This is a genomic window from Saccharopolyspora sp. 7B (assembly GCF_020177435.1).
In the GTDB taxonomy this organism is placed as follows: Bacteria; Actinomycetota; Actinomycetes; order Mycobacteriales; family Pseudonocardiaceae; genus Saccharopolyspora_C; species Saccharopolyspora_C gregorii.
The window spans coordinates 1-48,304 of record NZ_JAIUKC010000103.1 but is presented as its reverse complement, the minus strand read 5'-3'; the positions used below and the strand labels follow the sequence as shown (position 1 = coordinate 48,304).

The 48,304-nt window shown below is 73.0% G+C and carries 41 protein-coding genes and 1 tRNA gene; 23 read left to right on the top strand and 19 right to left on the bottom strand.

Features of this window, described 5'->3' with window-relative positions; translation table 11 throughout:
• The first annotated feature begins 215 nt into the window (after positions 1–215).
• Together LCD33_RS17075 and LCD33_RS17070 are read left to right on the top strand one after the other, a co-directional pair.
• Positions 216–1,064 (top strand): helix-turn-helix transcriptional regulator, encoded by an 849-nt coding sequence (locus LCD33_RS17075; protein ID WP_224978029.1) that lies wholly within the window; start codon positions 216–218, stop codon positions 1,062–1,064.
• Positions 1,065–1,079: 15 nt separating this feature from the next.
• Positions 1,080–1,277: a DUF397 domain-containing protein gene (locus LCD33_RS17070; protein ID WP_224978028.1), complete on the top strand. Its 198-nt coding sequence runs from the start codon at positions 1,080–1,082 to the stop codon at positions 1,275–1,277.
• A gap of 95 nt (positions 1,278–1,372) precedes the next feature.
• Here the strand turns inward: LCD33_RS17070 and leuA are convergent, their stop codons facing one another.
• A complete protein-coding gene (gene leuA / locus LCD33_RS17065) occupies positions 1,373–3,163 on the bottom strand; it encodes a 2-isopropylmalate synthase (RefSeq protein ID WP_224978027.1) in 1,791 nt (596 codons plus the stop codon).
• A gap of 242 nt (positions 3,164–3,405) precedes the next feature.
• Here leuA and LCD33_RS17060 point away from each other — a divergent pair, with 242 nt between their 5' ends.
• The 3 genes from LCD33_RS17060 (at position 3,406) to LCD33_RS17050 (ending at position 6,201) form a co-directional block, all read left to right on the top strand.
• A complete protein-coding gene (locus LCD33_RS17060; protein ID WP_224957204.1) occupies positions 3,406–3,687 on the top strand; it encodes a hypothetical protein in 282 nt (93 codons plus the stop codon).
• Positions 3,688–3,770: 83 nt separating this feature from the next.
• Positions 3,771–4,157 (top strand): hypothetical protein, encoded by a 387-nt coding sequence (locus LCD33_RS17055; protein WP_224968378.1) that lies wholly within the window; start codon positions 3,771–3,773, stop codon positions 4,155–4,157.
• A gap of 154 nt (positions 4,158–4,311) precedes the next feature.
• The gene (locus LCD33_RS17050; protein ID WP_224957206.1) at positions 4,312–6,201 is read left to right on the top strand and encodes an FUSC family protein; all 1,890 of its coding nucleotides are present in this window, start codon (positions 4,312–4,314) and stop codon (positions 6,199–6,201) included.
• 9 nt (positions 6,202–6,210) lie between these two features.
• Here LCD33_RS17050 and LCD33_RS17045 read toward each other — a convergent pair whose 3' ends face one another.
• The 3 genes from LCD33_RS17045 to LCD33_RS17035 all read right to left on the bottom strand — a co-directional run bounded on the left by LCD33_RS17045 (position 6,211) and on the right by LCD33_RS17035 (position 9,344).
• Positions 6,211–7,350, bottom strand: a complete 1,140-nt coding sequence (locus LCD33_RS17045) for an aminotransferase class V-fold PLP-dependent enzyme (RefSeq protein ID WP_224978026.1) — start codon at positions 7,348–7,350, stop codon at positions 6,211–6,213.
• 118 nt (positions 7,351–7,468) lie between these two features.
• On the bottom strand, positions 7,469–8,083 hold the full coding sequence (locus tag LCD33_RS17040) for a nitroreductase family protein (RefSeq protein WP_224968374.1): 615 nt from the start codon (positions 8,081–8,083) through the stop codon (positions 7,469–7,471).
• A 19-nt stretch (positions 8,084–8,102) separates the two neighbouring features.
• Positions 8,103–9,344, bottom strand: coding sequence for a hypothetical protein (locus tag LCD33_RS17035; protein ID WP_224957209.1), 1,242 nt, complete (start codon positions 9,342–9,344; stop codon positions 8,103–8,105).
• Positions 9,345–9,651: 307 nt separating this feature from the next.
• On the opposite strand from LCD33_RS17035, the gene LCD33_RS17030 reads away from it, so the two are divergent.
• From LCD33_RS17030 to LCD33_RS17010, 5 genes are all read left to right on the top strand, one after another.
• On the top strand, positions 9,652–10,917 hold the full coding sequence (locus tag LCD33_RS17030) for an aspartate kinase (protein ID WP_224957210.1): 1,266 nt from the start codon (positions 9,652–9,654) through the stop codon (positions 10,915–10,917).
• Positions 10,917–11,969 carry an aspartate-semialdehyde dehydrogenase gene (locus LCD33_RS17025; protein ID WP_224957211.1) on the top strand — a complete coding sequence of 351 codons (1,053 nt, stop codon included), beginning with the start codon at positions 10,917–10,919 and terminating at the stop codon, positions 11,967–11,969. The genes LCD33_RS17030 and LCD33_RS17025 overlap by 1 nt, the downstream gene beginning before the upstream one ends.
• Before the next feature lie 70 nt (positions 11,970–12,039).
• Entirely contained in the window at positions 12,040–12,690 is a 651-nt protein-coding gene (locus LCD33_RS17020; RefSeq protein WP_224957212.1) for a Uma2 family endonuclease, read from the top strand.
• Positions 12,691–12,734: 44 nt separating this feature from the next.
• The gene (locus LCD33_RS17015; protein ID WP_224978025.1) at positions 12,735–14,207 is read left to right on the top strand and encodes a gluconokinase; all 1,473 of its coding nucleotides are present in this window, start codon (positions 12,735–12,737) and stop codon (positions 14,205–14,207) included.
• Between the two features lie 115 nt (positions 14,208–14,322).
• On the top strand, positions 14,323–14,856 hold the full coding sequence (locus tag LCD33_RS17010; RefSeq protein ID WP_224957215.1) for a Fur family transcriptional regulator: 534 nt from the start codon (positions 14,323–14,325) through the stop codon (positions 14,854–14,856).
• 102 nt (positions 14,857–14,958) lie between these two features.
• On the opposite strand, the gene LCD33_RS17005 is transcribed toward LCD33_RS17010, so the two are convergent.
• From LCD33_RS17005 to LCD33_RS16995, 3 genes are all read right to left on the bottom strand, one after another.
• Positions 14,959–16,437, bottom strand: coding sequence for a dynamin family protein (locus LCD33_RS17005; protein ID WP_224957216.1), 1,479 nt, complete (start codon positions 16,435–16,437; stop codon positions 14,959–14,961).
• The gene (locus LCD33_RS17000) at positions 16,434–18,245 is read right to left on the bottom strand and encodes a dynamin family protein (protein ID WP_224957218.1); all 1,812 of its coding nucleotides are present in this window, start codon (positions 18,243–18,245) and stop codon (positions 16,434–16,436) included. The genes LCD33_RS17005 and LCD33_RS17000 overlap by 4 nt, the downstream gene beginning before the upstream one ends.
• Before the next feature lie 333 nt (positions 18,246–18,578).
• Complete coding sequence (locus tag LCD33_RS16995; RefSeq protein ID WP_224978024.1) at positions 18,579–19,766, bottom strand: IniB N-terminal domain-containing protein; 1,188 nt, start codon at positions 19,764–19,766, stop codon at positions 18,579–18,581.
• Positions 19,767–20,100: 334 nt separating this feature from the next.
• Here LCD33_RS16995 and LCD33_RS16990 point away from each other — a divergent pair, with 334 nt between their 5' ends.
• Both LCD33_RS16990 and LCD33_RS29210 read left to right on the top strand, forming a co-directional pair.
• Entirely contained in the window at positions 20,101–21,480 is a 1,380-nt protein-coding gene (locus LCD33_RS16990) for an Hsp70 family protein (protein WP_224957223.1), read from the top strand.
• 76 nt (positions 21,481–21,556) lie between these two features.
• Positions 21,557–24,049: a LuxR C-terminal-related transcriptional regulator gene (locus tag LCD33_RS29210; RefSeq protein WP_308011290.1), complete on the top strand. Its 2,493-nt coding sequence runs from the start codon at positions 21,557–21,559 to the stop codon at positions 24,047–24,049.
• A gap of 87 nt (positions 24,050–24,136) precedes the next feature.
• Here the strand turns inward: LCD33_RS29210 and LCD33_RS16980 are convergent, their stop codons facing one another.
• Positions 24,137–25,219, bottom strand: a complete 1,083-nt coding sequence (locus LCD33_RS16980) for an alpha/beta hydrolase (protein ID WP_224957225.1) — start codon at positions 25,217–25,219, stop codon at positions 24,137–24,139.
• Between the two features lie 167 nt (positions 25,220–25,386).
• Between LCD33_RS16980 and LCD33_RS16975 the strand changes: the two genes are divergently transcribed.
• Together LCD33_RS16975 and LCD33_RS16970 are read left to right on the top strand one after the other, a co-directional pair.
• Positions 25,387–25,947, top strand: coding sequence for an NADPH-dependent FMN reductase (locus LCD33_RS16975; RefSeq protein ID WP_224978023.1), 561 nt, complete (start codon positions 25,387–25,389; stop codon positions 25,945–25,947).
• 98 nt (positions 25,948–26,045) lie between these two features.
• On the top strand, positions 26,046–26,534 hold the full coding sequence (locus tag LCD33_RS16970; RefSeq protein WP_224957229.1) for a Dps family protein: 489 nt from the start codon (positions 26,046–26,048) through the stop codon (positions 26,532–26,534).
• Positions 26,535–26,652: 118 nt separating this feature from the next.
• Here the strand turns inward: LCD33_RS16970 and LCD33_RS16965 are convergent, their stop codons facing one another.
• Positions 26,653–27,717 carry an NADH:flavin oxidoreductase/NADH oxidase gene (locus LCD33_RS16965; protein ID WP_224957231.1) on the bottom strand — a complete coding sequence of 355 codons (1,065 nt, stop codon included), beginning with the start codon at positions 27,715–27,717 and terminating at the stop codon, positions 26,653–26,655.
• 463 nt (positions 27,718–28,180) lie between these two features.
• Here LCD33_RS16965 and LCD33_RS16960 point away from each other — a divergent pair, with 463 nt between their 5' ends.
• Positions 28,181–30,001, top strand: a complete 1,821-nt coding sequence (locus tag LCD33_RS16960) for an ABC transporter ATP-binding protein (RefSeq protein WP_224978022.1) — start codon at positions 28,181–28,183, stop codon at positions 29,999–30,001.
• 57 nt (positions 30,002–30,058) lie between these two features.
• On the opposite strand, the gene LCD33_RS16955 is transcribed toward LCD33_RS16960, so the two are convergent.
• Positions 30,059–31,903, bottom strand: a complete 1,845-nt coding sequence (locus tag LCD33_RS16955) for a prolyl oligopeptidase family serine peptidase (RefSeq protein WP_224957235.1) — start codon at positions 31,901–31,903, stop codon at positions 30,059–30,061.
• 133 nt (positions 31,904–32,036) lie between these two features.
• Here LCD33_RS16955 and LCD33_RS16950 point away from each other — a divergent pair, with 133 nt between their 5' ends.
• A complete protein-coding gene (locus LCD33_RS16950; RefSeq protein WP_224978021.1) occupies positions 32,037–33,314 on the top strand; it encodes a hypothetical protein in 1,278 nt (425 codons plus the stop codon).
• A 158-nt stretch (positions 33,315–33,472) separates the two neighbouring features.
• Here the strand turns inward: LCD33_RS16950 and LCD33_RS16945 are convergent, their stop codons facing one another.
• The 6 genes from LCD33_RS16945 to LCD33_RS16925 form a co-directional block, all read right to left on the bottom strand.
• On the bottom strand, positions 33,473–33,703 hold the full coding sequence (locus LCD33_RS16945; protein WP_224957239.1) for a hypothetical protein: 231 nt from the start codon (positions 33,701–33,703) through the stop codon (positions 33,473–33,475).
• Between the two features lie 690 nt (positions 33,704–34,393).
• Positions 34,394–34,519, bottom strand: coding sequence for a hypothetical protein (locus LCD33_RS28960; protein WP_255614516.1), 126 nt, complete (start codon positions 34,517–34,519; stop codon positions 34,394–34,396).
• Between the two features lie 528 nt (positions 34,520–35,047).
• Positions 35,048–35,121 (bottom strand) — tRNA-Pro (locus LCD33_RS16940).
• A gap of 49 nt (positions 35,122–35,170) precedes the next feature.
• A complete protein-coding gene (locus LCD33_RS16935; protein WP_224957295.1) occupies positions 35,171–36,109 on the bottom strand; it encodes a metallophosphoesterase in 939 nt (312 codons plus the stop codon).
• A gap of 207 nt (positions 36,110–36,316) precedes the next feature.
• A complete protein-coding gene (locus LCD33_RS16930; protein WP_224966649.1) occupies positions 36,317–37,099 on the bottom strand; it encodes a siderophore-interacting protein in 783 nt (260 codons plus the stop codon).
• Positions 37,100–37,122: 23 nt separating this feature from the next.
• On the bottom strand, positions 37,123–39,543 hold the full coding sequence (locus LCD33_RS16925; protein WP_224966650.1) for a transglycosylase domain-containing protein: 2,421 nt from the start codon (positions 39,541–39,543) through the stop codon (positions 37,123–37,125).
• Between the two features lie 247 nt (positions 39,544–39,790).
• Here LCD33_RS16925 and LCD33_RS16920 point away from each other — a divergent pair, with 247 nt between their 5' ends.
• On the top strand, positions 39,791–40,090 hold the full coding sequence (locus tag LCD33_RS16920; RefSeq protein WP_184483638.1) for a WhiB family transcriptional regulator: 300 nt from the start codon (positions 39,791–39,793) through the stop codon (positions 40,088–40,090).
• Positions 40,091–40,226: 136 nt separating this feature from the next.
• Here the strand turns inward: LCD33_RS16920 and LCD33_RS16915 are convergent, their stop codons facing one another.
• Together LCD33_RS16915 and LCD33_RS16910 are read right to left on the bottom strand one after the other, a co-directional pair.
• Positions 40,227–41,357 (bottom strand): ArsA family ATPase, encoded by a 1,131-nt coding sequence (locus LCD33_RS16915; RefSeq protein WP_224957243.1) that lies wholly within the window; start codon positions 41,355–41,357, stop codon positions 40,227–40,229.
• Positions 41,354–42,355: an ArsA-related P-loop ATPase gene (locus tag LCD33_RS16910; RefSeq protein WP_224957244.1), complete on the bottom strand. Its 1,002-nt coding sequence runs from the start codon at positions 42,353–42,355 to the stop codon at positions 41,354–41,356. The genes LCD33_RS16915 and LCD33_RS16910 overlap by 4 nt, the downstream gene beginning before the upstream one ends.
• Before the next feature lie 269 nt (positions 42,356–42,624).
• Between LCD33_RS16910 and LCD33_RS16905 the strand changes: the two genes are divergently transcribed.
• The 4 genes from LCD33_RS16905 to LCD33_RS16890 all read left to right on the top strand — a co-directional run bounded on the left by LCD33_RS16905 (position 42,625) and on the right by LCD33_RS16890 (position 45,581).
• Entirely contained in the window at positions 42,625–42,789 is a 165-nt protein-coding gene (locus tag LCD33_RS16905) for a DUF4177 domain-containing protein (protein WP_224957245.1), read from the top strand.
• Between the two features lie 2 nt (positions 42,790–42,791).
• Entirely contained in the window at positions 42,792–43,250 is a 459-nt protein-coding gene (locus tag LCD33_RS16900; RefSeq protein ID WP_224957246.1) for a RidA family protein, read from the top strand.
• Between the two features lie 385 nt (positions 43,251–43,635).
• Entirely contained in the window at positions 43,636–44,244 is a 609-nt protein-coding gene (locus LCD33_RS16895) for a hypothetical protein (protein WP_224957247.1), read from the top strand.
• A gap of 35 nt (positions 44,245–44,279) precedes the next feature.
• A complete protein-coding gene (locus LCD33_RS16890) occupies positions 44,280–45,581 on the top strand; it encodes a hypothetical protein (RefSeq protein ID WP_224966651.1) in 1,302 nt (433 codons plus the stop codon).
• 41 nt (positions 45,582–45,622) lie between these two features.
• Here LCD33_RS16890 and LCD33_RS16885 read toward each other — a convergent pair whose 3' ends face one another.
• Positions 45,623–46,516 carry a Gfo/Idh/MocA family protein gene (locus LCD33_RS16885; RefSeq protein WP_224957249.1) on the bottom strand — a complete coding sequence of 298 codons (894 nt, stop codon included), beginning with the start codon at positions 46,514–46,516 and terminating at the stop codon, positions 45,623–45,625.
• Between the two features lie 136 nt (positions 46,517–46,652).
• Here LCD33_RS16885 and LCD33_RS16880 point away from each other — a divergent pair, with 136 nt between their 5' ends.
• Both LCD33_RS16880 and LCD33_RS16875 read left to right on the top strand, forming a co-directional pair.
• Positions 46,653–47,492 (top strand): NUDIX domain-containing protein, encoded by an 840-nt coding sequence (locus LCD33_RS16880; RefSeq protein WP_224957251.1) that lies wholly within the window; start codon positions 46,653–46,655, stop codon positions 47,490–47,492.
• Positions 47,489–48,304, top strand: an 816-nt coding sequence (locus LCD33_RS16875; RefSeq protein WP_224978020.1) for an MBL fold metallo-hydrolase, incomplete at its 3' end; no start/stop codon positions are given. The genes LCD33_RS16880 and LCD33_RS16875, both read left to right, overlap by 4 nt.

Genomic DNA, 48,304 nt, shown 5'->3' with positions numbered 1-48,304 from the left:
GGGCCGGTGAGCGTCGTCGGGGGTCTGCTCACCGGCCCCTGGAGCCGCCGCGCGCCGGGGAAGGGGAGGTGGATTCCCGTCGCAGCGGCGGCCGTTCGGAAGTGGTGATCGGGACTGTGGCAGTGATCGGCCATTCTGTGCAACGTTGCACACGCGTGCTATTGCGGTAATTCACCCGATCGGTAATGGAAAATTGATCCGGTACGGTGCTCGCCATGTCGAACAAGCCCGGTGTCGCCCGTCGTCGACTCGCAGCGAAGCTCCGCAGCCTCCGCGAGGAACGCGGTGACATCTCCGTCGAGCACGTGATGCGCGAGCTCGACTGGAGTCGTTCCAAGGTCTCCCGGATCGAGACCGCGATGACCTCGGTCAGCGTTCCGGACGTGCGAGCCCTGTGCGCCATCTACGAGGTCGACGGCGAGTTGGCGGAGTTCCTGGTGGGGTTGTGCAAGCAGGCGAAGAAGCGCGGCTGGTGGCGCTCGTACGACGACGCGTTGACGGACTACTTCGGCGACTACGTGGAGCTGGAGTCGGAGGCCGCGTCGGTGTGCACTTTCCAGATCGACTTGATTCCGGGCCTGCTGCAGACCGAGGACTACGCCCGGTCGATCATCGAGTCGTGGGCTCCGGACCTGCCGGACGATCTGGTGCGGCGCCGGACGGAAGTCCGGGTCGCCAGGCAGCAGCGGCTCGGTGACGGGCTCGCGTTGTGGGCCATCGTCGATGAATCCGCGCTGCACCGCCGCTGCGGCGACGGCGAGGTGATGTCCGCGCAGCTGGAGCACCTGCGCGAGATGTCCGAGCGCCCCGGCGTCACCGTGCAGGTGCTGCCGTTCGAGATCGGCACGCACGCCGCGATGGGCACCGCGTTCACCATGCTCGACTTCGCGACCTTGTACGACCCGGTGGTGTACCTGGACAATCTCAGCGGGGCGAGCTACCTCGAAGAGGCCGCGGAGGTGGACCGCTACCGGCAGGTCTTCGAGCGCCTGCGGGCGAGTGCGCTGGACCCGCGCGTCTCCCGGCGCAGGCTCGACGAACTGCGCCATCGGCACGCGGCCTGACCGGAGGAGGAGATCGTGGGCGGCGGATTACCGCGGAACTGGCGCACCAGCAGCTACAGCAACGGTGGCGGTGAATGCGTCGAGGTGGGTGGTCTTCCGGATGGCGCGGCCGTCCGCGATTCCAAGGACCGCGCCGCCGGGCACCTGTCCTTCGACCGTCCGCAGTGGATGGACTTCCTGGCCGCCGTCGCCCGCGGGCGGTACCGGCGCTGAACGGCGAAGAGCCGCGCCCGCGCACGGGATTCCGTGCGCCGACGCGGCCCTTCCGCTCGGTTCAGCGGTCCGCTCGGTTCAGCGGTGCGCCGGGCTCAGCGGTGCGCCCGGTTCACCGCCGAGACCACCGCGCGCAGCGAGGCGGTGACGGTGGAGGTGTCGATGCCCGCGCCCCAGAAGACCTCGTCGCCCACCGCGCACTCCAGGTAGGAGGCGGCGCGCGCGTCGTCGCCCGCGGTCAGCGCGTGCTCGTTGTAGTCCAGCACCCGCACGTCGTGGCCGATGGTGCTCAGCGCGTCCACGAACGCGGCGATCGGGCCGTTGCCGGTGCCGGTGATCTCCTGCTCGCTGCCGTCCACGACGACCTTCGCGGTGACCGTCTCGTGGCCGGTCTCGCCGCTGAGGGTGCGGGACACCAGCTCCAGCGGGGAGCGCGGCTCCAGGTACTCCTCGGAGAACACCTGCCACATCGCGCCCGGCGACACCTCGCCGCCGTCCGAGTCGGTGCGGGCCTGCACCAGCTTCGAGAACTCGATCTGCAGCTTGCGCGGCAGGTCCAGCTGGTGCTCGCTCTTCATCACGTACGCCACGCCGCCCTTGCCGGACTGCGAGTTCACCCGGATCACGGCCTCGTAGCTGCGGCCCACGTCCTTCGGGTCGATCGGCAGGTACGGGACCTCCCACGGGTGGTCGGCCACGTCGGCGCCGGCGCGCTCCGCCTCGACGCGGACCGCCTCCAGGCCCTTGTTGATCGCGTCCTGGTGGCTGCCGGAGAACGCCGTGTAGACCAGCTCGCCGCCCCACGGGTGCCGCTCGTGCACCGGCAGCTGGTTGCAGTGCTCCACGGTGCGCTTGATGTGGTCGATGTCCGAGAAGTCGATCTGCGGGTCGATGCCCTGGCTGAACAGGTTCATGCCCAGCGCCACCAGGTCCACGTTGCCGGTGCGCTCGCCGTTGCCGAACAGGCAGCCCTCGATGCGGTCCGCCCCGGCCTGGTAGCCCAGCTCCGCGGCGGCGATGCCGGTGCCGCGGTCGTTGTGCGGGTGCAGCGACAGGATCACCGAGTCGCGGCGCGCCAGGTTCCGGTGCATCCACTCGATGGAGTCGGCGTACACGTTCGGCGTGGCCATCTCGACCGTCGCGGGCAGGTTCAGGATCACCGGGTTCTCCGGCGTGGCCTGCCAGATCTCGGTGACCGCGTCGCACACCTCGGCCGCGTAGGACAGCTCGGTGCCGGTGTAGGACTCGGGGGAGTACTGGAAGCGGAAGTCGGTGTCCGGGTACTTGCCCGCGTACTCCAGGGCCAGCTCGGCGCCCATCTTCGCGATCTTCTTGATGCCCTCGCGCTCCTCGCGGAACACCACGCGGCGCTGGAGGATCGACGTCGAGTTGTACACGTGCACGATGGCGCGCGGCGCGCCCTCCAGGGAGGCGAAGGTGCGCTCGATCAGCTCCGGGCGGCACTGCGTCAGCACCTGGATCCGCACGTCCTCGGGGATCGCGTCGTCCTCGATGATCTCGCGGACGAAGTCGTAGTCCGTCTGGCTGGCCGCGGGGAAACCGACCTCGATCTCCTTGTAGCCCATCCCGACGAGCAGGTCGAACATGCGGCGCTTGCGGGCGGGCGACATCGGATCGATCAGCGCCTGGTTGCCGTCCCGCAGGTCCACCGCGCACCACAGCGGAGCGCGGGTGATGCGCTGGTCCGGCCAGGTGCGGTCCGGCAGCGACACGTCCTCGACCAGCTCGTGGAACGGGCGGTAGCGGTGGTACGGCATCGCGGAGCCGCGCTGCGGGTTCCAGGGCTGCTGGTCGGCGGGGGCCTGGCGGGAAGGCGTGCGTACCCGGCCGGCGAAGGGGGCCTGGGGTTCCTGCGGCGAAGTCATCGGGTGTTCGTCTCCTGCTGCTGGTCGGATGTCAGAACCGCAGACCGGCAGGTTGCTACCCCGCGACGAGGGGCCGGCCTAACTGACCCCGTCGCGGCGGCGAAGCAGGAGAACGCGTGCCACGTCCGCCAGGTTAACCGCAACGGGTGCCCACGACGCAACCCCGGCGTCCCACATGGTGGTCGGTCCGCGACCGCCGGGCGGCGGAACACCGGCGCCGCCGGGCGGGGCAGACTGGGATCATGGCTGCGAAAAAGGGGCGCTCCGGCATCGCCACCCTGATCAACGGCGCGGGCTTCCTGCTCGCCGTCATCCTGGTGCTGCACATCGTGTTCGTGCTGTTCGGACTGCCCAGCGAGAACGGGCTCGCCGACTCGGTGCGCGGCGCCGCCGAACCGCTGGCCCTCTTCTTCCCGGGGCTGGTGAAGACGACCAACGCCCAGTTGCAGCTGCTCCTCGACTACGGCCTCGCGGCCCTGTTCTGGGTCCTCGTCACCAGCCTCCTCGCCCGCGTCTTCGGCTGACGGCCGCTACCCGGGTCACGAGGCGGACACGGGGGCTACTGGGTGGTAGTTCTGGTGAGTTGTCGCGTGTCACACTTCCGGGTATGTCGGAGAACGTCGGTGGGGCGACCACCGGTGCGCAGGAAAGCGACCTGCCCAGCGGAGGGCGACGGCGGCTGCGCCGCACCCACGACTGGGCGCAGAGCCGCGCCAAGGCCGTCGGAGCGATCGCCGCGGTGGCCCGCTGGATCGGCACGCTGATCGCGCTGGTGCTCACCGTCCACGTGGTGCTCACCGTCGGCGGCGCCAACCCGGACAACGGCATCACCCGGTTCGTCGCCGACTGGTCGCAACCGCTCGCGCTCGGCTTCGCGGACCTGTTCACGCCCGAAGACCCGCAGCTGGCGGTGCTGGTGAACTTCGGCATCGCCGCGATCTTCTGGCTGGTCCTCACGTCCATCGTGGTCCGGATCATCCGGGCGTTCGGCTGACGGGCGATCAGCCGGCCCCGACCCGGTGATGTGATGCACCGCAACGTGTGATGCTTGCACGGAGCCGGTGGAACAGCGGCTGAGCGGCGTGACAATGCACGCACTCAGCCGCTCGGCGTGGAGCGCGGATTCCCCACCAGCGAGAGGGATGTGCGTGACACGGACCGAAGCGCTCGCCGGAACCACCAGGGCCACCCGCGCGCTGCTGCCCGCGTGGCTGCTCCGCATGCTGCGGCCCGCGCCGCTTCCGCTGGACTGGACGCGGATCGTCGCCGCCGCCCTCGGCATCGGCGGCCCCACCCTCGTCGGCCTCGGCGTCGGCAAGCTCGACGAAGCGGTGCTCGTGTCGCTCGGCGCGCTGTGCGCCAGCTTCTCCGACCTCACCGGCTCCTACCGGTACCGCATCCGCCGGGTCGGGCTCACCGTGCTCAGCGGCGGCTTCGGCTTCGCCGTCGGCGTCGTCGCCCCGAGCCCGCTGTGGGCGGCCGCGGTGGTCGTCGCCGTCGCGGTGCCCTCGGTGCTCGCCAGCCGGGTCAACGACCTGTGCGCCGCCGCGGGCGCCCAGATGCTCACCTTCTGCGTCGTCGCCACCGGGCACGTCACCACCGGCGTGCCGGTGGGCGAGCAGATCGGCTGGTTCGTGGCGGGGGAGGTGCTGCTGCTGGCGCTGGTCGCCGCCACCTGGCCGTTCCGCCGGGCCGCGCCCGCGCGCGGGGCCGTCGCCCGCGTCTTCGACGCGCTGCTGAAGCTGTTCGACGCCGCGGGCACCGACGCGGCGATCAACGCGCGCCAGGAGCTCACCCGGGCGCTCAACAACGCGCACGACATCCTCGTCGGCGGCGCCTCCATCTCGCGCAGCCGCGTGCACGACCGGCTCTACGTGGTGCTCACCCGCGCCACGCCCGTCGTCGAAGCCTCCGTGGCGCTCGCGCACGCCCGCATCCGGCCCACCGACCGCACCCTCGACGCGATGCGCTCCATCGCGCGGTGCGTGCGGGACGGCGGCACCGTGCCGCCCTACCGGCCCGCCACCTCCGGTTCGATCATGGTGCACGCGCTGGACCAGGGGCTCACCGACCTCATCGACTCCTGGCGCCGCGCGAAGCGAGCCGACGTCCCCGACTTCCGGGCGCGCCTCGGCACCTGGGAGCGGCTGCGGTTGTGGCGCAGCGACATCAGCATCGGGCGCACCGGCTGGCTGCTGACGCTGCGCATGGTGCTGTGCCTCGCCGTCGCCGAAGGCATCGGGATCGCGTTGCAGTTCCAGAACTCGTACTGGATCGCGATGACCGTGGCGCTGGTGCTCAAACCCAACTCCGGGTCCGTGTTCGCCCGCACCGTGCTGCGCGGCATCGGCTCGCTCGTCGGCGTGGTCGTCGCCGGGGCGCTGCTGCTGGCCGTGCCGCCCGGCTGGGGGCTCGCGCTCGTCACCGTGCTCGTCGCCGCGTTCGTCCCCGAAGCGCTCAGCAGGCACTACGGGCTGTTCACCATGGTCGTCACCACGATCGTGCTGCTGCAGATGCACCAGAGCGACCTGTTCGCCGACCAGCTGCCCCGGGTCCGGCTCGTCGACTCGCTGCTCGGCTGCGTGCTCGTGCTCGTCGTCGGCTACCTGATGTGGCCGCCGGGGCGCAGCCCCGCGCTCGCGGGCAGGCTCGCCGACGCCGTCGACACCGTCTCCGAGTACGTGTCGCTGTCCATGGCCGGCCGCGTGCAGGGGCGCTCCGCGCTGCGCCGCCGCACCTACCGGGAGCTGTCCGACCTGCGCACCGCGCTGCAGCAGCAGCTCATGGAACCGGCCGCGGTGGGGCGCGCCGCTGAGGTGTGGTGGCCGTCGATCATCGTGCTGGAACGGCTCGTGGACGCCGCGACCGAGCGGGCGCTGCTGATCGAACGCGGCGGGGACGACCTGCGGCTCGAACACACGCAGCGGATCGTCTCGACCCTGCGCACCGCCGCCCGGCAGCTGCGCATCCAGCCCGACGCGCCCGCGCACAACCTCCGCAACAAGCTCACCGACGTCTACACCGAAGTGGTGTCCTGACCGGACGGATCAGCGGCGCTGGGCGAGTTCCGCCAGGACCGCTCCGAAGTGGTCGGCCGCCTCCTGGACGTCCGCGTAGCGCAACCACGTCGGGGCGAAGCCGAAGCGCAGCCGGCCCGGCCCGGCCAGGTCCACGACCACCCCGCGGGACGACAGCTCCTGCGCCACGTCGTGCGCGCGCCGGTGCATCACGCACACGTGCGCGCCGCGCCCCGCGCCGGACACCGGCACCGGTGCGACCGCCACCGGCAGTTCCCGCAGGCAGCGCACGAAGAACTCGGCCAGCCCGGTCGACTTCGCGGCCAGCGACCCGGGGTCCGCCCCGGACAGCGCGGCCAGCCCGGCCCGCAGCTCGGTGATCGAGAACGTCGGCGGCATCGCCCCGAACCCGCCGCGGCCGGGCGCCACCTCGGCGAGCTCCGCGCGCCGCCGCTGCGCGACGAACGAGAAGCCGGGCGCCCCGGAGCCCCCGCCGAGGTACCGGTATCCGCAGCCGACGGCGAAATCCGCGGCCCAGCCGCGCAGGTCCACCCGCACCGCGCCCGCGGAATGGCTCAGGTCCCACAGCGACAGCGCACCGCGCCGGTGCGCCAGGGCGGTCAGCTCCGCCGCGTCGCGCACCTCCCCGGACAGCGGGTCGACGTGCGAGAGCGCGACCACCGCCACCTGGTCGTCGAGCTGCGCGGGCAGCTCGGCCGGATCGTCCACGAAGCGCAGCTCGCACCCGGCGGAATCGGCGGCCGAGCGGGCCAAGTAGTGGTCCGCGGCGAAGTCGTGCCGCCCCACCGCCAGCACCCGCCGCCCGGGCCGCAGCGCCGCCGCCGCGCGCAGCGCGTTGAACAGGTTCATCGACGCCGAATCGGCGACCACGACTTCCGCGGGCAGCGCCCCGATCAGCGGCGCCAGCTCGGCCGCCGCGAGCCGGGCCTGCCGGTGCAGTCCCGCGTCGACCTGCGGTTCGGGGGCGCGGAGCTCCCGCCGGTTCTCGACGAACTCGCGAAGCCGGGCCGAGGTGGCGCGCGGCCGCGGCCCGCCGCTGGTGCCGTCGAGCCGGATCACCCCCGCGGGCAGGGCGTAGCGGGCGCGCAGCGCGGCGAGCTCATCGGCGCGGTCCAGCGCCTCCGCCGCCGCTCTCGGGCTCGTCCACACGAGTGAGAGTCATACCCCACCGATCTACCGCGCGTCACTGCCCGGACCGCTCTGCTCCCCCGATCCGGGCCGGTCGGGGGACGTCGCGGGCCTGCGAAAACAGACCGGGGCGCCGGATTCAGAACAGCGGTTCGCCCCACCGCTCGGTGAACACCAGGTCCGCCAGCGCCTTGCGGGAGCGCGGTGCGGCCTCCTTCTCCCGGAGCCGGTCCGGCATGCCGTCGGCGGAGCCGAGCCTGCCGACCGCGATCGCCACGACCGGCTCGAAGCCGTCCGGCACCGCGAACTCGGCGCGCACCGCGTCCCGGTCGAACCCGGCCATCTGGTGGGCGACCAGGCCCTCCGCGACGGCCTGCAGCACCAGGTTCTGCGCCGCGAGCGCCACCCCGTACTCGCCGTAGGGCAGCGGTTCCCCCTCGTCGTCGGTGGTCCGCGCGAGCCCGACGACCAGCGCGGCCGCCGCCGCGGCCCACCCCTTGTTGCCGCGGGAGAGCGTGCCGTGGATGCGGTCGAACACCGGCTCGCCGCGGCGCCCGGCGAGGAACCGGGCGGGCTGCGTGTTGCCCCAGGACGGCGCCCAGCGGGCCGCCTCGAACAGCGCGCGGAGCTCCCCGTCGCCGAGCTCCGCCGCCGGGTCCAGCGCCCGCGGGCTCCACCGCGCCGCGAGCAGCGGGTGCAGCGGTACCGACGAGTCGGCCGCCTTGCCGTCCGGGATCTCGAACACCTCGGTCACTCCGGCCTCCTGTTCACCGTCAGATCGCGTACGACCACGCCGTCAGCGCGTACGCGCCGAACCAGGCGCCGAAGCACACGATCAGCACCGTCGAGCACACGGCGGTCGTCGTGCGCCGGTTCGCCAACCCGATGGCCACCGGGATCAGCAGCGGGAACGCGGGCAGCAGCAGCCGCACCTTCGAGTACATCAGCCCGTCCGAGCCGAGGTCCATCGCCAGCACCGCGAACGCGAACAGCACCAGCGGCCACGGCATCCGCGCCCGCACGCACAGCACCAGCAGCACCAGCGCGGCGAGCACGATCCACACCGTGAACGTCTCCAGCACGGACTTGTTCTCGGACAGCGTTTCGAGCATGAACTTCCCGGTCGCGACCCCGCCGTCGAACGCGGAGGACCAGCCGCGCTGCTGCAGCGCGAAGTAGCCGCCGAGCTCCCCGGTCTGCACCGCGACCCACCCCACGTACAGCACCATGCCCGCGGGCGCGAGCACCGCGCCGAGCAGCGGCCGCCACCCGTCCTCGCGCCGGAACAGCGCGACGAGCGCGGCGAGCCCCACGACGCCGATCAACGCCGCCGCGGTCGGCCGCACCAGCCCGGAGGCCGCGCAGCACAGCCCGGCGAGCGCCCAGTTCCGCTCCAGCACCCCCACCAGCGCCCACACCGCCAGCGCGCAGAACAGCGCCTCCGAGTAGGCCATGGACAGCGTCACCGACATCGGCGAGGCCGCGAACAGCGCCACCAGGAACAGCCCCACTCCGCGGGTGCCGCCGACGGAGCGCCCGATCCGGGCCAGGCCGTAGGCGGCGACGATCCCGGCGATCAGGCTCACCGTCGTGGCGGCCCCGTCCAGCCCGAAGCCGGGGAACGAGCGCACCAGCCGCACCAGCACCGGGTAGCCGGGGAAGAACGCCAGCGGCGTCTCCGGGGACCGGTGGCCGTAGCCGTCGACCATGCTGTCCGAGACGCCGCCGTAGCCGTGCGCGGCGATCTCCAGGTACCACTCGCCGTCCCAGGCGCGCAGGTTGTCGCGGAGGGTCTCGTCGTTGGCCGCCGACAGCCAGCTGAGCACCAGCAGGCCGAACAGCCGGATTGCGAGGTAAACCACACCGGGTGCCAGGAAGGCCCACCGGGCGCCGAGGTCCGCGGCCCCGTCGCGGGCCCGTTCCCACCACCGCTGGGCGGGACGTTCTCGCTGGTCGTGGATGCTCTCGGCGGGCTGGGGATGTCGTGGCCCGACCGCCTCCGGAGTGGTGGACAACCCGCTCCTCCGCCCTTGTCGACAAACCGGCCTGACAGGTTAGTCGTCAGTCACGGCTATGGGTCTGGGCGGTAACGGTTCGGTAGGCTGGCGCAGCAGCGGAGCGACCAGTCACGGGCCGCTCGACCTGCCGGGTCGAAGCTGCTTCTCGCTGGTCGCGGGGCTCCCCGGTGCGCCGACTAACTCGGTGTGGCCGCGCTGGTGCTCTTCGTCCACCGGCGTCAGTGCGGGACCACTCCCGCACCCGGGACGACCGCTTCCTCCGGGCACCCATACCCGAGGAACGGCGCGAGGAGGTTAGTTTCACGTGGCGCTCGTCGTCCAGAAGTACGGCGGTTCCTCGCTGGAAAGTGCCGACCGGATCAAAAAGGTCGCCGAACGCATCGTGGAGACCCGCAAGGCGGGCAATGACGTCGTGGTCGTGTGCTCGGCGATGGGCGACACCACCGACGAGATGCTCGACCTGGCGCAGCAGGTGAACCCGTCCCCGCCCGAGCGGGAGCTGGACATGCTGCTGACCGCGGGGGAGCGGATCTCGAACGCGCTCGTCGCGATGGCGGTGGAGGCGCTCGGCGAGCAGGCCCGGTCGTTCTCCGGCTCGCAGGCCGGGGTGATCACCACTTCGGCGCACCAGAACGCGCGGATCATCGATGTGACCCCGGGCCGGGTGCAGGAGGCGCTCGCCGAGGGGCAGGTGGTGCTCGTCGCCGGTTTCCAAGGCGTCGCGCAGGACACCAAGGACATCACCACGCTCGGCCGGGGCGGCTCGGACACCACCGCGGTGGCGGTGGCGGCGGCCATGAACGCCGACGTGTGCGAGATCTACACCGACGTCGACGGCGTGTACACCGCAGACCCGCGGATCGTGCCGAACGCGAAGCACCTGGAGCGCGTCACCTACGAGGAGATGCTGGAGATGGCCGCGACCGGCGCGAAGGTGCTGCACCTGCGCGCGGTCGAGTACGCCCGCCGCTACGGCGTCCCGCTGCACGTCCGCTCGTCGTACTCACCCAAGCCCGGAACGATCGTGTCCGGCTCAGTGGAGGACCTTTCCGTGGAACAGGCGATGATCACCGGCGTCGCGCACGACCGGTCGGAGGCCAAGGTCACCGTGCGCGGTGTGCCGGACAACCGAGGCGTGGCGGGCAAGATCTTCCGCGTGGTCGCGGACGCCGAGGTCGACATCGACATGGTGTTGCAGAACGTCTCGGGCAGCAGCTCCGGGCGCACCGACATCACGTTCACCGTGGCCAGGGACAACGGTTCGGAGGCCGTCGCCGAGCTGGAGAAGATCAAGGACGAGGTCGGGTTCGAGGAGGTCGTCTACGACGACCACGTCGGCAAGGTCTCGCTGGTCGGCGCGGGGATGCGCTCGCACCCCGGGGTGACGGCCACGTTCTGCGAGGCGCTGTCCAACGCCGGCGTCAACATCGAGATCATCAACACCTCGGAGATCCGGATCTCGGTCCTGATCCGGGACACCCAGTTGGACGACGCGGTGCGGGCGCTGCACGGCGCCTTCGAGCTCGGTGGCGAGGAAGAGGCCGTGGTGTACGCGGGGAGTGGTATCTGATGGCACCCACCGTCGCGATCGTCGGCGCCACCGGTGCCGTCGGCACCGTCATGATCGACATCATCAACGACCGCGAATCCGTGCCGTGGGGCGAGATCCGGCTGATCGCCTCCGCGCGCTCCGCGGGCAAGAAGATCACCGTGCGCGGCCAGGAGCTGACCGTGGTGGAGCTCGCCCCGGAGGCGTTCGACGGCGTGGACATCGCGCTGTTCGACGTGCCGGACGAGATCTCCGAGCGGTGGGCGCCGATCGCCGCCGAGCGCGGTGCGATCGCCGTCGACAACTCCGGGGCGTTCCGGCTGGACCCCGAGGTCCCGCTGGTGGTGCCGGAGGTCAACCCGGAGCAGGTGCACCAGCGCCCGCGCGGCATCATCGCCAACCCGAACTGCACGACGCTGTCCATGATGGCCGCGCTCGGTGCGCTGCACCGCGAGTTCGGGCTCAAGGAACTGGTGGTGTCCTCCTACCAGGCCGCGTCCGGCGCGGGCCAGGAAGGCATCGACCGGCTGCACGCCGAGATCGCGGCACTGGCCGGCAAGCAGGTCGGGGAGCGCGCCGGGGACGTCGCCGAGGCGCTGGCCGCGGCCGGGCTCCCGGCGGAGACGCCGTTCAAGGCGCCGCTGGCGCTGAACGTGGTGCCGTGGGCGGGTTCCCGCAAGGACGACGGCTGGACCTCCGAGGAGCTGAAGGTCCGCAACGAGTCCCGCAAGATCCTCGGCATCCCGGACCTGAAGGTCTCCGCGACCTGCGTGCGCGTCCCCGTCGTCACCACGCACTCGCTCGCGGTGCACGCCGTGTTCGAGCGCGAGGTCTCCGTCGCCGAAGCGCACCGCGTGTTCGAGGCGCAGCCGACGATCGTGCTGCAGGACGACCCGGAGGAGCTGGAGTTCCCCACCCCGGCGGCCGTGGTCGGCGCCGACCCGACCTACGTGGGCCGGGTGCGGCAGTCGCTGGACTTCACCAACTCGCTGGACTTCTTCGTGTGCGGGGACAACCTGCGCAAGGGGGCCGCGCTGAACACCTACGAGATCGCCGAGACGCTGGTGAAGTGATCTCGCGGGCTCGCTGACGGGCGCCTTCCTCCTGGCCGGGAGGGAGGCGCCCTTCTACTCTCACGAGCGGGTGGCGCCCACCACCCGGCCTGGTGATCTTCAGGGATACCCGGTCGAGCTGCTGTTCGAACGTGCCGATTCCGGAGGTATGTCCGTGATGAGTTGGCCCGACCACCTGCTGACGCTGGCGGAGTTCGACGAGCTCCCCGAGGACAACTCGCGGCGCTACGAGCTCCAGGAAGGCGTCCTCCAGGTGTCCCCGAAAGCAGCGGCCGTCCACCAGCGTGTCATCAAACGCCTGACGGCGATCTTGGACGCGCAACTCCCGGTGAAATGGGAGGTGCTGCCGGATGTGGAAGTCGTGATCGGCGGCGGCTTCCCTGCGACGGTCCGGATTCCGGATGTGATCATGGCGTCCACGCAGGCCTTCGACGCGAATCCGAACCGGCTGATCGCCGCCGATGTCGTGCTCGCCGTCGAGGTCGTGTCACCCGGGTCCGGGCGTATCGACAGGTTGGTGAAGGTGCAGGAGTACGCCCAGGCGGGTATTCCGCATTACTGGATCATCGAGATCGACGATTCGGTGACGCTCACCGCACTTCGGCTGTGCGACGGCGGATACGAGCCCCAGTTCGAAGGGGGTGGGATGTTCAAAACCGTTGAGCCGTTCGAGATCGGCATCGACCTCGCCTCCCTCGTGGTCCGCGCGCCGGGCCGCTGACCGGCACGCGGGGACCCGCCACCGCGCCCGGTTAGGTTGGGGGCATGAGCTCCGCACCCGTCGTCCTCGGCATCGATCTCGGCACCACGGCGACGAAGGTGGTGGCCGCCACCGCGGACGCGGAGGTGCTGCACCGGACCGAGCGCGGCTACCCGCTGCGCACCGAGGAGACCGGCGAGGCGACGCAGGACCCGCGGCAGGTGCGCGACGCCGCCGTGCGGGCGCTCACCGACTGCGCGAGCTGGGCCCGCGAGCACGGGCACGAGGTGCGCGGGCTGTCGTTCAGCACCGCCATGCACACCCTCGTCGGCCTCGACTCGGCGGGAGAACCCGCCACCCCCGCGTTCAACTGGGCCGACACCCGCGCCGCGGACGTCGCGGTGCGGCTGCGCGCCGACCCGTCCGCCGCCGAGCTGCACCGGGCCACCGGCACGCCGGTGCACACCCAGTCGGTGATGGTGAAGCTCGCCTGGCTGACCGGGGAGCGGCCGGACCTGGTGCGCGGCGTCGAGCGCTGGTGCGCGTTGAAGGACTACGTGTTCGGCGCGTTCGCCGACGGGTTCACCACCGATTCCTCGCTGGCCTCCGGCAGCGGGTTGCAGGACGTGCACGCGCTCGACTGGTACGGCCCGGCGCTGGAGGTGGCAGGGGTCCGCGCCGAGCAGCTGCCGCGGATCCTCGCGCCGACGGACGTGCTGCCGCTGACCGCGTCGATGGCGGCGGCCACCGGGTTGCCGTCGGGGCTGCCGGTGGCGCTGGGCGGCGGGGACGGGCCGCTGGGGAACCTCGGCACCGGGGCGATCAGCCCGGGCGTGGCCGGCTTGTCGCTGGGCACCAGCGGGGCGCTGCGCGTGGTGCGGGACCGGCCCGGCGTGGACGCGGGGTGCCGCACGTTCAGCTACGCCCTCGCCGACGGGCTGTGGGTGATCGGCGGTGCGGTGAGCAACGGCGCCGTCGTCGGGCAGTGGGCCGCGGAGGCGTTCGGCGTGGACGTCGCCGACCTCCTCGACGAGGCGCTGGCGGTGCCGCCCGGCGCCGACGGGCTGCTCGCGCTGCCCTACCTGCTGGGGGAGCGGGCGCCGTGGTGGGAGGCGGGGCTGACCGGTGCGCTGGTGGGCCTGCGCCGCTCGCACGGCCGCGCCGAGATCACCCGGGCCGTCGTGGAGGGCGTGGCGCAGCAGCTGGCGCTGGTGAAGGAGGCGGTGCTCGACGCGGGCGCCGAGGTGCGCGCGGTGCGGGCCACCGGCGGCGGGTTCCGCAGCGAGGTGTGGTCGGCGGCGATCGCGGCGGCGCTGGACATGGACCTGGAACTCACCGACAGCAGCGGCGGCTCCGGGCTGGGAGCGGTGCTGCTGGGCTGGCGGGCGCTCGGCGAGCTCGACTCGTTGCAGCACGCGGCCCGCCTGGTGCGGCCGGAGCGGACCGCGCACCCCGACCCGGAGGCCGCGGCGCTGCTGGCCCGCCGCCGCCCCCTGATCGACCGGCTGCACGGCACCCTCCGCGAACTCGACCTGTGATCGGGCCCCGCGCGGCCCGTTCGACCACGGGCGCGGGCGGGGCGATCGGGCACCGCTGGGCCGGACGGGGCTCTTTTGACTCGTTCCAGTTTTTTCGTGGCACAATGGTGGGGCCATGAACCAGCGCAGCGGCCCCGCGACCAGGGGCGTCGACCACGCGGACGGGCACTCGGCCCGCCTCCGCGAGCGGTTGCGCGCCAGCGGGCTGCGGGCCACCCGGCCGCGGATCGCGGTGCTGCGCTGGCTGGCCGGTCACCCGCACTCGACCGCCGACCAGGCGGCGAACGCGGTGCGGCCGGAACTGGGCTCGGTCTCCACCCAGGCCGTCTACGACGTGCTGCACGCCTGCACCGACGCCGGGCTGCTGCGGCGGATCGAGCCGGCCGGGCATCCCGCCCGGTTCGAGTCCCGGACCGCCGACAACCACCACCACCTGGTGTGCCGGGCGTGCGGGCGGACCGAGGACGTCGACTGCGCGCTCGGCGCCGCGCCCTGCCTCGACCCGGTCGATCCGGCCGGGTTCGCGGTGGACGAGGCCGAGATCGTGTTCTGGGGGCTGTGCCCGGGCTGCCGTCCGGACGCGGACCCCACCGGCGACGACCGGCTCGCCGGCACCGACCGGGGCGACCGAACCGCCCCTCGCCGCTGACTGCGGCATCCCACCACAAGGTCCAGGCCCGGGTTCCCGGGCCTGGACCGGGGCCGGGCTCCCGGTGCGTTCCAGCGCTCGACGGGGTCCGGAGCCGGGTGCTCAGCGGTGCATGCGCGAGGCGATGAGCCGTTCGCAGCTGCGCAGCACCACCCGCACGGCGTCCCGGTGCGCGCGGTCGTGCAACGGGTTCACCGCCTGGTCCCGCCAGCGCGCCAGCGCCGCCCCCGCCTCGTCCGCCAGGATCGCTTCCAGGGTGTCCGGTTCCTGGCCGAGCCGGGCGGCCGCGCTCGGGCCGTGCGCGCCGAGCAGCCGCCGCGCCTCGTTCTGCAGCGGCCGCGGGAAGCTCAGCTGACCCGACTGCAACGCCGACAGCAGCCGCATCTCCTCCCACTCCGGCGCGTTCGCCAGCAGCCGCTCGAACTCGCCGTGCAGCTGCGCCACCCCGGGCCGCGGGTTGGCGCGCAGCACCATGTCCACCGCGAGCAGCGCGGACCGGGCGCGCAGCACGTCCTGCCGCTCGACGAACTGCTGGTGCACCGCTTCCTGCAGGTCGTTGAGCCTGCTGGCCTCCAGGAGCACGGCGCTCAGCTTCTTCTGGTCGGTGATCCCCTCGCCGAGCGCGGTCAGCGCCTGCGCCAGCCCGAACCGGCCGAAGCGGTCCATCAGGTCCTGGCGCGCACTCGGCGGCACCGATTCCGGCGTGGGGTTGTTCGCGAACCGGTCCGAGGACAGCAGCAGCGTCTCCAGCGCCTTCTCCGGGAGCTGCCGCAACCGCACCAGCGCGGCGAAGTCCTCCGCGGTGAGCGTGACCGCGGCCTGCCCCAGCAGCCCGATCACCGGGATCGCGTACTGGGTGAACGACCGCACCACCGGGTCGTCCCGCCAGCGCAGCGCGATCCGCTCGGCCGCGGCGACCGCGCCACCGCCGCCGTTGCCGGTCTCGTCGGCGCGGGACAGCGTGATGATCGTGTTGATCGGAGCGCGCCGCGCCAGCTGCAGCTCGTGCACCGATTGCAGGAACTGCACGTCGGTCTGCTGCGGGTAGCGGGTCAGGTACAGCACCGCGTCCGCCTCGGAGAGGATCTGCGCGAGCGCCGAGCGCCCGGTGTCCTGCACCGCCGAGGACGACACCCCGGGCGTCTCGATCAGCGTGATCGCCTGCAATCCGGGGGAGGGCGCTTCGATCACCAGCCGCGACACCTCGTCCGGCCGCCAGCGCTGCAGGTCGCGGATGGTCGCCGGGTCCAGCGTCGTCACCGGCACGTTCTGCACCGCGCCGTGCGGGGTGTGCACGGTGATCCGCGGCTCCGGCCCGTACTGGTAGAAGGTGTTGACCTGGGTGCTCTCCTCGGCGGCGGTCGGCGCGAGCACCTGCCCGACCAGCGCGTTGATCAGCGTGGACTTGCCGGAGCCGACTCGGCCGCTGACGGCGATGCGCAGCGGCTGGTCCAGCCGCTCCAACCGGCCCCGCAGCCACGCCGAAGTGCGCGGGTCGTCCCGGTAGAACGTCATGGTGCGGATGAGCAGGGCGCGGGAGCGCTCCAGCAGGTCGCTCCGGGGCTGGTCGGGCGTGCTCATGCCGCGCTGATGCGGTTCGCGGTCAGCATCCCGGCCCGCCTGCGCAGCAGCGCCAGCTCCTCCAGCTTGCGGCGGATCTCGCGCGCCCGGTCCTCGCGGTCCACGGCGCTGCGCTCGGCGACGCGCTTGATCTCCTGGATGGCTCGGCTGATCTCCATCTGGGCTTCCTCGGTGAGCTGGGTGAAGTGCTGGTGCAGCGCGCGGTGGGTGGCCCGGATGACGTCCTTGGCGTCCTTGTTCACGTGGAACACCACGTTCTCCACGTAGCGCTGCGCGGTGGTCTTGGCCTCGGCCTGGCGGCGGCGCAGCCGGGCGTCCTTCTCCTCGCCGAGGCTCCGGCTGCCCAGCACCAGGCCCGAGCAGATGGTCACGACGTTCAGCAGCCCCAACCCGAGCTGGCTGGTGATCAGGCCGAACATGAGCACGCCGCCGTAGGAGCCGCGCAGCCCCGTCAGCACCTGGTCGAACCGCTTGTAGGTCCCGTTGCTGGGCTGCTTGAGCGGGGCGACCTGGTCGAACGGGTCCGGCAGCGGTGCCTGCTCGATGTGCGGCCGGGAGCCCGGGTACTCGCGCAGGAACTCGTCGGTGATCCGGTCGCGGAGCTGCTCGCGGCGGCTGTCCAGCCAGCTGAAGTTCTCCTCGATGGCGGTCAGCAGCGCGCCGTCGAGCCAGCCGGCGAAGTCGTCCCAGACGGGCACCGGGTCGGCCTCCTCCAGGGTTTCGCCGATCTGGGTGGTGATCGCCCAGGTCCGTTCCCGGAAGTCGAATTCGATGTCGGCGAACAGTTCGCCGATCCCGTCGCTGAGCGCCTTCTGCCAGCGGCCGGTGATCCGGCGCAGATCTTCGGAACGCCGCTGCGCCGTTTCCAGTTCGATCAATGTTTGCGCGGCGGTGCGCGGACTCTGCCCGGCGAGTTCGGTCTTCAGCGCTTCGCTGAGTTCGTCGACGGCGTCGGCGACGTTCTGCGCGACGAGCCTGCGGGTGAGCTGGTCGTGCTTGCCGAGCGCTTCGCCGCGCAGGTATTCGACCAGCTGCGGGAAGCCGGATTCGGCGTTGAGCGCGGCGTCCTTCGCGTGCATCGCCTGCATCCGGATCGTGGAGGACACCGGGAAGATCTTGGCGTTGATCCCGGCTCCGGCGAGGTGCCGCTGGTTGACCTCGACGACCTTCCGCCAGTGCGGGGTGACGTCGGTCTTCGGCTGCACGAGCGCCACGTTCGGGCACAGCTTGGCGACCTTCTTCAGGAAGGTCAGCTCGTTGTGGGTGAGCTCCTGGGTGGCGTCCGAGACGATGAGCAGCACGTCCGCTTCCGCGACGACGCCGAGGGTGCGGGCGGTGAGGGTGCTGGAGGTGGCGCCGAAGCCGGGCGTGTCCATCAGCACCAGACCGTCCTTGAGCACGGCGCGGGGGATGCCGACCTCGCCGCGGCTGACGGGGCGGCCGTTGCCGATGGCCTGCCCGATGCGTTCCCGCACCTGCTCGACGGGGACGGGGAACCGGTCGAGGGCGGCGGGCCCGCCGGCGGGTTCCTGCTCGACGACCTGGGCGGTCGGGTGGTCGGAGTGCCGCACGAGGGTGGGCACGAGCGTGGTCACGTCGTCGCCGGAGTCGCACACCGATGCGTTGACCAACGCGTTGATCAGTTCGCTCTTGCCCTGCTTCGGTTCGCCCACGACCAGCACCAGCTGGGCGGGATCCAGAACGCGCGTCCGGATTTGGCGCAGCCGGTTGTGCAGGTCGGGGCGCTGCTGCTCGGCGCATTCCGCGGTCGCGCGATCGATCAGTTCCACCATCGCCGTCTCGATCACAGCAGCGATTGTGGACCGTTACACAGCGAAAGGAAAACCCGAGCGGGTGACTTGTGTCAGGACTGTGGTGTGGTAATGCGAAAGCCGGGGGGGGGGGGGGGGGGGGGGGGGCCCGGCGCGGGGGGGGGGGGGGAAATTTAAAGCAAGAGGGCGGGGGGGGGGCCCCGGCCCCGCCCCCCCCGCGGGGGGGGTGGCCCTCACCCCCCCACCTACACCCCCGGGGGGGGTGTTGGGGTCCGGTCGGGGTGTTGGTCCCCCCCCCCCGGGGCGGGGGGGGGGGGGGGCCCCCCCCGGCTTTCAGGGCATTTCGCCTTGATCAGACCGGAGGTCGGATCAGAGCAGGCCGTCCAGCGGCAGGGCCGAGGTGGCCGCACCGGCGACGTCCTCGACGGCCGGGCCGGCGATGTCGCCGACGACCGGCAGGTCGCTCGGGGCCGGCAGGTGGGAGGCGACGTCCTCGACGGGGAGGGACTCGGCCACGTCACCGACGACCGGCAGGTCGGCCGGGGCGGGCAGCGCGGAGGCCACGTCGCCCACCGGGCCGGCCACGGCGCCACCGGCGATGCCGCCGACGGTGTCCACAGCGCCGCCCGCGACACCCTCGACGGTGCCCACGGCGCCACCGGCCACGCCACCGACGGTGTCGACGGCCGGGCCCGCGATGTCACCGGCGACCGGCACGTCGGAGGCCACGTCGCCCACGGTGTCCAGGGCGCCACCGGCGACACCGGACAGCGCGCCCGCGTCGACCGAGGCGGCGTCGCCGCCGACCGGCAGCGCGCCGGTCAGGTCGTCGACGACCGGCAGGTCGGAGGTGGCGCCACCGGCCACGCCGCCGACCGTGCTGACGGTGTTGTCGACGGTGTTGGTGACCTGGCTGACGGCGCCGAACGCGACGTCGCCGACGGTGCCGACGATGCTGTCGCCGCCCGCGACCGCGGTGGAGGTGGTGTCACCGACGACGTTGCCGACGTTGACCTCGTTGCCGCTCAGGATCTCGTTGCCGCTGAGCACGTCGTGCACGTTGACCAGGTTGTGCGAGTCGGTCTGCTCGATGTTGACGTTGGTCTCGTCGTGGATGTGCTGCTCGGCGTCGTCGCCGGGGGCAGGGGCGGGGGTGTTGTGCGGAGGCAGCATGCTGAGTTCCGTAACTTCCTGCTCGTGTGGCTGTGCGGGATGCAATTCGTTGATCGCGACGTGCTGGGTGCTCGCGGCGAACTTCTCGACGCTGCTCTGCAGTGAGCGGCCGTATTCGTCCGCGATCTCGACCGGCGCGTAGTCGAGCACCAGCGACGATGCGTGCAGCACGTCCGTCGCGCTCATGTCCCCGAGTCCGGCGTGATCCAGCGTGGCGCGCGGATCGGCGTCGAAGGCAGCCTGGGCGTCCGGGCTGGTCACGAGCCTCGTGAGGAACTCGTACAGCGTCGGTGCGTCCGGCTGGCCGGGCGCGTCGTGCGCCCCCGGGGTGGCAGTGGGGGGCTCGGTACGGCCCGGGGCATCATCCGGCTGAGAGTGGGTCATGACTGCTTTCTCCTGGCTCAGCGGAACTCGGTTACGTGTGACCGAGTGAAGGTCGTGCCCGATCCCTCACTCCCAGCGAGCACGCTACTGCGGGGCGTGCCCGCAGCCATCGGGTACGACTCCTAGTGATTGGGGGCACTGTTAGGGGGTGCGGTCCTGACTCGACTAGGGGACCCATAGGGGGATCCGTCAGCACTCCGTGATCGAGCACGCGCTAAATTGTCACCGCCCTGAGCGTCATCGGGTGGTCACCCGACCGTGTGATCCGGACTTCCCCGGTCGTGCGCCCGGTACCGCCAGATGACCCCGGAAGGCGATCGCAGGAAGGGGTTGCATGCCTTACGTCCTGGGGATCCACGTGGGGGCCACGGCCACCTCCGCCGCCATCGCGCGGCGCGACGGCGGCAGGTGGGGTGCGGCCACCCCGCTGCCGCTCGGTTCCGCCGGGCACACCGTCCCCACCGTGCTGTGCCGGGTCCAGGACGGGTCGTTCGTCGCAGGCGAGCAGGCGAGCAAGCAGGAGCTGACCCACCACGAGTGGGTCGTCCGAGGGTTCACCCGCCAGGTCGGGGACGAGGCGCCGCTGCTGGTCGGCAGCGAGTTCATCTCCGCGCAGGCGCTCGTCGCGGCCGTCGTCGAATGGGTCGCCGACACCGTCGCCCACCAGCTCGGCCACCCGGCCGAGCACATCACCCTCGCGCACAGCGCCACCTGGGGGCCGTTCCGCGCCCACCTGGTGCGCCAGGCGCTCGCCGCGCTCGGCCTGCGGGACGTGACGCTGGTGCCCGAACCGGTCGCCGTCGCCGTCGACTACGCCAGCAGGCAGCAGGTCGCCGAGCAGGACGCGGTCGCCGTCGCCGACATCGGCGGCACCGGCTTCGACGCGACCGTGCTGCGCCGCCGCAGCCCCGGTTTCGACGTGGTCGGGTCCACCTTGGACACCGGGCATCCCAGCGGGCAGGACCTCGACGACGAGATCTTCTCCCACCTGCTGGCGGAGTTCGGCCCCCAGCTCGACGGGCTCGACGCGTCCGACCCGGCGCACCGGGCCGCGCTGGTCGCGTTGCGGGGCGACTGCGCCCGCGGCAAGGAAGCGCTGTCCTACCACCCGGGCACCACCGTCCGCATCGAACTTCCCGGGCTGCGCACCGACTTCGCCCTGTCCCGCCCCCGCTACGAGCAGCTCGTCCGGTCGCACCTGGAACGGGTGCCGGAGCTGCTGCTGCAGGCCGTGCAGTCCGCGGCGGTGGCGCCGGAGGACCTGGCCGCGCTCGTGCTCGCCGGTGGAACCGCGCGCACCCCGCTGGTCAAGCAGCTCGTCGCCGAACGGCTCGAACGCGCCCCGCAGGTGGACGCGGCACCGGAACTCGTCGCGGCCCGCGGCGCGGCGGCCTCCGCCGTCGGCGTGCTGTCCGCGGTCAGCGACCGCGGTGAGTCCGCCGCCGAGACCAGCGTGCTCGTCCGCGTCGAAGGCCCCGGATCCGGCGGGCTCGACGTCATCGACGGCGAACCCGAGCGCGAAGAACCACCGCGGCCGCCGGTGCAGGTCGAACCGATGTACCTGGAACCGCCGGACGAAGACCGGCAGCGGTTGCTCAAGATCCTGAAACTGGGCGCGGCCGCGCTGCTGATCATCGGCGGCCTGGTGCTGACCATCGTGCAGGGGTTCGGCGGGCAGACCCCGACCAGCCCCGTCCAGACCCAGCAGCGTTGACGAAACCCACTCCCACCCCAAGAGTGATCCCGCCGAGTGACCCGCGAATCGAGGTCTCCGTGAACCGAGGACTCCTGTGAACCACCGGACAGCCACCGCCCCAGACCTGGTGACCGGGCCCCGCGCCGTCCGGTTGTGGGAGTCCGTCGCGGCAGCGCCCGCCGAACCGGTGCAGGTCGGGATCCAGGCCGCCGGCGGTGCGGGCAAGACCGCGCTGCTCGACGAGCTCGCCGACGCCTACCGGGCCGCCGGCGTGCCGGTCGAGCGGGACGTCCGCCGCGCCGACCCCGCGAGCACCGCCGTGCTGCTCGACGACGCGCACCTGCTCGACGACGCCGCGCTGCGCGCCGCGCGCGAGCTCGCCGCCGACCCGCGGGCGCGGCTGGTGGTCGCCTACCGGCCGTGGCCGCGCGGCGCGGAGCTCGCCGAACTCGTGCACGTCCTGGACCGCTCCGGACCGCCCGTCGTGCTGTCCGGGTACACCGCCGCCGACCTCGCCGCCCGCGTCGAACGCGGCCTCGGCACCGCGCCGCCCGCCGAGTGGATCGACCGGCTGCTCGCGCAGACCGGCGGGGTCCCGCGGCTGGTGGAGGGCGTGCTCGCCGACACCAGCCCGCAGCACCTCACGCCGACCTCGGTGCCGTCCCGCATCGTCGAGCACGTCCAGCACGAGCTCGCCGCCCTGGGCGAGGTCGGCGGCCGGTGCGCGAGCGCCGTCGCCGTCGGCGCCGCCCCGCACCCCGACGTGCTGGCCTGGCTGCTGGCGCTCGACCCGGCCGACGTGGTGCCCGCGCTGTCCGCGATCCGCGCCAGCGGGCTCACCGACGGGGCGGGCGAGCTGCTGCCGCTGGCGCGCCGCGCGGCGCAGCTGCTCACACCCGTCGACGAGCGGATCGCGATCGCCCGCAGGCTGGTGCGGGTGCAGCTCGACCGCGGCCGGCCGGTGCTGGGGCTGCTGCGCCCGTTCCTCGACTCGGAGACGACCTCGGCCGCGGACCCGACGATGGCCGAGGCCTACGAGCAGGCCGGGGTGGAAGCGGCCGAGCAGGCGCCGGAGCTGTCCTCGCGGTTCTTCGACGCCGCCGTCTCCGCCGGAACCCCGCCCGTCCGGCTCGCCGCGCGCCGCGCCAAGGCCGCCGCGATCGCCGGGCACTTCGACGAGGCGCTGCGGCTCGCCGACGCGGTGATCGTGGACGAGACCGTCCCGGACCGGGCGCTGGGCGTGCAGGTCGCGGCCAGCGTGCTCGCCCACCGCGGACTGCCGGCCCGCTCCGCGCAGCTGTGCCGCTGGTCCGCCGAGCACCTGCGCTGGCCCGGCGACCGCGCCTACGCGGCCGTGTCGCTGATCGGCACCGGACGGCTCGCCGAAGCCGAGCAGCTGCTGCGGACGGTGCCCGACCCGGGGCCGCCGACCTCGCTGTCCGGTTCCTCCGACCAGCTCGTCGACGGGATCCGCGAATCGATCACCGGCAACCCGGTCACCGCGCTGTCCCTGCTGACCCGGTCGGCGTCGCTGGCCGAACCGGTCGGCGGTGCCGCGCTGGTGCCGGACACGCCGGCCGCGATCGCCACCCTCGCCGCGCTGCACTGCGGCGAGCTCGACGTCGCCGCCTCCGTGGTGGGGCGCGCCATCGAAGCGGGCAGCGGCGGGCCGATGCTCGCCGTGCGGCACCGGCTGCTCGCCGCGTGGATCCCGCTGGCCCGCGGCGACACCCTCGGCGCGCGGGCCGCGCTGGACGCCGCCGCGCCCGCCCCCGACGCGTTGCAGGCGCGGGACCGGCTGCTGGCCACCGCGATCGAAGCGGGCATCGCGAACCGGGACAACGACACCGCCGCGCTGAACGCCGTCCGCGGCCGCGCCCGGCAGGCCATCGCCGAGCACCCGGCGGACCTGTTCGGGCTGCTGGCGCTCGGCGAACTCGCCGTGTCCTGCGCGCGGCTGCACGACCAGGACTGGGTCGAACCGCACCTGGACGCGGCGTTCGCCCTGCTCGCCGAGCTCGGCGACCCGCCGCTGTGGACCGGGCTGCTGCGCTGGAAGTGCCTCCAGGCTGCCGTGGTCAGCGAGGACGCCGCGACCGTGCGCACCCACGTGGCCGCGCTGGAGGCGATGTCCGGGCACAACCCGATGTCCGCGGCGATGGCCGCGGCCGCCCGCACCTGGCAGGACGTGCTCACCGGAGCGGTCGACCGCGAGCAGGCCGAGCAGGCGGCCCGCGGACTGCACGCGGCCGGGCTCACCTGGGACGGGGCCCGGCTCGCCGGGCAGGCGGCGCTGCGCACCGCCGACCGGCCCACGATGCTCGGGCTGCTGGAGTGCGCCCGCTCGCTGCAGGGCAAACCGGCCCGCCCGCGCGCCATCGGCGAGTCCGGCGACGGCGTGCTCAGCGAACGCGAGCGGGAGGTCGCGGAGCTGGTGCTGTCCGGGCTCACCTACAAGCAGGTCGGCAAGCGGCTGTTCATCTCGGCGAAGACGGTGGAGCACCACATCGGACGGATCAAGCAGCGCCTGGGCGCCTCCTCCCGGGAGGACCTGCTGGCCCGGCTCCGCGGGATCCTCGACTCCTGACCGCCGGATCCGACCGCGCGGACCGGTGCCGCGGCGGTCCGCGGCCCGCGGAACGGCCCGCCCGGGAACCCGGACGGGCCGTCGAGCTCAGGCCTTGCCGCCGAGGGCCAGCCCGGCGCGGAGGGTGCCCGCGATCTCGCTCAGCGCCTCGTTGAACCGGGTGCCCGCCTGCCGCACGTTGCCGAACCCGTGGATCAGGTCCTCGAAGCGCCGCGCCACCACCGGCACGCCCGCTTCGGCGAGCCGCCGCGCGTACTCCTCGCCGTCGTCGCGCAGCGGGTCGAACCCGGCGGTGACCACGTGCGCGGGCGGCAGGCCGCTCAGGTCGTCCGCCAGCAGCACCGACAGCCGCAGGTCGGTGCGGTCGGTGCCGGGGGCCGCGTACTGGTCGAGGAACCAGGTGATGTCCGAGTCGGACAGCAGCAGCCCGCTGCTGAACAGGTCCCGGGAGCGCCGCCGCACCGTCGCGTCCAGCGCCGGGTACATCAGCAGCTGGAACGCCGGCTTCGGCCCCCCGGCCCGCGTCGCGTGGTACGAGACGGCGGCGGCCAGGTTGCCGCCCGCGCTGTCCCCGCCGACCGCGATCCGGTCCGGCTGGGTGCCGAGCTCCTCGGCCCGCTCCACCGCGTACCGGAACGCGGCCATCGCGTCGTCGAACGCCGCCGGGAACGGGTCCTCCGGTGCGAGCCGGTAGCCGACCGAGAGCACTCGCACCCCGGCGGCCTTCGCGAAGTAGCGGCACAGGTCGTCGTGGCTGTCCAGGTCGCCGATGACCCAGCCGCCGCCGTGGAAGAACACCAGCAGCGGGCTGTGCTCGGTGAGCGACTGCGGCCGGTACAGCCGCGCCGCGAGCTCGCCGTCCGGGGTGGGGATGGTGCGCTCGCCGACCGCGACGCCGGGCAGCGGTGCCCGGTCGACGATGGCGGTGGACTCCGCCATCAGCGCCCGGGACCCGGCGGCGTCGCCGTTGGTGAGCTGGGTGCTGCCGGTGAGCGCTTGCATTTTCAGCAGCAGCTGGGCGTCGAGCGCGAGCTCCTGGCCGTCGATCCGCCGCGGCGCTCCCGCGATGAGCCTGCGCAGCGGCCGCGGCAGCGCGAACGCGGCGTGCAACCCGGCGCCGAGCACGTGCGCGCGCAGCCGGGGCGGGATCAGTTCGACGGCTTTCGACATGGCAAGACCTCCCGAGGACGGACCGTGCCCGGGAGGCTACTAGCAGGTAGTCGTGACCCGGGACACTGCCGCGGACCTTTGACTTCGAGTTATCTGGAGGTCGTAGCGTGATCGACGTCCGGCTGCGACCGCAGGACACCGCCGGCCCCCGATGAAAGGATCCGAAGATGACCGTGACCGTGGTGGGGATCGGCGGTTCGGTGCGCCCGGACTCCCAGTCCGAGCGCGCGATGCACGCCGTTCTCGCCGGGGCGCGCGAGGCGGGCGCCGAGGTGCGCGCCATCGGCGGCGAGAACCTGGTGCTGCCGTTCTACGACCCGCACTTCACCGACCGCACCGAGGCCGCGCGGGAGCTCGTCGCCGCGCTGCGCGGGGCGGACGGGGTGGTGCTGTCCTCGCCCGGCTACCACGGCACCATCTCCGGCCTGATCAAGAACGCGCTGGACTACGCGGAGGACCTCCGCGCCGACGAGCGCCCCTACCTGGACAGCCGGGCCGTCGGCTGCGTCGGCGCCGCGTACGGCTGGCAGGCGGCGGTGACCACGCTGCAGGCGCTGCGCTCGGTGGTGCACTCGCTGCGCGGCTGGCCGACGCCGCTCGGCGCCGCGGTCAACTCATCGGAGGCCCGGTTCGAACCGGACGGGACCTGCTCCGACCCGAAGCTGGGGAGCACGTTGCGCACCATCGGCACCCAGCTGGTCGAGTTCGCCGAACAGCGCCGCTCCTGACTCCGCACCGCCGATCGGTGATTATCGGGCGGGCTCGGCGGGTAACCACCGGGGGACATGCCCGAACCGACTGCGCACCCGGTGCGAGGAGGTACGCGATGACCGCCACCAAGTCCCCGATCTCCAGCCCGCTCGGCGACTCCGACCAGGACATCACCGGCAAGGCCTTGCAGGGGACCCTGCTGGACATGATCGACCTGCACCTCGTGGCGAAGCAGGCCCATTGGAACGTCGTCGGCCGCTTCTTCCGCGACGTGCACCTCCAGCTGGACGAGCTGGTCTCGGTCGCGCGCGGCTTCGCCGACGACGTCGCGGAGCGCGCCTCCGCGCTGGGCGTCTCCCCGGACGGCCGGGCGTCGACCGTGGCCGAGGCCTCCGGGGTGCCGCGCTTCGAGGCCGGTTGGCGCTCCGACAAGGAGGTCATCGCCGCCATCGTCGACGCGCTGGCGACGGTCATCCGCCGGTTGCGCGGCCGGATCGACGAGACGGACAAGACCGACCTGGTGAGCCAGGACCTGCTGATCGCGATCGCGCAGGAGCTGGAGAAGTCGCACTGGATGTGGCAGGCCCAGCTCGCGGAGTCCTGACCACCCGCACGGCCCGGCCCGGTGCTCGCTCGAACGGAGCGGGCGCCGGGCCGAACCACGTGCGATGAGGGGCCGCCCGCCCCGCCGAGCTCGGCGCCCGGCGGGCACGGGGGCGCGGTCAGGCGCGGCGGGCGCGCACGTACTGCTTCGGCCAGATGTTCTCGGCGTGCAGCTCGTCGGCGGCGTGCAGCGGCCAGTGCGGGTCGCGCAGCAGTTCCCTGCCGAGCAGCACCGCGTCCGCCGAACCGGAGGACACGACCTCCTCGGCCTGCTGCGGTGAGGTGATCAGGCCGACGGCGCCGGTCGGCACCTCCGCCTCCAGCTTGATCTGCCGCGCGAACCGGGTCTGGTAGCCGGAGCCGACCGGGATCCGCGCGTCGGGCACCGCACCGCCGGTGGAGGCGTCGACGAGGTCCACGCCGTGCTCGGCCAGCAGCCGGCTCAGCCGCACGGAGTCGTCGCCGGTCCAGCCGCCCTCGACCCAGTCCGTCGCGGACAGCCGCGCCAGCAGCGGGCGTCCCGCGGGCCACACCTCGCGCACCGCGTCGACGATCTCCAGCAGCAGCCGGACCCGGCCGTCGAAGTCGCCGCCGTAGCGGTCGGTGCGGTCGTTGACCAGCGGCGAGTAGAACTGGTGCGCCAGGTAGCCGTGCGCGAAGTGCAGCTCGACGACCTCGAACCCGGCTTCCGCGGAGCGGCGCGCGGCGTCGGCGAACTGCTGCGGGATCGCGGCGACCTCGTCCTCGGTCAACGCGCGGGGGGCGGCCAGCGCGCCGAAGGCGTTCGACGTGGAGCTGACGGTCTGCCAGCCGCCGTCGGCCGCGGGCAGCGTGCCGTCGCCCTCCCACGGGGCCGTGGTGGAGGCCTTGCGGCCCGCGTGCGCCAGCTGCACGGCCGGGGTAGAGCCCTGCTCGCGCAGGAAGTCGGTGATCCGGCGCCAGGCCGTGACCTGCTCGTCGTTCCACAGCCCGGTGTCGGCGGCGCTGATGCGGCCTTCGGGTGCGACGGCGGTGGCCTCGGCCATGACCAGCCCGGCGCCGCCGACGGCGAACTGGCCGAGGTGCACCAGGTGCCAATCGGTCGGCACCCCGTCCACGGCGGAGTACTGGCACATGGGGGACACCCAGACGCGGTTGCGGATCTCGGTGGCGCCCAGCTTCAACGGGTCGAAGAGATGGCTCATGACCCCCATGACGCAGTTGCACGCGCGGGTATTCCGCGCTGAGCGGAACAACGCGCGAGACGTGGGTCACCCGCGTACCCGCCGCGGCTGGGAGCCCGCTGGGCGGCCGCCGCGCGCTTCCCGGGAATCCGCGACCCCGGCGGAACCTCCGGTTCGCACCCAGTTCGTTCCCAGGGAATTGGCAGCGCATTCGCGTCGATTCCCGCCGAATTGCGCCGGTAGTTTCGTTCATGTCGGCGCCGAACGGCCCGGCGAAATCAGAGAAGAGAATCGACCAGGAGGTCACCATGGGATTCCCCATTCCGGTTCCCGGCAAGCGCCCGCACTTCCCGCGCCCCGAGCAGCCCGCCCCGGGCCGGCCGCAGCAGCCGCGGAAGTGACTCCGCACCGGAGGGTCGGCGGCGTCCGCATCGCCGCCGCCCCTCCGGGCGTTCCGCGCGATCGCGCACTGGAGAGGTGAATCATGACCGCTGCGCCGGGGATCCGCGAGATCTTCGCCCGGTTCCGCCCGCACCTGCGCCCGGAACGGGCCGGATTGCTGGTCGCGGGGGTGCTGCTGGTGGTCGCCGCGCTGGCCGACACCGCGGCGATCTGGATGTTCATGCTGATCACCGATGACGCGCTGGCCGCGGGCAGCCTCGACGCCTTCTGGGCGCCGGGGGCGGCCTGGCTGGGCATCGCGGTGGCCGGCGCGCTCGCCTCGTTCGGCGGGGCCTACCTCTCCGCGCGCGCGGCGGAACGATTCCTCGTGCGATTGCGCGCGCACGTCTTCGCGCACGTCCAACGATTGTCGCCCGATTTCTTCGCGCGCCGGAGAACGGGAGATCTCGTCGCCCGGATGTCCGGTGACGTGGAATCGGTGGAAAGGCTCGTCGCCTCCGGAGTGGTGGAGACGGGAACCGCTCTTTTCGGCGTCGTGCTGTACGCGGGGGCCGCGCTGTACCTGCGCTGGGACCTGGCGCTGCTGTCCTTCGCGCTCGCGCCCGCCTTCTGGCTGGTGGCCCGGAAGTTCTCCGCCGGGATCCGCGACGCCTCCCGGGCCGAGCGCGCCGCGAACGGCGAGATCGCGAGCACCGTCGCGGAGGGCCTCTCGCACGTCGAGCTGGTGCAATCCGCGAACCAGCAGCAACGGCAGGACGCGAAGCTGCACGCCGCCTCGATGCGCTGGTTCCGCGCCAAGCTGGTGGAGGCGCGGCTGTCCTCGACGTACGCGCCGCTGGTCACCGTGGTCGAGACGGTGTGCATCCTGCTGGTCATCGGCGTCGGGGTCTGGGAGATCTCCGCCGACCGCATCACCATCGGCGGGCTGATGGCCTTCGCCGCCTACATCGGCTACCTGTACCCGCCGCTGCAGGACCTGGGCCGCATCACGATGGCGGTCACCGCCGCCCGCGCCGGGGCGGAACGGCTCGTCGAACTGCTCGACGCGCGGCCCGCGGTGGTCGACGCCCCGGACGGCACCGCGCAGCTGCCGCCGGGTGGGCGCCCCGGCCGCGCCGTCGAGTTCGACCGCGTCGCCTTCCGGTACCCGCGGGCGGCGGAGCACGCGCTCCGCGACTTCCGGCTGGCCATCCGGCCCGGCGAGTTCGTGCTGGTCACCGGGCCCAGCGGGGTGGGGAAGTCGACGCTGGCGAAGCTGCTGCTGCGCTTCTACGACCCGGCGGCGGGGCGGGTGCTGCTCGACGGGGTGGACCTCACCCGGCTGCCGCTGCACGTGGTGCGCGACCAGATCGCGTTCGTCCCGCAGGAGGCGGACGTGCTGCACGGCACCGTCGCCGAGAACATCGCCTTCGGCCGCCCGGACGCCACCCCGGCCGAGATCGTCGCCGCCGCGCGGGAGGCCGACGCCGACGAGTTCGTCCGCGCCCTGCCGGAGGGTTACGAGACGGTCCTCGGCGAGCGCGGCGCGTTGCTGTCCGGCGGACAGCGCCGCCGCATCGCCATCGCCCGCGCGGTGCTGCGCCGCACCCCGGTGCTGGTGCTCGACGAACCCACGAACGGCCTGGACGCCGAGTCGAAGGCCAACGTGGTCGCGCCGCTGCGCAAGCTGTCCCGCACCCGCACCACCATCCTGATCAGCCACGACCCGGAACTGGCCGAGCTCGCCGACCGAGTGGTGGTGCTGCGCGGCGGGCGGGTGGCCGAACCCGCGCGCCCGCGGAGCCGCGTGCTCAGCGGCGAGCTGCCCGTCCCGGCGGCCGACGACCGGCCCACCGTGCGGCTGCACCGCCCGTGGCCGGCCGGGCTCACCGATCCGCTCCGCGCCCGTGGTGGCCGCGCGTGAACCGGCTGGGAATCCGCTGAACGCCCGGCCCGCGCGCGGCGGGCCGGGCGGAGCGGATCAGGCGCGGCCCACCGCCCGGCGCGCGAAGTGGATCTCCGCGGCGACCTGGCGCAGGGTCTCCGCCACCACCAGCGAGCCGTGGCCGGCGTCGTAGCGGTAGAACTCGAACGGCACCTCCCGCTGCGCCAGCCGGTCCAGGTAGTTCAGGATCTGCTGGATCGGGCACCGCGGATCGTTGTCCCCGGCCAGCACCAGCACCGGCGCCCGCACCTCGTCCACGTAGGTCAGCGGCGAGCACTCCTCGTAGACCGCGGGCACCTCCTCCGGCGAACCGCCGAACAGCGCCCGGTCGTAGGCGCGCAGCGGCTCCATCTCGTCCGCGTACGCCGAGACGTAGTCGGCGACCGGCACCCCGGCGACACCGCCCGCCCACCGCTCCGGCTGGGTGCCCAGCGCCAGCAGCGTCAGGTAGCCGCCCCAGGACGCCCCGGCGACCACGCTCAGCTCGGGCGTGGTGAGCCCGTCCCGCACCGCCCAGTCGTGCACGTGCGCGACGTCGGCGAGCTCGGTGAGGCCCGGCCTGCCCTCGATCGCGTCCCGCCACGCCGAGCCGTAGCCGGTCGAACCCCGGTAGTTGATCTCGACGACGGCGAAGCCCGCGTCCAGCCACGCCGCCCGGTACGCGGAGAACCGGTCCTCGTCCGCCGCGTGCGGCCCGCCGTGCAGGTTGAACACCGTCGGCACCGGCCCGTCACCCGCGCCCTCCGGCCGGGACACCAGCGCGTGCACCGACTCGTTCGGGCCGTGCGGGACGGGCACGAACACGTCGCGCACCGGCTCGGACCCCGGCGGCCGCTCCCCGGGCGGGGTCAGCAGCACCTCGTCGGTGCCGTCCGCGCGCAGCGTCCGCACCAGCGACGGCGTCGCCGCCGACGACCACGAGTACTCGACCGAGCGGTCCGGGCGCACCGAGGCGCCGCCGACGGTGCCCGCGGGTGTCGCCAGCTCCACCAGCTCGCCCGTCTCCAGGTCGTAGCGGTGCATCGTGGTCCGCGCGTGGTGGGTGTGCGCGATCAGCAGCGCGGTGCCGTCCGGGTACCAGTCCGCGGACACCTCACCGGGCAGGCCGAGGTCGATCTCCCGCTCGGTGTCGGCCAGCACGTCCCAGATCAGCAGTTCTTCCCGTCCGTGCCGCTCGTGCAGCACCAGCAGCCGCGGATCTCCGGCGACCGGCGCGAAGTCCAGCGCGTCCAGCCCCTTCCCCGGCCCGTCCCACTTGTCCGCGACGGTCGCGGCACCGTCCACCCGCAGCACGCGCAGCGCCGGGTGCCTGCTGTCGCCGTGCTCGGAGTGCGACAGCACCAGCAGGCTCTCGTCCCAGGACAGCGCGGACAGGCCACCGTCCTGCTCGTGCTCGTAGACGACCTCCGGGGCTCCGCCGGCGCGGGACACCCACACCGTCACCCCGTCGTCGGTGGACATGCCGACCCCGGTCACCGTCGGCCCGAGCTCCAAGCCGGCCGGATAGCCGGGGTGCGTCCCGGGCAGCGCCGGTTCCGGTTTCCCGCCGCCCGCGGCGAAGTCCTCGCTCACCCAGGAACCGAACTCGTCGCCGTCGGTGTCGTCGAACCACCACACCCGAGCGCCGTCGGCGGACAGCGTGCCGTGGAACGTCCCGTTCGGACGGTCGGTGACCTGGCGGTGCGCACCGGATTCGCGGTCCCACGCGTACAGCTCCCAGGTACCGCTGGCGTTGGAGACGTACAGGCTGCGGCCCGGCGCTTCCCGCGCCCAATCCGGCAGCGACACCCGAGGTGCGCTGAACCGCGCTCGCCACCGGGCCTCCCGCTCGGCGTCGTCGAACAGCTCTTGCGGAATCTTCGCGTCTGGGTACTCGCTCACCCCACGATCCTGCCCGATGCCCCCGACACCGCGCCGCCCCTTCCACTCGCCCGAGGCGGATCACCGGGACCGGGCAACCCCGCACCGCCGCCGCGCGTCACCCGGAGTCGTGGAACAACGCGAGGGAGCTGTGGTGGAACTCGGAACAAGGACCCTGATCGGCCTCGTCGGGCTGGGCGGTGCGCTCGCCGGATCGGTCGTGGCGACCGCCCCCGCGGTGGCCGCCGCCGGACCGGCCGCGCCCGCGGCCTGCGAGATCCGCGAACTCCCGCTGCCGCCCGGCACCACCGAGGGCGGGGTAGCGGGGGCCAGCGCGGACGGGCGGACCGCCGTCGGCCGGGCCGTGGGCCACGACCCGGTGCAGACCGAGGTCGGCGTGGTGTGGCGGGACGGCGAGATCGTGGACCTGCCCGCCGACCTGCCCGATGCGCTGACCGACGTGAACTCCGCCGGGGTCGCGGTCGGCGGAATCTTCGACGAGTACGGCGAACGGCGGCCCTACGTGCTGCGCGACGGCGAGGTCCACGTGCTGCCCGGGCACGTGACGCCGCGCGGCATCAACGACTCCGGCGTGATCGCCGGATTCCGCACCGATGCGGCCGGGGAGCTCCCGGTCGTGTGGAAGCCGGGCTCCGACCAGCCCGTCGACCTGGTCGGGCCGCGCGGCATCGCCACCGACGTCGCGGCGGACGGCACGGTGGTCGGCACCGTCGACGGCGACACCCCCGACGCCCCGACCGTCGGCTACGTCTGGCGGCCGGACGGCACCGGCGCCCCGCTCCCGCGGCCCGCGGGCGTCGCGCCGAACGCGCACCTGGAGGCGACCGGGATCAGCGGGTCGTGGGTGTTCGGCGACGGCCCCGACGGCGCGATCCGCTGGAACCTGGACACGGGGGCGGCCGAGTCGCTGCCCGACACCGTCGCGGGCTCGGGCGCGATCAACGACCGCGGCGTGGGGGGCGCCCCCCCCCCCCCCGGGCCGGGCGGGGGGGGGGGGGGGGGCGGCGCGCCGGGCCCCCGGGCCCCGGGGGGCGGGGGGGGGGGGGGGGGGGGGGGGGGGGGGGTGCGCGGGGGGGGGGGGGGGGCCCGCCCCCCGGCCCCCCCCCCCCCCCCCCGGGCCCGCCGGGGGGGGGCCCCCCCCCCCCGCCGGCTCCGGTCAGGACGGCGTTCTGGTCGACGGCGAGCAGCGGACCCAGCTGCCCGGGATGAACGGCTGGCAGGTCGCCCCGCGTTCGATCAGCCCGGACGGAACGGCGCTCACCGGAACCGCGGGGATGCTCAAGGGCCCGTCGAAACCGGTCCGCTGGACCTGCGCCTGATCGACCGGCGGCACCGCGAACCGGCCTCCGACGCGAGAACGGCCGGCCGGGTGCTCCCCGTAGCGGGGAGCACCCGGCCCCCCCGTCCGTGATCGGGTCGAGCACGCCGGTGGTCACCGTCGCGCATCTCCGAAAGGCGCGGCGCACCGCTGGGATGCGCGGGTCCCGTTACCCGTGACCGTTCCGCTCCGCGAATGCGCGGATGGGCGTCGCGAGGTGGGCGAGCACCGGTGTCACGCTTGAAATGTCGTCACCGGTAAGTGGCGACCAAGTAGAAGCCGTCCGACCTCTCCTCGCACTGGTAACCGACGATTCCTTCGTCGCCGCGGTGGTCCTCTCCGGCTTTACCGCACTTCTCCATGCTGTCGTACGGGCCGAATTCCTTGTCGACGTCCGCGAGCGCCGTACCTGCGCCGAGCGCGGCGGTACCGGCACCGGCGGCGCAGAGGACGAGTGCGGAGATGCTCTTGCGAAAACGCATGAAAACTACCTCGTGGATCGACTTCAGTTGCGAGTGACCGTTGGATTCGTCACATCCTGATGCTACGGGTGCGAGAACACCGGAACGGGTGATGACCGAGTCGATTCCGCAGTAGAGGGAAAACCATCGGCGTTCCCGTGAACGGAAACGGGAGCGGCTGAAAGCGTCGTCCAGTTCAGCGGTCGAGTCCTTTTCCGGGCGATATGCCGGAAGTGCCGTGGAATGTGCGGTGCTGCCGCGGGTCGTCGTCCGCCGGGTACCGCGGGTGCGGCCTGGGGGAGTCGGCGAGCGTCAACTCGGCGCCCGCCTGCGCTGAGCGCGGGCCAGGCCGAGCAGCCGGTGGGCGGCGTGTCACGCCGCTGCCCTTCCAGGCTTCGTTCGGCTCTGTAACAGCATCGAGGTGGGAGGTGGCGGGCCGGATGTTCTAATCTCGCTGCGCCCTGTCCGCAAGCCATGGAAAGAGAGTGTCCGTAGTGGGTATCAAGAGCCTCATCACCGCCGTCGTCACCATTGTCGTTCTGCTGGTGCTGTTCGCGATTCTGGCGGTGATGGGCGTCGTCTCTTGATCGCGTGCGGGTGCCTGCAAACTGCATGGACAGCCGGTTAAGGGCTGGTCCAGCTCGTCATGATCGGCCCTGCCCACCCACGCGCCGTTCTCCGCGCGCCACGGAATTTGCGCACTGCAACGGGCTAGAGCGAGATGTTGCCGTGGATCTCGCCTTCCTGGATCACGGTGCCGGTCACGTTGCCGAGGTTCCGGTTGTGGACGTACCCACCCTTGGTGCCGGCCTTCTGCTCTATCAGGTAGCGGACCATGTCTCCCAGGCGAAGCCGGAGCCCTGTTCGTGCCACGGCCGGACGTACGTCTTCCGAGGCTCAGGCTGGCTGACGTGGCCCGCCGCCGGGGTGTCGACGGGCACCGCATCTCCGTGGTCACCTTGCGTGTAGCGCCGCCGGACCGACGTGTCCGTGTGCCCGATTCGCTCATCGGCCGGCACCGCGGGCGTTCCCCACTCCTCCACGAGGGTCCGGTGGGAAGGGCGCAGACCATGCGGTGTCCGGCCCGGCGCGACCGGCAGCCAGCAGGCAGCAGCCCGCCCTGCGCACCGCGGCCACGTACCGGTACTCCAGGCCAGGATGGGAAACAGCGTTGGACGCGCGGCTCGCCATGTCTCCGCGGTCGCCGGTGACCGTTCTGGACGAGGTTCTGAAGGAGCGCGCGGGGAGCGGCCGGGAGAGCTGATACCAAGATCGTCTCCCGGTCTTCTCCCAAGAGGTGATCCGGAGACGAGAAAAGGGCCTGGCCGGAACTCCTGCTGGAGTCCTGACCAGGCCCTCTACCTGTCGGGGTGGCGGGATTTGAACCCACGACCTCTTCGACCCGAACGAAGCGCGCTCCCAAGCTGCGCCACACCCCGATCACTCAACGGCGAACATCTCGGGTGCTCGTCCGCCGCTGAGCAAAGTCTAGCGGATGTTCGCGCGGGCCCCGGAAGGGGGGTTCCCGAACAGTCCGGTGGCCTTCGGCGCGGCGCCCTGCGAGCGCGGGACCAGCGTCAACAGCGTCGCCTCCGGCGGGCAGGCGAACCGCACCGGCGCGTACGGGGAGGTGCCCAGCCCCGCCGACACGTGCAGGTGCATGTCGCCCCACGTGGACGCGCCGCGCGCCCGCGCCCGGTCCAGCTCGCAGTTCGTCACGATCGGGCCGTAGCCGGGAACGCGCAGCTGCCCGCCGTGGGTGTGCCCGGCCAGCACCAGGTCGTACCCGTCGTCGGCGAAGGCGTCCAGCACCCGCGGTTCCGGCGAGTGCGTCAGGCCCAGCCGCAGCTGCGCCTCCTGCGGCGGGTCGCCCGCGATCTTCGAGTACTTGTCCCGCTTCAGGTGCGGGTCGTCCAGTCCGGCCACGTGGATCCGGATCCCGGAGATCTCCACGTCGTGCCAGCGGTGCGTGACGTCCGTCCAGCCGCGTTCGGTCATCGCCGCGCGCAGGTCCCGCCACGGCAGCGGATCGCCGTGGATGCGCTTTGTCTTCGCCGAGGGCAGCAGGTAGCGCGCCGGGTTCTTCGGCTTCGGCCCGTAGTAGTCGTTGCTGCCGAACACGAACACCCCGGGCCGGTCCAGCAGCGACCCCATCGCGCGCAGCGCCGCGGGCACCGCCTGCGGGTGGGCGAGGTTGTCGCCGGTGTTGACCACGAGGTCGGGGGCGAGCTCGTCGAGGGCGGCGACCCAGCGCTGCTTGGACCGCTGGTTCGGCATCATGTGCAGGTCGGAGATGTGCAGGATGCGCAGTTCCGGCGCGCCTTCCGCGAGCACCGGCACGGTGGCGCGGCGCAGCGTCCAGTGCGTTCGTTCGACACCTGCGGCGTAGCCGAAGGTCGCGGCACCCAGTGCGCCGCCGGCGAGCATGATCCGACCGAGCTTGTTCACGTCGCCCAGCCTACGACCGGTGGCGGACCCGCGACGCTCGGGAGGGCACCGCCCGATCACCACCCCAGACCCCCTGAACAGCAGCGGTCCCCTGTCGTTCCCCGTCGGCGGCGAAGCCGCTGAGCAGCGAGCGCGTAGCCAGGCCGACCACCCGCCCCACCGCGGCAGGAGTCGGACGGCAGGCGATCAGGCGGCGGTGGCGTAGCGCCAGTAGGCGAGGGCGTACACCCGGCGCCGGTCCAGGCCGAGCTCCTGCTGGCAGTGCTCCCGGATGACGTGCACGGCCTCGGCTTCGGCGCCCACCCAGACGTCCGGCCGCGGCCCGAGATCCGCCGCCCGCACCGCGTCCGCGAGCACCGAGCCCCGCCCGGCGGGGGCCCCGTCCCGGTGCAGCCAGGTCCACTCCACGTCCGCCGCGGTGCGCACCTCCTGGTGCTCGGCCGCGTCGGCGACCTCGGCGAACACCCGGACCCGGGCCCGCTCGTCCAGTTCCTCGACCATCGCCAGCATCGCGGGCAGCGCCGTCTCGTCGCCGGCCAGCACGAGCCGGTCCGCGGCCGGGTCCGGCCGGTAGGAGGGGCGCGGGCCGACGGCCACGACCTGCGACCCGCTTTCCACGTCGCGGGCCCAGGTCGAGCCGGGGCCGTCGTGGTCGTGCACCACCAGGTCGATCGCGAGCCGCCGCCGCGCCGCGTCGAACCAGCGCACCGTGTACGTGCGCTGCTTCGGCTGCTGCTGCCGCGGCAGCGCGAAGACCTCGGCGCGGTCGCGGCCCAGCGGCATCGGCTGCCCGGGCCGCGGCAGGCAGAGCTTGATCCGCTGGTCGCTGCCGGTGCTGTCGAAGTCGGCGAGCTCGTCGCCGCCGAGCACGACCCGCACCATCCGCGGCGTGATCCGCTCGACCTCGTCCACCCGCAGCAGCCGGTACCGGGACCGCACCCGCCGCGTGCTCGCCTGCGTGTTCGTCACAGCAGCCGAGTGTAGGGAGCCGGTCAGGGCGGGAAGATGCCCGGCGGGATCGGCACGAACGGCGGATCCGGCTGCTGCTCGCCCGGCGGCCGTCCCGGTTCGCCCGGCGCGGGGGGCGGCGGGGGCGGGGGTTTCGGCGCGGTGGACGGCGGCGGCACGTACCCGGTGCTCACCGACAGGGTCACCGTCTCGCCGGGCAGCGCGAAGCCGCGCGGCGTCTGGCTGGTGACCGAGCCCTTGCGGCGTTCGCTGTTGACCGAGCGCTGCTCGACCTTGTAACCGGCCTTCTCCAGGGTGCGCTTGGCCCGCTCGGCGCTGATGCCGACGACGTTGGGCACCTGGAACTCGTCGCCGCCGTTCTCGTAGCGGTCGGTCACCTCGGGGAGCTCCATCGTGGGCAGGCCCTCGTGGATCTTCGTCATGGCTTCGAACCAGGTCCGCGCCGGGACCTTGCCGCCGTAGATGTTGCCGCCGTTGGCCCCGCACAGCGTCGGCGGCGTGCTGTCGCAGATGCCCTGCGGGTTGGTGCCGTCGGAGAAGGTGAGCACCGAGCCGGCGAACTGCGGGGTGGCGCCGATGAACCCGGCGGACTGGTGGGCTTCGGTGGTCCCCGTCTTGCCCGCGATCGGCCGCGACCAGCCCGCGCTGTTCGCGGCGCCGTACGCGGTGCCGCCAGCCTGGTCGTCCTGGCTCATGCCGACGGCCATCGCGTTCGCGAGGCCCTCGTCCACGGCTTGCTCGCACGGATCCTCGGTGATCGAGATCGGGTTCCCGTTGCGGTCGATGATCTGGTCGACCGGCGTCGGCGGGCACCAGGTGCCGCCGCTCATCAGGGTCGCCGAGACGTTCGCCAGCTCCAGCGGGCTGGTGGGCCCGAAGCCGAGCGTGAACGCCCCGATCTTTTTCTCCTTGACCACGTCGGCCATCGACGGCCCGTTGGCGCCGTTCGGGGCGAGCGGGTCGCCCTGGAAGTTCGAGTGCAGCAGCGTCTGCCGCATCCCGAGGCGGGTCGCCATGTCCACCGTCTGGTCCAGCCCCACCCGTTCCTGCAGTGCGACGAAGGCGGTGTTCGGCGAGGTCGCGAGCGCCTTCTGCAAGGTCCGCGGCCCCGGGTTGACGCCTTCGGCGTTGCCGACGGTGTAGGGCGCCGACCCGTTGCGGTACACGGTGGAGGTGTAGTGGCCGGGCGCCTGGATGGTGTTCTGGATCCCCATCCCCTTCTCCAGCGCGGCCGCGGCGGTGAACACCTTGTAGACCGATCCGGCGCCGAACTTCGCGACGCCGCTGGGCAGCGGGTACGAGGTCTGGCCGCGTTCGGCGTCGTTGCCGAAGTCGCGGTTGGCGACCAGCGCCCGCACCTCGTGCTTGTCCTTGCCGGGTTCGACGACGGCCATCACGTTCGCGATGCCCTTGGTGTCGCGCGGCACGTGCTTCTCGGCGGCCTGCTTCGCGGCGTCGGTGGCCTTCTGGTCGAGGGTGGTGCGGATCGTGTAGCCGCCGGTGCGCAGGTCCTGCTCGGCGAACCCGGCGTTCTGCAGGTAGTCGACGACGTACTTGCAGAAGAAGCCGTCGGCGGGCCCGGCGCCCACGCAGTTGTTCGGCAGCGTGTTCAGCGGCGAGACGAGCCCGAGCGGCGCGGCGCGGGCGGCGTCGGCGGTGCGCCGGTCGATCCGGTGCTGCGCCTGCATGGAGTCGATGACGATGTTGCGCCGCAGCGTGGCCTCGTCCGGGTTCGTCGCCGGGTTCAGCGCGCTGGGGCTGTTCACGATGCCCGCCAGCAGCGCGGACTGCGGCACGTCCAGCTCGTCCGGGGTGGTGTTGAAGTAGGTGCGGGCGGCGGCGGCGACCCCGTAGGTCTGGTTCCCGAACGGCACCACGTTCAGGTAGCGGGCGAGGATCTCCTGCTTGCCCAGCCGCTTCTCCAGCTGCAGCGCGATCCGGATCTCCCGCAGCTTGCGCGCCGGGGTCTGCTCGACGGCCTTGGCCTGCTTGACCGGGTCGTCGGCGGCGACCACGTGCACCTGGTAGTTCTTCACGTACTGCTGGGTGAGCGTGGACCCGCCCTGGGCGATCTCGCCGGACATCTGGTTGGTGACGGCCGCGCGCACCGTGCCCGCCCAGTCGACGCCCTCGTGCTCGAAGAACCGGCGGTCTTCGATCGAGGTGATCGCCGCCTTCATCTGGTCGGAGATCTGGTCGGGCGCCGCGGGCGTCCGGTTCTGGTCGAAGAGGTAGGCGATCGGCACCCCGGCCCGGTCGGTGACCGTGGTCACGAGCGGAGGGTCCTGCGTCATCAGCTCGGAGGAGAGGTTGTTCACCGCGTCACCCGCGCGGTTGGACACCACTCCGAGAGCCCCGGCGGCCGGGAAGAGCATCCCGGCGACGAGAACTCCGGCGAGCACACACAGGCCGAAGAGCTTCAGCAAGCTGTCCCGGACACGCACGACGGCAAGACTAAGTGGTTTTACCGACATCAACACGCCGGTGTCAGGCGGTTCCGCCCGATGTGATGAGGGTCAAAGATAACGGAGCGACAACCCTTGTTTGGTTGTGGAACCGAGGGGCTCTAAAGTTCGTCCACGTCCAGCGACAGCATCGTTACGGCGCACCATGCGCCGCGGCATCCGGTGCCGGGGGGGCTCCGGACGAAATTCGGTCGCCGACGATCCAGTGAGGAGCTGGGGGAGCCTTATGTTCGAGCAGGGGGACTGGCGGGTTCAGGCAGCATGCCGGGATGAGAATCCGGACCAGTTGTTCGTCAGGGGAGCTGAGCAGCGCAAAGCGCGAATGATCTGCTTCGGCTGCCCGGTGCGGACGGAGTGCCTCGGAGAGGCGCTCGACAACAAGATCGAGTTCGGCGTGTGGGGTGGAATGACCGAGCGGGAGCGGCGCGCGCTGTTGCGCCGCCGTCCGGAAGTCCGCAACTGGCGGGAGCTTCTGGAAGCCGCTCGGGACGACTACGCCGACATCGACGAGTACCAGGTGGGCTGATTAGCCCGTCGTGATCACGGTCCGGGCGGCTCGTTTTTTCGGGCCGCCCGGAAACCCGTTCACTCGTTCAGCGCAATGGCGATCCGACGGATTGTGAGCACCGGATTGCGCATTCTTGCTGCCAGGAATATTTGGATTATTCCGCCGCGAGTCGCCGGCCGATCTCCCGCAAGCCGTCCAGATCGTGCACGTCCGCGGGAAGCGCGGGCACGCCCACCAGCGCCACCTCCGGGTGCGCGCGGGTGAACCGGGCGAGCATCCGCCGCTCCCGGTCGGCCACCGCGACCCGGTCGGCGTGCACCCGCAGCACCGCCGCGGTCAGCGGGGATGTTCCGGCGGCGTCCAGCTGCTCGGCGGCCGACAGCGCGCGGCTGCCCGTCAGCTCCGCGAACACCGGATGGGTGCGGTTGGCGACCAGCCCGGCCAGCGGCATGCCCTCGGCGGTGAGCCGCTCCACGAAGAACGACGCCTCGCGCAGCGCGTCCGGCTCCGGCGCGGCGATCACCACGAAGGACGTGCCGGGGGAGCGCAGCAGCCGGTAGGTGTGGTCGGCGCGCTCCCGGAACCCGCCGAACGTCGAGTCGAAGGCCTGCACGAACGCGGAGGCGTCGGCCAGCAGCTGGCCGCCGATCACCGTGGACACGGCCTTCGAGAACATCCCGAACCCGGCGCCGACGATCTTCCGCAGGCCCTTGCCGCTCGCCTTCGCCGGCGAGGACAGCAGCTTGATCAACCGGCCGTCGAGCACCGTGGACAGCCGCTGCGGCGCGTCCAGGAAGTCCAGCGCGGACCGGCTCGGCGGCGTGTCCACGACGATCAGGTCCCACTCGCCGGAGGCGGCCAGCTGGCCGAGCTTCTCCATCGCCATGTACTCCTGCGTGCCGGAGAACGACGTGGAGATCGTCTGGTAGAAGGGGTTCTCCAGGATCTGCCTGGACCGCTCCTCGCCCGCGTGCGCGAGCACCATGTCGTCGAAGGTGCGCCGCATGTCCAGCATCATCGCGTTCAGGTCGCCGGTGGGCTCGAAGTCGTCGAGCACCACCTGCCGCGGCTGGTTGTCCAGCTCCCGCATGCCCAGCGCCTGCGCGAGCCGCCGCGCCGGGTCGATGGTGAGCACCACGGTCTTGCGGCCCCGCTCAGCGGCGCGCACCGCCAGCGCGGCGGCCGTGGTGGTCTTGCCGACGCCGCCGGAGCCGCAGCAGACCACGACGCGGTTCGCCGGATCGTCGAGCAGCCCGTCGACGTCGAGCGCTGCGGGCCTCGTCATCGCGACCTCCCGACGCCGTGCTCGGTGAGGATCTCGGCGAGCTCGTAGAGCTCGGCCACGTCGATCCCGGCGGTCAGCTCGGGCAGCCGCACGCTCGGCAGGTCGGCGGCCGCGAGCCGCTCCTCGGCCTCCTGCTCGGCCCGGGAGCGCACCGCGTGCTCCACGGTCTCCTCGGTGAGCGCGTCCAGCAGCTCGGCGTCCGCGGTCACCCCGGCCGCTTCGAGTCCGGTGCGCAACCGGTCGGCGTCGACCCGGCCTGCCGCGGCGGCGGCCACCGAGCGCGCGGGCAGGTGCCCGGGCCGCACCCGGTTCAGCAGCACCGCGCCGGGGCGCAGCTCGGCCGCGTCCAGCTCGGCGACGGCCTCCAGGGTCTCCCGCACCGGCAGGTCCTCCAGCAGGGTCACCAGGTGCACCGCGGTGTCGCCGGAGTGCAGCAGCCGCACCACGCCCTCGCTCTGGCCGCGGATGGGCCCGACCTTCGCCAGGTCGGCCATGGCGCGGGTGACGTCCAGGAACTTCACGACCCGCCCGGTCGGCGGCGCGTCCAGCACCACCGCGTCGTAGACGTGGCGGCCGTGCTCGTCGGTGCGCCCGACGCACTCCTTGACCTTGCCGGTGAACAGCACGTCCCGGAGACCGGGGGCGAGCGTGGTGGCGAACTCGATGGCGCCCATCCGCTTCAGCGTGCGCCCGGCGAAGCCGAGGTTGTAGAACATCGACAGGTATTCGAGCAGCGCCGGTTCGGCGTCGATGGCCAGCGCCCGCAGCTCACCTCCGCCGGGGGCGGCGGCGATCGTCTCCTCGGCGTAGGGCAGCGGCGCGGTGTCGAAGAGCTGCGCGATGCCCTGCCTGCCCTCGACCTCGACCAGCAGCACGCGGCGGCCCCCGGTCGCCAGCGCCAGCGCCAGCGCGGCGGCGACCGTGGTCTTCCCGGTGCCGCCCTTGCCGCTGACGATGTGCAGCCGAGCGTCGTTGAGTTCGGCGTTCCATCCGGTCACACGATCAGCGTAGGTGGGGTCCGGGGTCGCTGTCTCCCGCACGTAGCAGCCATCTCCAGGTCGCACATCGGTAGTTCTGCGTAGGCGCGGACGCGTGGTGCTCAGGTGCCGCGGCGGCCGGGGCCCGCCGGCCTGAGTAGTTCCGCCCGCCGGTGGGCGCGTTCCGGAGGTGGGACGCGGTGGCGGGCCGGGCATGACGCGGACGCGCTCACCCGGGTGAACGCGCCCGCGGGGCAGCGGCGCCCTCGCACCCGGTCGTCTCTACGCTGGTGACCATGACCAAATGGGAGTACGCGACCGTGCCGCTGTTGACCCACGCGACCAAGCAGATCCTGGACCAGTGGGGTGAGGACGGCTGGGAGCTCGTTTCCGTCCTGCCCGGTCCGACCGGTGAGCAGCACGTCGCTTACCTGAAGCGCCCGAAGGAGTCCTGATCGTGGGCGCCTGGAAGCAGCGGCTGGCCGAGCTGGGCATCGAGCTGCCCGCGGTCGCGACCCCGGTCGCGGCCTACGTGCCCGCGGTGCGCAGCGGGTCGCAGGTGTTCACCTCCGGGCAGCTCCCGTTCGCCGGGGGCGAGCTGGCGGCGGTGGGCAAGGTCGGCGCCGAGGTGGACCCGGAGTCGGCGAAGGCGCACGCCCGCACCTGCGCGCTGAACGCGCTGGCCGCGGTGGACGCGCTGGTCGGGCTGGACTCGATCGTGCGGGTCGTGAAGGTCGTCGGTTTCGTGGCGTCCGCGGAGGGCTTCACCGGCCAGCCCGCAGTGATCAACGGCGCTTCGGAGCTGATCGGCGAGATCTTCGGGGAGGCGGGCAGCCACGCCCGGTCCGCGGTCGGCGTCGCCGAGCTCCCGGTGGGAGCTCCGGTCGAGGTGGAGATGATCGTCGAAGTGGCGTGAGCGCCGGTTCCGCCGCGCGGCGGTGTCCGCGGGCGGGCGTCGGTCGTGGAGGGGTCGCGGTGCCGCGCCCCCTCTTCCGCGTTCCGGGCCGGTGCGGGGTGATCTTGGTCCGGGCGCCGGACCGCGTCGCGACCGGCGGCGGGACCGTTTCTCGCCAGGTACGGCCCGCTCCCCGTCTACCAACCAGTACGCTTCGGGCGTCGCTACTTCGGGTGATCAGCAAGCCGTCACCCGAACGGCGGTATGAACACCGGCGAGTGATCGATCGAGCTTGCTCCTCCGCTACTCCGCGCGAGAGAGTGCACCCCGATCGAGTGCTCTCGGCATGAGGGGTGCGGGGGTCGCTCGCACCGGGTGACGAGCGAACGAGCTGGGAGGGGGCGACGTGGCGGTGCGCGAAACGGACCTCTTGTGCCACGAGCTGCTGCTTCGACTTGCCGGGAGGCTGCCGGACCGGCACCTCTGGCGCTACCGGGACTGGCTGGCGGGCGGGGCGGCCGACGTCCTCGCGCGCTCACTGCCCGCGACGCTGCTGCGGGAACGCGTCGCGCTGTCCGACGCCGACCACCGCAGGCTCGCCGAAGCCCTGCTGCCGCTGGGTGCCGACCCGTCCGTGGTGCACGCCGTGCTCCCCGGCGCGGATCCGGACCGCTACAACTTCCGCGCCGAGTCCCACGTGGACGACAAGGGCGACCCGGCGGTGCTGGTCCTCGGCGCCACGCTGCGCGGCAGGCAGGGCGTGCGCGAAACCCGCAGCTCCTGGCGGCACCTGCCGGGAACGCGGCCCAAGCGGATCATCCTGGTGACCGGTTCCGCGGACCCCGTCGAGCTCACCAGCGAACTGCAACGCATCCTGCGCGCGCTCGGGGACTCCGAGCCGTGCGTCGAGGTGCTGCCGCCCGAGGTGGAACCGACCGCCTACCACCGCGCCGCGCTCGCCGAGTCGGCGCTGGTGTGCTCGGGCGCCGACGAACTCGTGGGACATCGTGGCTGACGGTGCCGGTGCAGGCGCCGTAGAAGGAGGCATTCGTGGTGGACGTCGCTGAGGGTGCGGGGCCGGTGGAACGCCTGCACAACCTCCTGCTGGCCCTGACCGGCCGGGTGGACGACGACGCCGTCAATTCGGTTCGCGAGATGCTCGGCATCGGGCAGCTCGACGCGGCCGCCGAGTTCCTGATCGGCTGCCTGCTGGCGGGCCGGATCCCGGTGACCTCGACGGAGCAGTACCACCTGCGCCGCTCGCTTGACGAGGCAGGCTCGCCGCACGCGCCCGCGGACCGGTTGCACGTGGTGGAAGCGGTGCAGGACGAAGGGCACCGGTTCAGCGAGAACCCCGACCAGGACCGCACCGACCACGATCTGGTCGACGCGCTGGCCCCGATCGCGGGTCGCCTGCACGGCGTGCGGGCCCTGTGGTGCACCTGGCGCACCACGCCCGCGGGCGTCACCTACGGCGCGGTGCCGCGGCGGGTGCTGCTCGCCGAGGTCGGCGCGGACGGCTCGGTGACCGCCGCCGGGTACCAGCTGCTGGAGGCGCTGCGGCGCGCCGGCGTGGGCTGCTCGGTGGACGTGTTCACCAGCGGCATGGACCTGCCGCCGTACCACCGCAACGCGCTGGCCACGGCCCGCCGGGTGCACCTCGACCTGGCCGCCCAGGTCGCGATCCCGAACGGTGCGGCGAACCACGCGCGGGCACCGCGCGCCACCGCGGGCAGCAAGGCCGGCGGTGGAGCAGATCTCCCGGGTGAGCCAGCCGCGGGGCCGGGAAGACGCGCCGAGGCCCCGGTTCCTGAGACCGCCTCCCACGACTCGGCACGCCACGACCAGGCACGTCCCGAACCCGTCCGCCCGGAACCGCCGCGGCCCGAACCGGTCCGCGAGCAGGTGCGCCCGGAACCCGCCCGCGAGGAGAAGCCGCCTGCTCGGCAGCAGCCCCGCCCGGAACCGGTCGCGGAACAGCCCCGCCCGAACCGCGAGGAAGCGCCCGTCGCCGCGGAGCAGACGCTGCGCCAGCGCCCGGTGAACCCGGAGGACCTCCAGCAGGACCCGGCCCGGCAGCAGGAGCAGCCGCAGCAGCAGGGCGGTGGGAAGAACACCCGCGTCCCCGCCGCGGTCGACGCCAAGCTCACCGACCGGGAGCGGAACCTGCTGCGCAAGCTGCACGAGGAGCTCGCCCAGCGCGAGCAGGACCGCGGGGGCCCCGCGTCCTCCGGCGAGCAGCAGGCGCAGCCGGTCGGCAACAAGTCCGGTGCGCAGGGCCAGGACTCGTGGAACTCCACGATGCCGGGCTCGGCGACCGGTGGGTTCCCGCCCATCGACAACCCGCGCTGACCGGCCCGGTGCGTCCGCGACGCGGGTGCACCGGGCCGGGTTCAGAGCTCGGCCGCGCGCTGCACGCCGTCCAGCACGCGTTGCAGGTGCAGCCCGCGCCGCACGTCGCACGGGTGCGCCGTGCGGCCGGACCGGATCATCGCCAGGAACTCGTCCAGCAGCTGTGCGTAGCACTCGTGCGCCGCGGTGCGCCTGCCGGTGAGCTGCGACTTCCCGTTGCTGCCGTAGAGGGTGAACTCGACGAGCGCGGGTTGCACCGGCACCCGCAGCGACAGGGTGAGGGTGCTGCTGGCGCCGCTGGCGTGCTCCAGCACCAGCTGCCACATGTCCGACTCGTCCCGGCGCGCGTGGTGCACCCGGGTGATCCGGCCGAGCGCGGCGTCCAGCAGGTCCAGCGCGTGCGGTCCCGCGTCCAGCAGCGCCCCGGTGGTCTCCTGCCGCCACGGCGTGGCCGCGTAGTCCCCGGACAGCAGCCCGCCCGCGATCCACTGCGCGGAACCGCCGGTCCAGCCGCCGAGGTGCCCGAGCCCGGTGAGCCAGTCGCGGACCTCGGGGGCGAACCGGCGGGTCAGCACCAGCAGCGCCGCGACGCCGCTCTGCCGCACCGCCGCCGCCACGGCCTCCGCGGACGGCACGTCCCCGGCGAGCGGTTTCTCCAGCACGAGGTGCTTGCCCTCGCGGGCGGCCTGCACGGCCAGTTCCCCCTGCACCGCGGGGGGAACGGCGAACGCGACGGCGTCCACGGCGTCCAGCAGCGCCTCGTAGTCGTCGGCGACGTCCGCGTCGTAGTGGTAGGCGAGCGCTTTCGCGGTGTCCGGGCGCCGCGACCACACCGCGGCCAGCCGCATCCCGGGGTGCGCGTGCACACCGGGGGCGTGCACGCGCCTCGCCCACGGTCCCGCTCCGACGATGCCGACCCGAAGTGCTCCGCTCATGCGGTCATCGTCCCCGTGTCCGGATCATCGCGCAGACCTCGGGGCCGGAGAAGTGGCCCGGTGGCAGGGGAAACCGCCTTTGTTGATCTTGATCACAGGGGTGATCGGGCGCGCTTCTCCGCTTAAGGTGACCGGCATGGTGCGTTTGCCGGAGGACCTGACGCTGCCCGACGGATTCGTCCTGCCCGAACGGCCCGATCCGCCCGCGACGCCGAAGGACGCCGCCACCGTCGTGCTGCTGCGCGACGGCGACCGCGGGCCGGAGGTGTTCCTGCAGCGCCGCGTCGAGGGCATGCCGTTCGCCGGTGGCATGACCGTGTTCCCCGGCGGCGGCGTGGACCGCAGGGATGCCGACGCCTCGGTGACCTGGAGCGGACCGCCGCCGCGGTGGTGGGCCGAGCGCTTCGAGTGCTCCGAGGACACCGCGCGGGCGCTGGTGTGCGCCGCGGTCCGCGAGACCTTCGAGGAATCCGGGGTGCTGCTGGCCGGTCCCGACGCGGACTCGGTCGTCGACGACACCCGCCCGTACGCGGACGCGCGGCCGAAGCTGGAGTCCCGCGAGCTGTCGCTGGCCGGGTTCCTCGCCGACGCGGGCCTGGTGCTGCGCGCCGACCTGCTGCGGCCGTGGGCGAACTGGGTGACCCCGGAGGAGGAGCCGCGCCGGTACGACACCCGCTTCTTCCTCGCCGCGATGCCGGAGGGGCAGCGCGCTGACGGCGTCACCTCGGAGGCCTCCCGCGCGTACTGGAGCACGCCGGAGGACGCCCTGGAGGACTGGCGGCAGCAGCGCTGCGGCCTGCTCCCGCCGACCTGGGTGACGTTGTCCGAGGTCGGGGCCTGCGGCAGCGTCGCCGCGGCCCTGGACGTGCAGCGCCCGCTCGGCAAGGTGCTCCCGCAGCTGGAACACCGGGACGGCGCGTGGCGCGTGGTGCTGCCCGGCGATCCCGGCTACCGCGGCGAGGAGGAAGGCCGGTGACCCACCCCTCCTACGGCCTGCTGCGGCAGGTGACGCCGTTCGCGTCGGTGCTGCTGGCCGCGAACCCGGGACCGATGACCTTGGACGGCACCAACACCTGGCTGCTCGGCTCGGGACCGGACCGGGTGGTGGTCGACCCGGGCCCCGGGGACGAGCACCTGGAGCGGATCCTGGCGCAGGGTCCGGTGTCGCTGGTCCTGCTCACGCACCACCACTTCGACCACACCGAGTCCGCGGCGGAGCTCGCGGAGCGCGCCGGGGCGCCGGTGCGGGCGCTGGACCCGCAGCTGTGCACGGGCGCGGGCCCGCTGGTCGACGGCGAGGTCGTCGAGGCCTCCGGGGTGCGGCTGACCGTGCTCGCCACGCCCGGCCACACCCGCGACTCGGTGTGCTTCCGCGCGGAGCGCGACGGGCAGGAGGCGGTGCTGACCGGGGACACCATCCTGGGGCGCGGCACCACCGTCGTCGCGCACCCGGACGGGCACCTGGGCTCCTACTTGGCCTCGCTGCGGGCGTTGGCGGCGCTGCCCGCCGGACTGCCCGCGCTGCCCGGCCACGGCCCGGACCTGCCCGACGTGGTCGAGGTGGCGAACGGCTACCTGGCGCACCGCGAGCAGCGGCTCGACCAGATCCGCGAGGTGGTCCGCGCCCGCGGCCCGCAGGTCACCGCCGCCGAGGTGGTGGCGGTCGTCTACGCCGACGTGCCGCCGGAGGTGCGGGAAGCGGCCGCGTGGAGCGTCGCCGCCCTCACGACCCAGCCGAACGCCTCCGTCTCGGTCCCGGCCGGCGCGGCCAGGTCCAGCGCCACCGAG

What these genes read in the sequence shown, in the direction of transcription:
- LCD33_RS17075 (WP_224978029.1), top strand. Translation starts at nt 216, where the DNA reads ATGTCGAACAAGCCCGGTGTCGCCCGTCGTCGACTCGCAGCGAAGCTC.
- leuA (WP_224978027.1), bottom strand. Translation starts at nt 3,163, where the DNA reads ATGACTTCGCCGCAGGAACCCCAGGCCCCCTTCGCCGGCCGGGTACGC.
- LCD33_RS17060 (WP_224957204.1), top strand. Translation starts at nt 3,406, where the DNA reads ATGGCTGCGAAAAAGGGGCGCTCCGGCATCGCCACCCTGATCAACGGC.
- LCD33_RS17055 (WP_224968378.1), top strand. Translation starts at nt 3,771, where the DNA reads ATGTCGGAGAACGTCGGTGGGGCGACCACCGGTGCGCAGGAAAGCGAC.
- LCD33_RS17025 (WP_224957211.1), top strand. Translation starts at nt 10,917, where the DNA reads ATGGCACCCACCGTCGCGATCGTCGGCGCCACCGGTGCCGTCGGCACC.
- LCD33_RS17015 (WP_224978025.1), top strand. Translation starts at nt 12,735, where the DNA reads ATGAGCTCCGCACCCGTCGTCCTCGGCATCGATCTCGGCACCACGGCG.
- LCD33_RS17010 (WP_224957215.1), top strand. Translation starts at nt 14,323, where the DNA reads ATGAACCAGCGCAGCGGCCCCGCGACCAGGGGCGTCGACCACGCGGAC.
- LCD33_RS17005 (WP_224957216.1), bottom strand. Translation starts at nt 16,437, where the DNA reads ATGAGCACGCCCGACCAGCCCCGGAGCGACCTGCTGGAGCGCTCCCGC.
- LCD33_RS16995 (WP_224978024.1), bottom strand. Translation starts at nt 19,766, where the DNA reads ATGACCCACTCTCAGCCGGATGATGCCCCGGGCCGTACCGAGCCCCCC.
- LCD33_RS16990 (WP_224957223.1), top strand. Translation starts at nt 20,101, where the DNA reads ATGCCTTACGTCCTGGGGATCCACGTGGGGGCCACGGCCACCTCCGCC.
- LCD33_RS16980 (WP_224957225.1), bottom strand. Translation starts at nt 25,219, where the DNA reads ATGTCGAAAGCCGTCGAACTGATCCCGCCCCGGCTGCGCGCGCACGTG.
- LCD33_RS16975 (WP_224978023.1), top strand. Translation starts at nt 25,387, where the DNA reads ATGACCGTGACCGTGGTGGGGATCGGCGGTTCGGTGCGCCCGGACTCC.
- LCD33_RS16970 (WP_224957229.1), top strand. Translation starts at nt 26,046, where the DNA reads ATGACCGCCACCAAGTCCCCGATCTCCAGCCCGCTCGGCGACTCCGAC.
- LCD33_RS16965 (WP_224957231.1), bottom strand. Translation starts at nt 27,717, where the DNA reads ATGAGCCATCTCTTCGACCCGTTGAAGCTGGGCGCCACCGAGATCCGC.
- LCD33_RS16960 (WP_224978022.1), top strand. Translation starts at nt 28,181, where the DNA reads ATGACCGCTGCGCCGGGGATCCGCGAGATCTTCGCCCGGTTCCGCCCG.
- LCD33_RS16945 (WP_224957239.1), bottom strand. Translation starts at nt 33,703, where the DNA reads ATGCGTTTTCGCAAGAGCATCTCCGCACTCGTCCTCTGCGCCGCCGGT.
- LCD33_RS28960 (WP_255614516.1), bottom strand. Translation starts at nt 34,519, where the DNA reads ATGGTCCGCTACCTGATAGAGCAGAAGGCCGGCACCAAGGGTGGGTAC.
- LCD33_RS16935 (WP_224957295.1), bottom strand. Translation starts at nt 36,109, where the DNA reads ATGCTCGCCGGCGGCGCACTGGGTGCCGCGACCTTCGGCTACGCCGCA.
- LCD33_RS16920 (WP_184483638.1), top strand. Translation starts at nt 39,791, where the DNA reads ATGTTCGAGCAGGGGGACTGGCGGGTTCAGGCAGCATGCCGGGATGAG.
- LCD33_RS16915 (WP_224957243.1), bottom strand. Translation starts at nt 41,357, where the DNA reads ATGACGAGGCCCGCAGCGCTCGACGTCGACGGGCTGCTCGACGATCCG.
- LCD33_RS16885 (WP_224957249.1), bottom strand. Translation starts at nt 46,516, where the DNA reads ATGAGCGGAGCACTTCGGGTCGGCATCGTCGGAGCGGGACCGTGGGCG.
- LCD33_RS16880 (WP_224957251.1), top strand. Translation starts at nt 46,653, where the DNA reads ATGGTGCGTTTGCCGGAGGACCTGACGCTGCCCGACGGATTCGTCCTG.